Genomic DNA, 55,680 nt, shown 5'->3' with positions numbered 1-55,680 from the left:
GGCCGCACAGGGTGAGGACCCCGCCAGGAACAAGGCCGAGGCCGATCGCCAGTCCAGGTTGGAGCTCGAGCTGAATTCGTAGAATCCGACTGGACGCCTGAGAAAGTCAGAGCTCGGAAAAGTCTCAGGGCGTCGCGGTTGCCAGCGAGGCCTGCTCGCCCGCCAAGGCCACGCAGGCCTTCCGGCGATGTAGCCCACGGATCGCGCCGGTGACCTTCAGCACCTTGCCGGAGGAGCACGAGGCGTCCTTGACGAAGGCCACCTCATAGGGTGCCAGCATCAGAGGCTCGAATTTGAGGATTGTTTGGGCAGCGCACGGCAAACTGACGAAGCACGAGAGCACCACTGCCGACACCAAGATACGCATGTCCGTCGTCCCACCAACCCGGTAATTGTCATATAATGCGTTCCGGCGCGTGAGTTCCGTAAGCGGCAAAAATTATTTTTGCTTTACCCGAGCTCCATGACGCGCGTGAGAAGGCGCGCGCTGGAATGTTCGCCTGCAAATGACGCGCCAGATGGTTGATGCAATGCAAACAAAAGGCTGGCCCACGAGGGCCCGGCAGACGAAAGGCCGGCGGGAGCCGGCCTTTGTCAGATCGTGGTCGTTGGTGGCGCGTCAGTAGCGCGAGGCTGCCGGACCGCCCCAACCGAAGCGGTAGTTCACGCCGACCTTGACGGTATGCTCGTCGTCCCGGCCCCGGACGCCGATGATGTCGGGCGGACCGGAGGTGGAGGTGAAGGTCGTGCTGCCAAAGTTGTAGTACTGGTACTCGGCCTTGGCCGACCAGTTCGGCGCGAACATGTATTCGAGGCCGGCGCCGACGGTATAACCGTCCTTGCTGTTGCCTGTGGTGGTGAATGTCTGGGGCACGCCGGCGACGTTGACGCCGAGACCGCCATTGCGCCAGGCGTAACCGCCCTTGGCATAGAGCAGCGCCGGACCCCAGGTGTAGCCGATGCGGCCAGTCACCGAACCGATCTGGTCGGTATTGGACGTCACCTGCGAGCCCAGCGGGAACGTGACACCGTTATTGTTGGTCGGCAGCCAGGAATACTGGGCCTCGATACCCACGACCCAGTTGGGCGCGAACTGGTAGTCGAAGCCGCCCTGCACGCCGCCCAGGAAGCGCGCGTCGCTCGACTGGAAGCTGCTGTCGCCGGCAAAGGCGCCCCCGACATGGCCGCCGATGTAGAAACCGGTCCAGTTGTAGATCACCTGCGGCGGCGTATAGGCCGGAGCCTTGGTGTAGGTGCGCGCCTGCATATCCGCTGCTGCGGCCGGCGCGGCCAGCGCAAGCAGAGCGACTGCGCCCAGCAAAATCGTTTTCATGATCATCCCCGTTCTTTCATTAACGACACTCAGGAAACAACGTGGCGTGAATTGGGTTGCTTCGCGGCGATGCCGGAACGTTGATCGTTCGCAACTGTGACAGAGCGGCAACAACGCGACTTTGTTCCATCACGTAGCCTTGTACCGGCTGTCTTCCCAGCCTGCGCAAAGATCTGCGTAACAATTTGTCGCAAGGCGAAACCACCCCGTTCAAAGCTCGCCGAAATGTGATCCGGCAGCTCCGGCGGCCCCTGTCCTACCATCAGCCGATGAAGGCGGGCTTTGCGCTACCGCGTCATCTTTTCCAGTTCCGGAAAGGGTACGTAAACCGCGCCCGCGCACAGCTCGCTGGCGCGATCAGCGACGCGGTCCCCCCGGCCGTTGACGAAAATGACGGCGCGTTCCCGCATGGCCTTGTAGGTGCCGTCGGTTTCGCGTGGGGTGAAGTGCAGGCAGCTGACATAGAACTGGCGGCCGCCGACCTCGCGCTGCAACGGCTCGGCCATGCTGGCGTCGCGCACGCCCACCGGGTTGTTCAGATAGCTGCGCATCAAGGCCAGCGTATCGCTGCGGAAATTGTCGGGAAACGGCTGCGGCCCGCCGGCCTGGGTCCCGTCCATCAGGGTTGGACGGTCACCGTCGCTGCCGAAACATGCCGCCAGCGCCAACGGCAATGCCAGGATCAATGCCAGGCGTACCGCTCGTTTCGCCAATTGCCCCACCGCTTACGCTCTCCGTTCAATCAGACCAGAAGCTGTTCTAGCCTCAAGATTGCGCGAAGGGAATTCGGTCCTGCTCGCACGTCCTGCCGCCACAAGCCTTGCCGCCACAAGCCTTGCCGCCAAGAGCCTTGCCGATAGCGCACCGGCCCGCCGCCGACGGCTGCGCTTTCGCGCAGGCGCCAAATCGACGGGCCGGCCTGAATTCCTCACGCGGCGACTGGGCAATGCTACGACGTCGCCGCGCCGGATCAGTCGTTAGCTGCGCTTGTCCATTGTCGCCGGCTTGGTCACGTCCGGCTGCGTCTTCAGAGACTTCTTCGCCGCCAGATGCTTGTGATGGTGGCGATGCGTGCGCACGGTCTTGTGCTGGTCCGGCGTGACCGCGGCGTTGGCGTTCATCGCCTTCGACTTGGTATCCACCTTGGCGCCCGCCTTGATGTCGGAGACCTTGGCGTCCGCCTTGAGGCCGGCGTCGGGTTTCGCGGCGGTGGTCGACACCTTGGTCTGGCTCTGGTCCGCCTTGATCACCGGCGTGGTCGTGGTGGTCTTTCCGGCTTCGGTGGCGAAGGCCGGAGCTGCAATCACGGAAGCTGCGAGCAAGGCTGCGGAAATGGTCTTCAACATGGTTAGTCTCCTCTTGGAAGGATCTTGAGGCGGCACCCTCTCGCCTACCCTTCGATCATAGGTGAGAGCCTAGGCGGCGGGCGCTGAACCCAGTCTGAAGCCCTTTGCAGGTTTCCGTTCATCTCGATGACACGTTTGTCATCTGCGGCAGGGCGAATAGACCGGGGCGGCGGGGAATGTTTTTGCGCGCCGGGTGTTCCGGTCTCTGGGCAATCGTGTAGGATCGCCACGCTTCATACGGGAGAACTTAGATGCGCAAACTCTCAACGCTTCTTGTGCCAGGACTTGTCGCCATGACGTTGGCGGCCGGGCCGGCTCTGACCAGCGCCTATGCCGCAGGCAGCGACGAACCCTCGTCGCCGCCGAAGTCGGACACCTCGACCAAGAAGGGCAAGAAGAAGAGCTCCTCCGTCAGCGATCCGAAATTCCTTGCCGCGTACCGTACCGCTTACACCACGATCTACGACAATCACGACTACACGGGTGCGATCGGCCAGCTGAAGTCGCTCAAGCGCGACGACGTCGCCGACGTCGCCAATTTGATCGGCTATTCCTATCGCAAGATCGGCGACTACCAATCGTCGAAGATCTATTACGAGCTGGCGCTGAAGGACGATCCGAACCACGTCCGCACCTGGCAGTATTACGGCCTCTGGCAGCTCGAGCAGGGCAACCGGGAGCAGGCGCAGTATCACTTGAACAAGATCGCCTCGCTCGCCGGCACCGACAGCTCCGAGTATCGCTCGCTTGCCACGGCGCTCGACAAGCCGACCGGCGCGACCCTCGTTTACTAAAGACGCCGCATCTTCGAATGAAGCAAATGGGCACAACCGCAGGGTTGTGCCCATTCTGCGTTCTCGGATAGCCTTCCGCACCAATCCTCCCCTCGCAAATTGGTGCGCAATGGACAAGTGGCTGCGATCCGCGATCGACTACATCGGCTCCTGGATCGAATTCCAACAAACGACGTTTCAACAGCCCGGCGTTATGGTCGCATTCGTCCATCGCGGCGAGGTGGTCGCCGAGCACGCGTTCGGCCTCGCCAATCTCGACACCGGCGAGAAGCTCACCCCGCGCCACCGCTTTCGCATCGCCTCCCACTCCAAGAGTTTTACCTCGGCCGGCATCATGAAGCTGCGCGAGCAGCACAAGCTCCGGCTTGACGATCCCATCGGACAATATGTCGTCGGCCTGCATCCGCGCGTCGCCGAAACAACAATTGCGCAAGTGCTCTCGCACAGCGCGGGACTGACGCGCGACGGCGCCGATTCCAGCCAGTTCATCGACAACCGTCCCTATCTCAACGCCAAGGAGCTGGCGGCGGAATTGAAGCTGCCGACCGCGATCGAACCGGGCACGCGCTTCAAATATTCCAACCACGGCTTTGGCCTGATCGGTCTCCTCATCGAGGCCGTGACGAAGGAGCCCTACCCGGTCTGGATCAAGCGCGAGATCATCGAAGCCACAGGTCTGCGCGAGACCGAGCCGGACGCGCCGCTTCCCAAGAGCGCGGCATTCGCGCGCGGTCACACCCGCAAGCTGCCGTACGGAGAGCGATGTGTAATCCCCGGCGACAATCCCGCGCACGCCATGGCATCGGCCGCCGGCTTCGTCGCGACCGCCGCCGATACGGCGCGGTTTTTCGCGCAGCTCGCGCCCAATGCGAAAAAGAGCGTGCTATCGGTCGCGAGCCGCCGCGAGATGACGCGAAACCATTGGCGCGTGCCGCAGAGCTTCGAAGGTTACTACGGCCTCGGCGTCAACGCCGGCAAGACCGACGGCTGGGATTGGTTCGGCCATGGCGGCGGCTTTCAGGGCTACATCTCGCGGACCTGCTCCATCCCCGCTTGCGAGCTCGCGATCAGCATCCTCAGCAACTCCATCGACGGCGCGGCGCCGTTCTGGATGGACGGCGCGATGCAGATCCTGCACGTGTTTAAAACGCGCGGCGCACCCGACCGGCGCGTGCGAGACTGGACCGGGCGCTGGTGGACGATCTGGGGCGCGAGCGACCTCGTGCCTGCAGGCAACCGCGTGCTGGTCGCCAATCCCCAGTTCAACAACCCGTTCATGGACGCTGCCGAGATCGAGGTCACCGGCCGAGACACCGGCAAGCTTGCCTGGGCCGCCGGCTATTCCAGCCACGGCGAGCCCGTGCGGCGCATCCGCGACAAGCGCGGCAAGGTCAGCGACGTCTGGATCGCGGGCGCCAACATCAAGCCGGCCAAGGTCGTGGCGCGTGAGATCGCGCGGAGATACAAGCCGCGCAAGCGACGGCCTACTCCCGAATGAGAGTCTCGACCTCGCTCCGCAACGCCTGCCGCGAGCCGTCGCGCGAATAGAACATGTGGCCGCCAGGATAGACGATGAATTTCACCCGCTGTGTCGCGAAGGCCGGCAACTGGTCGAGCACCCGCTTCGATCCGAAATAGGGCGTGGCGAGATCGAAAAGGCCGTGCGCGACCAGCACGTTCAGCTTGGCATCCGTGGCAAGGATCTGGCGCAGCTCGGACACCGACTGCGGCGGGTTGATGCCGCGGCCGAAATCCCATTTGCCCTCGACGGCGCCGTTCAGGACCTCGTAGGAGCCGTCCGGCCGCCAGTTGAGTTTTCGCGTCAGGACGTCGACCGCGGCACTCGTCAGCGGCGCCTGCAGCGCATCGCCTGAGGGGTCGCCGAACCGAGAACTGCTCGAATCCGGGTAGGGATCGAAGCCGCGCACCGAGCCATCGTAGCGGCCCGTCACCTTGCCACCTTTGCGATCGAACTCGCGGCGGAATTCCCCGACATCGAAGCGGCCGGCGAGCCGGCGGCTGACCGCCTGGTCGATACCGGTGAGCTCGGCGACCTTGTCGGCAAGACGGTTGGTGGCCTCCTTATCCACCTCGCCCTTGACGAGATCGGCCAGAAAGTCGCCGCGCGCGTAAGCCTCGACGTCGGCGAGATCGGCGCGCTTGACCGCCCCTTTGGCTTCGCGCGCCACAGCGACATAGCTCGGCAGCGTCGCGACATATTGCAGGAGGCTGGTGCCGGTGAACTCGCGGAAGTCCAGGAGCGGCGACACCAGGATCAATCCCCTGACGCCGACCCCATGCTGGAGCTGCAACTGGCGCACCACCTTCGGCCCGCGAATGCCGCCATAGCTCTCGCCCGCGACGTATTTCGGCGAAGTCAGCCGATCGTGCTTCTCCAGCCAGCGGCGGATCACAAGCGCGATCGCATTGACGTCGCCATCAACGGAGTAGAACGATTTGCGCGCATCCTCGCCGCTAGCGATGAAGCGGCTGTAGCCGGTGCTGACGGGATCGATGAAGACGAGATCGGTGAAATCGAGCCAGGTCTCCGCATTCGGCTTCACCTCGGGCGAGGCGGACGGCGACAGCGCTTCGCCATCGAGCGGTAGCCGCCACGGCCCGGCCGCGCCGAACTGGAGCCATGCCGAGGACGCACCGGGGCCGCCGTTGAACAGGAACATTACGGGGCGCGTCGCACGGTCGGCGTCGTCAAGCTCATAGGATGTATAGGCAATGTCGGCCAGCGGCTCGCCCTTGCCGTCGAACACGCGGATCGAACCAGCGGTCGCGGCGAAGTTGAGGGTACGGCCGGGAAGATCGAGCGTCTGCTTCGTGGTCGAATCCGAGGGGAGACGGTGCGGCTCGGCGGATGACGATGAATTCTGAGACGGGCTTTGTGCGGCGCCGCCACGTCCGCCCTTTTGTCCGGCTGGCGCCGCGGTCTCGGCGCGCGGTTGCGGCGGATCGTCCGCGCGCGCAAATCCCGCGAGCGCGAAAGCCGACACCGCCAGTACCAGGGTCGCGCGGCGGAGCGCCGGCATATTCGTCGCCATGATCGTTCTCCCTGCCCGGCTGCGAGCACCGGTGCGGACCGCAAGGGTAGCGCGGAATTGCGACGGTTTGGGGGATCATGGGTCCAGCGGTGCCTGGAGAGCCCGGTTGGGCGCAAATCGGCCCGATTTTGCCCTCAGATCGGGATGGGCAGTTGGCGGTCTCCTTTGAAAGGCGGTCATCCTCGACAATCGAGGCCCAGGTCGTATAGACGAGCCCGGCGGAACTTTCTCCAGCGGCCCTGCCCCGGAAGCCATGACCAAGCCAGCGCGATACGACCGGATCGCCTTCGTCGCCAGCCCGAGCAGCGAGGCGCAAGCGGCCTTCGGCCAGCTGACGGGGGATTATGGCAATTGCACCGTCGAGGAGGCGGACGTCGTGGTCGCACTTGGCGGCGACGGGCTCATGCTCCAGACGCTGCATCGGAACATGCGCTCGGGCAAACCGATCTACGGCATGCACCGCGGCACCGTCGGCTTCCTGATGAACGAGTACTCGACGGTCGATCTTCGGGCCCGTCTCGACGCGGCGAAGGAATCCGAGATCAACCCGCTCCTGATGCGCGCGACCGACGCCAACGACCGCGTCCACCTGCATCACGCCATCAACGAGGTCGCCCTGTTCCGGCAGACCTACCAGGCCGCGCGCCTGCGGATCCTGATCGACGAGCGTGAACGCATGACCGAGCTGATCGCCGACGGCATTATGGTGGCAACACCGGCCGGCTCGACCGCCTACAATCTGTCCGCCCAGGGACCGATCCTGCCGATCAACGCTGCACTGCTGGCGCTGACGCCGATCAGCGCCTTCCGCCCGCGCCGCTGGCGCGGCGCGCTGCTGCCGAACACGGCTTATGTCGTGATCGAGGTGCTGGAGGGCGACAAGCGCCCCGTGGCGGCGGTCGCCGACCATGACGAGGTCCGCGACGTCCGCCGCGTCGAGGTGCTGTCCGACAGGACCATCTCGATGCGCATGCTGTTTGACCCCGGTCACAGCCTGGAAGAGCGCATTCTGCGCGAGCAGTTCGGCTCCTGAGCGCCTCGTCAGACTGCCGATCGCAACCCTTCGTTAACCGTCGGCGCGATATGGTTAACGAAAGTTGACCGCTTCGGCCCGGGCTCCATGTTTCGCATCGATTTCAACAAGCTGCGTTTCCTCATCTGCGACGACAATCCGCACATGCGCCGCATCCTGCGGACGCTGCTGCATTCCTTCGGCGCGCGCGAGGTCTACGAAGCCGAAGACGGCGCAACCGCGCTGGAAATGTACAGCCATTACGTGCCCGACATCGTCATCGCCGACTGGGCCATGCCGATCTTCGACGGGCTCGAGCTGGCGCAGATGATCCGGCAGCCGGAATCCAAGGGCAATCCCTACGCGCCGATCATCATGCTGACCGGCCATTCCGAGAAACGCCGCGTCACCGTGGCGCGCGATGCCGGCGTCACCGAATTCCTGGCCAAGCCGATCTCGGCGAAGGGGCTCTACCAGCGCATCCTCAACGTGGTCGCCAGTCCCCGCCCCTTCATCAAGACCAAGACCTATTTCGGCCCGGACCGGCGCCGCAACACCATCTCCGCTTATATGGGTCCCGAGCGCCGCGTCGGCGAAAAGCACGAGGTGCTGCAGCAGCCCTCGCTGCTCGACAAGGCCCGCTCCTCTATCTAGCGCAACGTCTCTCACGGTCGAGGCCGATATCATGGCGAAGAACAGCGCAAGGGACATCAAGGTCACGGCCTTCGCCACGCATCAAATCATCACGCAGCCCAACCCGCTGCGTACGGTCCTGCGCCGTGTCGAAGAGAAGGACATGGACGATCCGGTCGGCCGGGCCGAACAGGCGCTCGCGGGCCTCGCCAGCGAGTTCAAGGACTGGATGGTGACCGAGATCAACCGGCTGTCGGCCGCCTACGTCGCCATCCGGCACGACGGCTTCACCAAGGACAGGCGCGACGAGCTCTTTCGCGCCGCGCACGACGTCAAGGGCGATGCCGCGACCTTCGGCTATCCGGCGGCGGCGGGAATTGCCGAGAGCCTGTGCCGCGTCATCGAGCATGCGCCAGATCTCGAAAAGGTGCCGGCCGAGCTGTTCACGCACCACATCAACGCCATCCTCGCCATCGTGCACGAGAACACCAAGCTCGACCACATCAGCGTCTCCGCCGAGCTCAGCCGGCGCCTGCGCAAGGTCGCCGACGACTATCTCGCCCAGGTCAACCGCGACCGCCCCGAGCATCTCGAGGTAATCCTGGCGCCGAGCATCGCGCCGGCGGAGTAGCGGCTCACCTCTTTCCTCGTCATTGCGTTTGCGGGTCTCGTTACGCCGCGATCAGCTCGTCGTACACCGGATCGACCGCCTCGTCCGCGACCAGCTCGTCGCAGAACAGCCTTGCCTCTTCGCGCGCGGATTCGGTGGCGAAGCGGCGCAGCAGGACCATCAGCGGCTCGGTGGCGCCGCGGTCGGTCTCGCAATGGGTGAGCACGCGCTCGACCATGCGCCGGCGCAGCCGCGCCGCATTGTCGTCGCTGTCGACAAAGCCTTGCTCGTGGCAGGCATCGAGCGCGACCTGGAATGCGGCAAACGTCGCCTCGGGAAGCCCGGCGCGGCGGAGCAACGCGTGCAGGCTGTTGCCACCACGATCGTGCAGCAGTGCGGTCACGCGCGCCAGCGGCAGATCGGCGAGTTCAGCCAGCGCCGCGTCGAACAAGTCGAGATTGCTCGACAGCAGCGCGCGCAGAACAAGACCCGCGGTGAGCTGGCCCGTGATGCGCAGGTGCCGGACAAGACCCTGCATGTCCTCGCCGCGCGAGCGCGCCGCGATGTTCATGGTGGAGCGGTCACGCGCCTCGGTCGCGATGCGCTCGGCGCGGTCGGCACTGAGCCAGTTCCGGGCCACGACGAATTGCGCCAGCGTCTCGGAGAGTTTCGCCACCAGCGCGGCGCGCGTGGCGGACGGCAGATCCTCCAGCACCAGCATCGCCTCGCGGATCGCGGCGAGATGGCCATGACGTTCGACGATGCGATCCCAGGAGAACGGCGCAAGCTCGGCATGAGGATTTTCGATCAGCTCGAGCGCTGCCGCCGCGCAGCCGACTTCGGCAATGGCGGCGCAGACCGATACCGGCAGCGCGATGCGGCGGGCGACCGCGCACTGCACTTCGTCGTTGCCGGTCGCGACGATGTCGACGAGATCGGCGTCGATCAGCAACGGAGAATGTTCGAGCACCGGCAGCGCGACGGTCGGCTGGTCCGCCGACAGCGCCCGCACGATTGCAGCCGGCGCCTCGGTGCTGCGTGCAAACGCCTCGGCCATCGCCTGCCGCACCAGCGGCGAGGGATCGTCGAGCAGCATCAGAAGCGCGCCTTCGGCGGCAACCCGGTCGTCACGGGAAAGGTCTGAGATCAGCCAGGCCCGGGCCAACGCCCGTGTCGCCTCGGCCCGCTCGCCGGCGGGCGCCGTCCTGATCCAATTGATGAACTGCCGAACGATCATGTTGCTTCCGGCTTAACGCAACGAAGACGAAGCGGTGACGGCTTGTCACCTGCAACACAAAATAAACCACGACGCTTAACAAAGCGTTCACCATAACCGTTTGGTTTTATTGACGTTTTGTTAATGGAACCGAAGCGCTTCGACAGCCGTCTGTGCGGCATGGGTCCCGGCTCTGCGGCGCATCGCTTACGCGTTGCGCCTTGTGCGGGACACGAGTGCAGATATTAGCTCGAGAACGTGCCGCTGCGATCGCTGAAGAGATCAAGCGGCTGCGGCGGCCGAACGTCGGGCGTTGCCGATGCGCCCGAGGTCGCGGGTGCGACCGAATTGAGCGAGGCATTGTTGCCCCACAATTTCTGCACGGTCGTCGAGACCGGCTGCGTTGCATCGCCGGGCTGATAGAGCGATCGAAACACTGGCGTGCTCGGCGCATTGTCCGCGACCGTCGTTGGCGCCATGGCGCTCGCCGGCGTCATCGCGCGTGTGTTTGGAAAGGTCTGGAGATAGGCGGCGTTGTCGATCACCGGCGCGACGGGCTGCACGCCGTTGGCGCTTGCGACCTGCGTGGTCGACGGCGTGTCGCCATACGCCGCCATCGCGCTGCGGGTCGATTTCGAATTTGCAGCGCCGGCATAGCGTGCATCCAGCACCGAATAGACCTCGGAGACGCTGCGGGCGCGGCCGTCCTTGGCGTAGAAGATCGAGCGGTTGGCGGATGCCGCATTGGGAAACAACCGCGCGCCAACGGCTTGCGGATTGTCCTCGGCATTGGCGATCAGCTTTGCGGCGCCGCCGACGCCCATGAAATGGGCCATGTAGAGTTCGCTGTCGCTCGGCCTGCGGCCAAGCAGTCCAGTAAGCTTGAAGCTGTTCGACTGCGTCAGCGCAGCCGCCATGCTGGATGCGGCCTCCGGATCGTCGCGCAGCTTCATGATCGATCGCTTCATCGCGGGATCATCGACGGTGTAGGTGCCCGACGAGGTCCTGGTGATGGCGTCGGAATAATTGCCATAGCCGAGCTGGGCGCCCGCCTCCTTCACCGTGCCGAGCCAGGTCTGGTCGATGAACTGGTAGAGCCCATGCGCCGACGATGTGGTGGCACCGGCGCTCGGATCGAAATCCGATTCCATCTTGGCGGTGGTCAGCATGTATTGGAAGCTGACGCCCGCGACGTTCGAGGCCTGCTTGATCGCACCGGCGACGCGTGCCCGCGACGGATCGAGAACCGCGGTCTGCGAGCCACTGGAATTGTCGACCGACATGATGAAGGGCCCGCCCCGCGCGGCGTTGAGCGGCGCCGGCAATTCGGCGCCCTGTCGTCTCACCGTGGGACAGGTATGGTTAATGCGGGGTTAATTCGGCCGCCAGCCCCGCCTCCGCATGACGGTAGGACTATTTCTTGTAGACCGCGTCCGGATCGAACAGCCGCTCCGCATCGACGAAGACGAGCTTGGCGCCGCCGTCTTCGGCCTCGACCTTGCGATAGAAACAGGAGCGTCGGCCGGTGTGACACGCCGCGCCGATCTGCTCGACACGGATCCAGACCGCGTCCTGGTCGCAATCGGTACGCATCTCGACCACGCGCTGGGTCTGACCCGACGTCTCACCTTTTCGCCACAAGGCATTGCGCGAGCGGCTGAAGTACCAGGCTTCGCCGGTCGCGATGGTCTTGCGCAACGCTTCGAGGTTCATGTGCGCGACCATCAGCACGTCGCCGGTCGCGACGTCGGTCGCGACGACGGTCACGAGGCCAGCAGCGTCGAACAGGGGCTGGAAGGACAGCCCTTCCTCGGTCTCATGGGAGTGAGCGGACACAACGCCCTCGCCGGTCAATTTCGCAAGGTCAGCGCGTGCCTCGCACCAGGGACAGGAAACGAGCCTGCTCCGCCGGATTGTCGCGGAACATGCCGGTGAAGCGGCTGGTGAAGGTGGAGGCGCCATGCTTGGCGACGCCGCGCACCGACATGCAGGTATGCTCAGCCTCGATCAGCACGGCAACGCCGCGCGGCTTGAGGACCTCGTCGATCGCCGCAGCGATCTGCGCGGTCATGTGCTCCTGGGTCTGGAGCCGGCGGGCGAAGATGTCGGTAAGGCGCGCAAGCTTCGACAGGCCAACCACGCGTTCCACCGGCGTGTAGGCGATGTGCGCCTTGCCGTAGAACGGCATCATGTGGTGCTCGCACTGCGAGGTGAACTCGATGTCGCGCACCAGCACGAAATCGTCATACCCGGCGGTCTCGCCGAAGGTCCGATCGAGCACCTCGGCCGGGCACTGGTGGTAGCCCTGGTAGAGCTCGTCGAAAGCCTCGACCACGCGGCGCGGCGTGTCGAGCAGGCCCTCGCGGTTGGTGTTCTCGCCAATATAAGCGAGCAGCGTCTTCACCGCCTGCTCGGCCTCGGCGCGCGCCGGGCGCGGCTGGTCGGCGCGGACGGCAGCCGCGAGGAATTCGGAAGGATCAAGCTCTGCCGGGCGGCTCTCGGGCTGCCGATCGGAGGGCTTGCTGGGGCGGATGGATTTGATTGTAGCGTCCATGTCTACTCCGTTCGACGGCCTTGCGGCCGGAGTGTCACCGGCAGACGGGGCGGCGAAGCCGCCGGACGCCTGTAGAGAACAGCTTTGACGAAAAAGGTCCTTGGGTCATCACGCTGGCAGCGCAGATCTGAAAGACCGCCAGCGCACCGCTGGGCTGTTTTTCCGCCAGTTCCAGCACTATATAGGACCATGGACGCCGCCCGCCAAGGCCGATCGGGTGAGGAAGTGCTGGACTCCATCACATGCTGAACGACATCTATAACAAGCGGATCATCGAACTAGCCGGGAATATTCCGCGACTCGGGCGGTTGTCGGATCCCGATGCCACCGCGACCGCCCACTCCAAGCTGTGCGGCTCGACCGTGAAAATCGACCTCAAGATGGAGGGCGACAAGGTCACCGACTTCGCCCATGACGTGAAGGCCTGCGCGCTGGGCCAGGCCTCTTCATCCATCATGGCAAGTCAGATCGTCGGATCGACTGCGAGCGAACTCCGTGAGTTACGCGAAACTGTTCGCAAGATGCTGAAGGAGAACGGCGCGCCTCCTGAAGGCAAATGGGAAGAGATCAAATTCCTTGAGCCGGTCCGCGACTACAAGGCGCGCCACGCCTCGACGCTCCTGACCTTCGATGCGGTGGTCGATGCCATCGGTCAGGTCGAGGCCAAGGCCAAGCAGCCGGCTCCAGTGCAAGGCTGACTCCGGGCTCGTAGCCAGAGACCCCGGAAACGAAATCGGACATTCGAGGCTACTTCTGCGACGCCGTGCCCGGCTTGGCTACGCCGCCCGTCGGCACCAGGGCTTCCGCCGTCTTGGTCGACTTGGCAGGCTGCTCCGATTCCGCGCCGAACCTCGCCTGCGTCTTCGGTGCAAGCTCCGCCATTGCCGGCGCTGAGATGTCCACATGCGGCAGCACGTCGGCCACGAGATCAGTGGTCACAAGATTGGTGAGCTTGAGCTCGCCTGCGTCGAGCTCGTGTAAATCTTCCCACGGCGGGACGCTGAGCGCGAGCGACAGCAGATCGCCGGCACCGCCCATGTCGAATGTGTATTTGGCGAGCCGACCGATGTCGCGCTCCACGATCATCAGGTCCTGCGCGCTGTAGCTCGCCGCCCTGGCATCGTCGGCGCGATCGCCCATCCAGATCTGGTGGACCCGGACATGGGCCGCGTCTGGCACGTAGCGCTTCTTGCCGGCCAGCAGCAGGAACACGCACATGGATTCGCAATAGGCCTCAGGCGCGACCGCCGGACGGGCCGACTGGCCGCCGCGGTTCTGAACGCTGATGCCGACCGTGGTCAAAAGTCCGAGATTGCGGAAGCGCCGGCCGAGCGTGATCGCGTCGTTGACGGAACCGCCGCTGGAATCGAGCACCACAGTGGCGCCGCCGAGCTGGCGTCCGCGGGAAAATTCCTCGAAATCCCTGGGCGTATCAGCGGTGATGATGCCGGTCGCGCTGACCCATCCGCGGCAATTCGGCTCGCAGGCGATCCAGCCAAACTTCATTGGCAGCTTGCGCTCTTCGAGGGCAACACCGGCTCGGGCCGACGACCCGAATGTGGCGATGGCGCCAGCCAGCATGACCCCACAGGCAGCGGCTCCCACCAGCAACCAGCCGCGAAGATTGAGCGCCTTCAGAAATTTCAAACCGGTCCCTTCCCCAAGGCTCCTAAAGCGATTCAGGTAAGCCCTGCTCCGACGTTCCAATGAGTCTCACATGAACGTCACAAAAATGGTATCCGGGGGAATACAGATCGTCCACCGGTACTTGCTGCACTGCTCCCAAAAAGCACGTAAAATGTGGCGTACAAACAACAGCTTACAGTTCCCTGCATCGGAACCGCGCAACACCTCGCTCACGATCGCGGCAAAGCGCCCATGAAGCATTCAACCTGCGAGCACTGTTCCACTCCCGTCACGGGCGCGTTCCGGCTACCGCGCAGATTCGGCCGCGCTCTGATCTGGCTGTATCGCCACACGCTCTCGCCGTTGGTTGGCTACAATTGCCGGCACCTGCCGACCTGCTCCATCTATGGCGATGAGGCGATCGAACGGTTCGGGCTCTGGGCTGGCGGCTGGATGACGCTCGCTCGCCTGATCCGCTGCAACCCGTTCGGTACCTCGGGCATCGACAACGTGCCCCTTACCGCACCACAAAGCGCGCGCTGGTATTTGCCGTGGCGTTACGCCCGCTGGCGCGGCGTCAACGCCCCTAAGCAGGATGGAGCGCTGCCTTGAGTGGAACCGGAATGCTCCGCTCGCGTTGATGTGATGCTCCCACGGGAGGAAACAACAATGCGCTGGAAAATCAGCCCTCATTCTCGCTTCAGCCTTGGGCTGGGTTCCCGGGGTGGTTCGAGAGGCCACGACCCCAGAACCCTCGACATGATCGCCATCATCGCCCTGCTGGTGCTCGTCGTCGGCTCCGGCTGGTACTTGGCGACGAGTATTGCAACGCCGCCCAGCACGACGGCGTTCATCGTGCCGAGCCAGAGCGTTCACTGGTAATCAGCGGGACCAGAAAAAGCGTCCGAGCGGTGGTGGGATCGGCTCCGGCGGACGTGGCCGCTTCGGACGCGGCGGTTTCGCCGATGGCTCTGCGGATGAGGTCGTCTCCGCATCCGGCGCTGTGTCGCTTCCCGGTACCCTCACCGACAGCAGCAAGTTCGATTCATGCATGCGCCAGCGATAGCCGACGCCGAAATCGATCGGCTGGGCGCGCGTGAACAGGTTGGCGTAGCGCTCCTGATAGCGACCGGGAAATTCGCTGATCGGCCCGAGGTAGCGGCCGAACGGGAAGAACCGCCATTGCCGCGCGTTGTAGCTGGAAAGCGGAATGCCGGAATCGTCCTGGATGATGGTCGCGCTGTTGGCAAGCAGCCAGTCGCGCGCGACGGTGAAATTGCCGGAGTGCAGGAGATAGGACGCGCTCTTGATCAGGCTGTTGCCGGGCCCGAGCGTCTCGCAGAACTTCAGGAAGCCCGCCGCGCGTGCACCTGAATTGGAGAGATCGGTCGAAAAATAATACAGGGTGCGCACTTCGCCGTCGCTGCCGACGAAGGTGATGCGGGCGCCGCGCGTCGCGTTCGGTCCTGGATTGTCGTTGCCGACATGCATCCCGCCCTTGTCGTCGAGCGCGACCATCTCGACATTGCGGATGGTCTTGCCGGACCGGACCAGGAAGACATAGAGGATCGGCAAGGTGCCGTTGACCTGGTTGGTGTGCAGGTCGACTTTCATTTGCTTGGTGATGAAGAAGGAAAAATTCAGGATCGAGCCGAGCGATCGCTCGACATTGTAGAGCGCGGCGCCCACCGAACCGCGCGGCAGCCGCGTCAGGTCGGGCACCGCACCGACCGGCTCCAGCGCGCCGAGCACGTAGGTGCTGGCCTTCGAATAAAAGGCGTTGGCATAGAGGAAGTCGGGGCCGCTGAACAAATAGAACACGGTCGGCCTGGGTGCCGCCAGATTGACATCGGACCAGTTGCGTATCTTCGCGAGCTGACGCTGCTCGAGCTGAGCGAAGGCGCCGTCGAAGAACTTTGCGTGGCGCTGCCAGCCCGGGTCCTTCGTGAGCGGCACCAGCGGCGAATCCGCCGAAGGCTGCATGCCCGCAAGGAAGCGCGCGGTATCGTCGAAAGTGACTTCGGCGGCACGCGCGGACGAAACGCCCGCAGCCAGCAAGGCGAGAGCGACGGCCGAGATTCTCATGGGTCGAAACATGTCTATTCGCGATGTGATGACGTGCCAGCGGCGACCGGCCGCCTGCGGAAAACAGCATAAATCAACAGGCCCGAGAGCATGACGAGCATTCCCGACAGCGACTGCAGGGGCCGCTCGGTCAAAAGGTAGTACATCATGAACGCGGTCACGAGCAGGAAAACGAGCGGTGTGAACGGGTATCCCCAGGCCCGATAGGGCCGCGACAAATCGGGATCGGTGATGCGCAGCTTGATGACGCCGGCGACCGTGAAGAACGAGCAGAACAGCAGCGCGAACTGGATGAAATCGAGCACCGCCTCGAAACTGCGCGTGAACAGCAGCAGATTGGCGACGGCGAGCTGAAACAGGATGGCATAGGCCGGCGCGCCGCTCGTCGACTTGCGGGAGAACACGCGCAGCGCCGGAATGTCCTCGCCCATCGTCATCATCACGCGCGGGCCGATCCACATCATCGCACTGATCGAGGAGATCAGGCCGAAGCAGATCATCGCGCCGACGATCCGGCCGCCAAGGTTGCCGAAGATCGCACTGCCGGCGACGCTGGCGACGTCGAGCTGACCCGCGAGCGCGCCGACCGGCGTAGAATAGAGAAACACCGCATTCAGCGCGACGTACAGCACGAGCACGATCAGCGTGCCCGCGAGCAGTGCACGCGGCAGGTCCCGCTGCGGCATGTTCATTTCGCCGATGATGTAGGTCGCGGCATTCCAGCCCGAAAACGAGTACATCACAAACACAAGCCCGATCGCGAAGGGGGCGCTGACGATGTGTGCGAGGTCACCAGCCTGCGGGGTGAAGGCGATTGGCTGCGGGGTGCCAATGATGAAGCCGGCAACCAGGAAGGCCACGATCAGTACGACCTTCAGGATGGTCGAGATCAACTGGAAGGTCGAGGAGTGCCTGACGCCGGTCAGTTGCACGAGCGAGACCAGCCACACCACGGCGATGGCAAGCGGGATCGGCGGCACACCGGGCACGACCGATTTGGCGTATTCGCCGAACGCCATTGCGGCGAGCGCGACGGGCGCTGCAAAGCCAACCGTCGCCGACACCCAGCCCGCGAGAAAGCCGAAGGCGGGGTGATAGGTGCGGCCGAGGAAATTGTATTCGCCGCTGGAGCGCGGAAACATCGCGCCGAGTTCGCTGTAGGCGAACACCCCGCACAGCGCGACGATGCCGCCGATGGTCCACAGCAAGAGGATCGAGAAGCCCGAGGGGATGTCCTTGACCTGAAAGCCGAGGCTGGTGAAGACGCCGACCCCGATCATGTCGGCAACGACGATGGCGGTTGCGACCAGAACGGAGACTCCCGACCCGCTTCCGGTCAGCCGGCCGGTCCAGGCCGCGGTACCCGCATCTGATGCCGTCATCGGGGTCCTCAACCTCAGGCGTCACGCCTCGTGGGAAGCATCGTGCAGTTCGAGCCAGTCAATTCAAGCAGGGTTAACAAGGGTTAAATGAGGCGGGCTAAATCGGTACTCGGGCACCCTTGCTGCGCGGTCTTGGGCAATAAACCTGCGCAAACACCGGGACGTCCCGTCTCCTTTCCCCACAATCGCGACACGATTACGTGGTCCTTTTGAGCGTTCCGGATGTGGGGAAGTTTCTCCGGACACTTAACGTCGCCTAAACGCCCATCGGCTCAGTTGTCTTAATGATTGCCGATGGACTTGTGGTCATGACTTGGGGTCATGGGTGGATGGTCGGGGCCGTTCCGAAACTGAAAGCTGACATTCGTGCCGACCGGACGACGTCCGGCGCGCGCGGTCGTGCGCTCCGGATGGCTCTGATCTCAGCCTCGGTGCCGCTGTCGCTCACATTGATTCAATGCGGCAAAGCGCCCAATCCGGCGGCGCTCGCGGCGAACTCGCAGGCCAACGTCCAGATCGTTGCGAAGACAAATCAGCAGGTCGCAAGCAGCGACACGTTCGAGGATCGCTTCCCGGCCCCGCAGTTCACGGAGCGCTTCCCGTCCGCAAGCGAGGGTTTTCTGCAACGGCAGATGTCGGACTTCTCGCCCAAGCGCGCCGTGCAGCAGCCACAACCGGAGCAGGCGCCCTACAGGATCGCTTCGCTCGCGCCGCAGGCCCCCTACCAGCGTCCGGTGCGCGAGGACCTGACGACGCTCGTCAGCATGAAGTCGTCGGCATTCCCCTATTTCGGCAACAACCCCGCCTCCGACTCGCCGTTCCTCAACATCGCCAAGGGCGAGCGTCGCGGCCACCGCAGCTATTCCGGGCGCGTGTTCTGGCAGGACGAGACCTACAGCGACAACCGCGTGCTGATGCACGTGCCCGAACATTTCGACGTGCGTAAGCCAGGCGTGATCGTGGTGTTCTTCCACGGCAACGGCGCAACGCTCGAGCGTGACGTGCGCGACCGGCAGCTGGTGCCGCAGCAGGTCACCGATTCCGGCGCCAACGCCATCCTGCTTGCTCCGCAAATGGCGGTGGACGCCGCCGATTCCAGCGCCGGCAAGTTCTGGCAGGCAGGCGGCCTCAAGCGCTTCCTGGAGGAGTCTGCGAACCATCTGGCCCGGCTCACCGGCGATCCCAACAGCGCGCGCGCCTTCGCCAATATGCCGATCGTGATCGTCGGCTACAGCGGCGGCTTCCTGCCGACGGCCTGGAGCCTCGAGGTCGGCGGCATCAGCGACCGCGTCCGCGGCGTCGTGCTGCTCGACGCCGTCTACGGCGAAATGGACAAGTTCGCCTCATGGATCGAGAGCCACCGCTCCGGCTTCTTCGTCAGCTCCTACACCCGCTACACCGCGCGGCGCGACCGCGAGCTGATGAGCACGCTGCGGCAGAAAGGCATCAGCGTCTCCGAAGACATGGACGGACCGTTGCGTCCCGGCAGCGTGGTGTTCGTCGAAACCGGTGACGGCATCACCCATCGCGACTATGTGACCCGCGCCTGGACGCGGGACCCGCTCAAGGACGTGCTGGTGAAAATGTCAGCGACGCCATCACTCGCACTGACGCGCGTGGCCTCCACCAATCCATCCCCGTCGAGTCGCTGATCAGCGACTGACCGTCCGGCTCGAACCGCAGCTCGTTGGCCTCAGGTTTTGGGCAGCTTCGGAATGCTCTCGGCAAAGCCGTTGAAGCAGGCCAGCCGCTCGTCCTCTTCCTTGAAGAATCGGCAATCGGCGTAGCCCTTGGCCTTCGGCGGCTTCGGCTTCGGCGTTGGCGCGATCACCGCGTCGTAGCAGTTGAGCCGGTCCTTGGTGCCGTCATCGAGGTCGAGGCAGGCCTGGAGCCGCGCCGCGATCGATTGTGGCTTGCCCTTCGGCGCCGCGGCCGGCTTGGCGGCTGCCTCTTTGATCCCGGCCTTGGTCCCCTTGGGCTTGACCTGCATCAACGGCTTGTCCCCGACCATCGGTGGTGGCTTGTCGGCTTGCGCAAACGCGGAGGCCGAATAGAGCACCGCGGCAACCGCCAGAATCATCCTCATTTCAGTCAACTCTCTTTGGTCCCCATGCCTCGCCTTCTACCGCTCCTGCGCGCGGTTTGCCAAGCGCCTTGCGCACACGAAAACCCTTCCGTTCAGGCCGGGGCGGCGGTAGCCGGCCGGGGCCGGGTCAGGACTACCAGGATCAGCGCCAGCACGACGAAACCGACCGCGACGAAGCCGAGCGTATGCAGGAGCTCGCGGGCGAACAGCAGTCCGCCGACGGCAGAGCCGACAGCCTGGCCGATATAGAGGACGGAGGTGTTGAGTGCGACGGTCGCCGATGCCAGCGACGGTGCGGCCGAGACCAGCCGCACCTGCTGCATCGAATTGGTCGAGGCAAAGCCGAGGCCCCAGATCGCGACCGCACCCGCCATCAATGCGAGCGTGCCGGCACTGAGCGCCCAGCCCGTGATCCCCGCAAGCAGCAGGCAGGTGAACAGCAGCGAGGTGCGATAGGGTCCCGAGGTGTCGACGATGCGGGTCGCGATGACAACGCCGAGGAAGCCGCAGACGCCATAGAGAGCGAACACCATGCCGATCGCATCGGGCCCGGCGCCGGTCAGCTTCTTGAGCAGCGGGCCCATGAAGGTGAACACCACGAACTGCCCGGCCATCTGCAGCATCGTGATCGCAAGCAGCAGCAGGATCGTCCTGTCGCGGCCGACGGCGCTCCAGGTCGTCAGGTCCACCGGCGTGCCCTTCAAGCCCGCCGGCAGCCGGATCAGCAACAGCAGGAAGCTGATGCAGCCGAGCGCGCCGATCCCGCCATAGGCCGCGCGCCAGCCATAGCGGCTGGCGATGAAGGTGATCAGCGGCAGGCCGACGGCGGCAGCGAGTGACCAGCCGAGAAAGATGTAGGCGATCGTGCTCCCGCGACGCTCCACCGGCACGATCAGTGCCGCCGTGCCGGCGGCCTGCGGCGTGTAGAGCGCGCCGACCGCGAGCATCGCCAGGCGGATGACAAGGAGGCTCGTGTAGTCGGGCGCAAATGCCGATGCGAGATTGCCAAAGGCGAGCACCGCCAGCGTCGTGGTGAGCAGCGTCCGGCGCTCGATCCGGCTGGTGAGCCAGGCCGTCAGCGGCGATCCGATGCACAGGATGATGGCGCCGAAGGTGATCAGGAGCGCGGCCGCGTGGATGCTGACGTCGAGTCCCGTCGCCAATTCCGGCAGCATGCCCGCCGGTGCCAATACCGAGCAGCCGGTGACGAGATTGCCGAGCATCAGGGCAGTAGGCGCGAAACGGCCGGCGGGTGCATTTTCCATGCAGATGCATGTAGAGCAGACCTGCGACCGGTTAAAGGGCGTCGCCCGGAATAGTTCGTGCGGCGCCCCGGCTTTTGCGCGCCAGTTTCTTGGAAATGCCGGATTGCGCAGGCCGAATCGCCTGATATATCGCTCGTTCCCGCTTACCTGCGCTCGTTCGCAGGAGTGAGCCTCAGGAGACATGCAATGACCGACCAGCCCAAGGACCAATCCAGGTCCGAACAAGCCAAGGCCGAACAGACCAAGGCCGAACAAGCCAAATCCGAATCCGGCTTCCAATACAGCCTCAGCAATTTGAGACCCGTGACCCCACCGGAAAAAATCACTCTCACCTTCCCGGACGGCGCCCGGCGTGAATATGCCAAGAGCATCACCGGCCTCGAGATCGCCAAGGGCATTTCGCCGTCGCTGGCCAAGCGCACGGTCGCGATGGCGCTCGACGGCGTGGTCTCCGACCTCGACGATCCCATTGAAGCCGATGCCAAGCTCGAGCTGATCAACCGCGACGATCCGCGCGCGCTCGAGTTGATCCGCCACGACTGCGCCCACGTGCTCGCCGAAGCCGTGCAGACGCTGTGGCCGGGCACGCAGGTCACCATCGGTCCCGTGATCGAGAACGGCTTCTATTACGATTTCTTCCGCAACGAGCCGTTCACGCCGGAAGACTTTGCCGCAATCGAGAAAAAGATGCGCGAGCTCATCGCGCGCGACAAGCCTTTTACGAAAGAGGTTTGGGATCGCGAAAAAACCAAACAGGTGTTCCGCGACAAGGGCGAGGCGTTCAAGGTCGAGCTGGTCGACGCCATCCCCGGCAACGAGCCGATCAAGATCTACTATCAGGGCGACTGGTTCGATCTCTGCCGCGGCCCGCACATGACCTCGACCGGCAAGGTCGGCAACGCCTTCAAGCTGATGAAGGTGGCCGGCGCCTATTGGCGCGGCGACAGCAACAACCCGATGCTGACCCGCATCTACGGCACGGCGTTCGCCAAGCAGGAGGACCTCGACGCTTATCTGAAGCAGATCGAGGAAGCCGAAAAGCGCGACCATCGCAAGCTCGGGCGCGAGCTCGACCTCTTCCATTTCCAGGAGGAAGGTCCGGGCGTGGTGTTCTGGCACGCCAAGGGCTGGACCATCTTCCAGCAGCTGATCGCCTATATGCGCCGACGCCTGAGCGGCGACTACAGCGAGGTCAACGCGCCGCAGATCCTCGACAAGTCGCTGTGGGAGACCTCCGGCCATTGGGGCTGGTACCGCGAGAACATGTTTGCGGCGCAGTCGGCCGGCGACGAAGCCGAAGACAAGCGCTGGTTTGCGCTGAAGCCAATGAACTGCCCAGGCCACGTGCAGATCTTCAAGCACGGCTTGAAGAGCTACCGCGATTTGCCGCTGCGGCTCGCCGAGTTCGGCGTAGTGCACCGCTATGAGCCGTCCGGCGCCATGCACGGCTTGATGCGCGTGCGCGGCTTCACGCAGGACGACGCTCATATCTTCTGCATGGAGGATCAGCTCGCCGACGAGTGCCTGAAGATCAACGAGCTGATCCTGTCGACCTACGCCGATTTCGGCTTCACCGGCGATCTCACGGTGAAGTTGTCGACCCGACCGGAGAAACGCGTCGGTACCGACGCGATGTGGGATCACGCCGAGCGCGTGATGGCCACCGTGCTGCGCGAGATCCAGACGCAGAACAATCACATCAAGACCGAGATCAATCCGGGCGAAGGCGCCTTCTACGGGCCGAAGTTCGAATACGTGCTGCGCGACGCCATCGGCCGCGACTGGCAATGCGGCACCACGCAGGTCGACTTCAACCTGCCGGAACGGTTCGGTGCGTTCTACATCGACCACGACAGCGGCAAGAAGCCGCCGGTGATGGTGCACCGCGCGATCTGCGGTTCGATGGAGCGCTTCATCGGCATCCTGATCGAGCACTATGCCGGCAACTTCCCGCTTTGGCTGTCGCCGGTGCAGGTGGTGGTCACCACCATCACGTCGGAGGCCGACGAATACGCCAAGCAGGTTCTGGAGCAGGTCCGGCGTGCGGGACTTCGGGCCGAGATCGACCTGCGCAACGAAAAGATCAACTACAAGGTCCGCGAGCATTCGCTGGCCAAGATTCCGGCACTGCTCGTGGTCGGCAAGAAAGAGGCCGAGACACAGTCGGTCTCGATCCGGCGGCTCGGCAGCGACGGCCAGAACGTGACCACGACGGTGGAGGCGCTCGCCGCCCTCGTCGACGAGGCGACCCCGCCGGATGTGAAGCGGGCGCGTGGCGCGGCCTGATTCCTGAAATCGATCTAAACCCGCTTTCGGTTGCGGGCGTGCATGCTTATCTCGGCATGGCACGCCCGACGACCAGCCGAAGAGGATATCGCAGTGCCTGACGCCATCGAACTCCTGAAGACCCGCCGCTCGGTCAAGCCGCGCGAGATGTCCGGACCCGGGCCCTCCCCGGCCGAGCTCGAGACCATCCTCACCATCGGCTCGCGCGTGCCCGACCATGGCAAGCTTGCGCCCTGGCGCTTCATCATTTTCGAGGACGATGCGCGTCAGCGCGCCGGCGAGGTGATCGCAAAGGTGTTTGCCCGGAAGAATCCCGGCGCGCCTGCCGCCGATGTCGAGACCGAGCGCAAGCGCCTCACGGATGCGCCGCTGGTGATCGGCATCGTCAGCTTCACCAAGCCGCATCCGAAGGTGCCGGCCTTCGAGCAGGAATTGTCGGCCGGCGCCAGCGTCATGAACATCGTCACGGCCGCGACCGCGCTCGGCTACGGCGCCTGCTGGCTGACCGGCTGGTTCTCGTTCGATCGCGACGTGCTGGATGGCCTCGGCCTCAAGCCGGACGAGAAGCTCGCCGGATTCGTCCATATCGGCACCCCGACCAAGCAGAGCGATGACCGTCCGCGACCGGTCCTTTCTGAAATCGTGACGCGATTTTAATCGAAGGCGTGTTGACGCCTTCGACGTCTTGCGGCTTTGATCCCGGCGAGGGAGGAAGCCTGGATGAAGCGTCGTGAATTTCTGGTCGGAGCCGCGCTGCTGGCCGGCACGATGGCGCGGAGCCGCGCCGCCGATATCGCCGCTCCGTCGTCCGACGGGCTCGACCGCATCACAAAGTATTTTGACAACGAGGTGACGAGCGGCCGGCTGCCGGGCGCCGTGGTCCTGGTGCAGCAGCACGGCAAGCCGGTCTATCTGAAGAATTTTGGCGTGCGCGACACCAGGACAGGTCTCGCGATGACGCCCGATACGATCTTCGCCATCCATTCGATGACCAAGCCGGTCACGTGCCTCGGCGCAATGATGCTGATCGACGAGGGCAAGCTTGCGCTCACCGACCCGGTGTCGAAATACATTCCTCTCTTTGCCGACACCAAGGTGGGACTGGAGGTCACCAATCCCGACGGCACGTTGCATCTGGATCTCGTGGCCCCGGTCCGTCCCGTCAACATCGAGGATCTGCTGCGGCACACCTCGGGCATCAGCTACGATTATATCGGCGGCAAATGGGTCGAGCAGGCCTACAAGGCTGCCGACATCTTCGAAGGCCAATTCAACAACAGGGAATTCGCCCAACGCATCGCAAAGCTGCCGCTGGCGCGGCAGCCGGGAACGCTGTGGCGCTACGGTCATTCCACCGACGTGCTCGGCAGCGTCATCGAGATCATCTCGGGCCAGACGCTGTACGAATTCCTCAAGCAGCGCATCCTCGATCCGCTCGGCATGAGCAGCACCAAATTCGCGCTGGCGAGCGCGGACGAGCTCGCTCGGATGGCGCGGCCGCTGCCCAATGACTTCATTCTGCTTGCCGCCGAGCGCGACCGCCTCGACCATCCCGAATGGCAATCCGGGGGCGGCGGGCTGCTCTCGACCATCACCGACTATCAGCGTTTCTCGCAGATGCTGCTCAATGGCGGCGAGTTCGAGGGCAAGCGCTATCTGAGCCCCGCGGCTTTCAAAGCCATGACCACGGATCACGTCGGGCCCGGCTCCGGCGTTGGACGCGATTATTTCTATTTTCCGGGCGACGGCTTCGGTTATGGCTATGGCCTTGCGGTGCGGACCGATCCCGGCAACGCCAAACCGCCGCCGCCGGGCTCGCTCGGCGAGTTGAAATGGGACAGTGGCAGCGGCACCTATTTCGGGGTCGATCCCAAGCTCGACATGGTCTACCTCCTGATGCAGCAAACCCAGAACGAGCGCAGCCGCATCACGCCCGCTTTCAAGGCGCTGGTCTATGACTGTTATCCGTCCGAGTTACGCCGCCCGTGAAGCACGCTGGTCGAAATCGGCGAGCAGCTTTGCGATCTCGGCGCCGCAATGACGAACTGTGACGACAACGCTCGTCTTTCTCGTGTCCCGGACGCGGTGCGGCACGCAGTGACGCGCCGCAGAGCCGGGATCCAGGAAGCCGCGCCGTTCGCTGTTGCATGGGCCCCGGCTCTGCAGCGCACAGCGAAGAGGCGCTGCGCTGCGTCCGGGGCACGGGATCGTTGTTGAATAATTGACATGGGCTTGCATCCCCGCGGCATGTTTCGCCCGAGCTTTGCTTCGTCGCCTCACCCTCAATTGAAAGAGGGCGCAGGGAAGACCGGGAGCCGGCTGGCTCCTATTGATCCGCTATGCCAAGGGCAGATTGCGCTACAATGCACAGCGGGAAACAGGGCAACCGGAGCATCCCGGCCTTCCCTGCGCAATGGTTGGAACGGCTTATGTCGTGTTCTCCCCGGGGAGCGATGCACTATTGCCCCCGTCGCCCTGCGGATGGCTGATGTACGTGCCCGGTTGGACTGCACACATCACCGCAAGACTTGGCGCACAGACCCCGGGCGCCAGGACGACACGATTTGGCCGTACGCCGATCACACCGGTCGTGCGCGCGACGCCTTCGCTCACGGCTCTCCGCCCTGCGAAACCATTCGCGCCGATGTAATCCACGTCCACCGCCGCTCGGCCCGCGTTCGTGACGATCGCGATACGCCCCTCTTCCTTGGGCCGGAGTGAGCGGAAGATACGATAATTCCGAATTCTGTAAAGGCGAATATTTTTTCGCCTGCCTATTGACCGACAATTTGTGTGTTTTGCCCGACAGGCACCGCAAGGTCTCGTAGCCCCGATGAGCGAAGCGACATCCTGGATTCCCGCTGCGAGCGGTCCCGGGTATCGCTTCACTCATCTGGGCTACGGCAGCGTGTCAAAAGCGATCACCCCGCCAACCGCTCGATCACGAGATCGAGCAGCGCGCGCAGACGCGCCGAGCGCCTGAGATCGCGGTGATAGCCGACATAGGTGTCGCGGCCGGGCGGCGTCGCGCCGATGTCGAGCGCGACCAGGCGGCGATCGCGGTCGCCGAGTGGACGCGGCAGCACCGCGAGCCCGCCGCCGCTCGCGCAAAGTTCCGCCTGCGCCTGCCTGTTGTTGCTGCGCGAGGCGATTTCCATATTCGGCAGCGTACGCTTCAACCACAGGGTATCGGGCATGTCGGCGAATTCGGCGTTCATGGTCACGCCCCGGACACCGCCTCCGTCGCCGGCGCGTGGCGGCTTGCTGCCCTTCTTGCCGTAGAGTGCATAGGGAATGTGGAGCAGCTTTCGGGAGATCACTTCAGGCTCGTCGAATGGTTTAATTCGGAAGACAAGATCGGCCTCGCGGCGCGGCAGGCTGTAGAGGCGCGCATCGGTCAGAAGCTCGACTGTTACCTTGGGATGGCATTTGCCGAAGGCGGCTATCACCGGCGAGAGCATCACCGTCCCGAACCAGTCCGACGACGACAGGCGCAGCAAGCCATCGAGCTGCGTCTCCGCGCCGGACGCTTGCCGCTCCAAAGCGAGCGCCTCCTCTTCAATCCGTTCGGCATGGCGCAGCACGGCTGTGCCCTCGTCGGTCAGCACGAAACCATCCGTCGTGCGCTGGAACAGCGTCTGTCCGAGCGACTGTTCGAGCGCACGAAGTCGTCGCCCCATCGTCGGCTGGGTCTGGCCGATCTTCCGTGCGGCCGCGCCGAGCGTGCCTTCGCGCGCAATCGCCAGGAAGATGCGCAGATCGCTCCAGTCCATCGAAAGCCCCCTCATACAAAAACGCACGACAATCGTACATTCTAGTTCCTTCCCATGCAAAAAATTATGAGCATATTGGAGGCCGACAACGGAGCAAGACGATCATGACGAGACAATCGACGATGCGCGCGGCCGTCCTGGAGACCCACAACGCGCCGCTGCGCCTCTCAACCATCGCCACGCCCAAGATCGGCCCGCGCGAGGTGCTGGTGCGGATCCGCGCCAGCGGGGTCAATCCGCTCGACACCAAGATCCATGCCGGCACGGCGGCGCATGCGCGCCATCCGCTGCCTGCGATTCCCGGACTTGATCTCGCCGGCGTGATCGAACAGACCGGGCGTGACGTCTCGCGGTTCAAGCGGGGCGACGAGGTCTATGGCATGACCGGAGGCGTCGGCGGTGTGCAGGGATCGCTCGCCGAATTCGCCGCTGTCGACGCCGACCTGCTGGCGTTGAAGCCTGCCAATCTCAGCATGCGGGAGGCAGCCGCCCTGCCGCTCATCTTCATCACGGCCTGGGAAGGACTGATTGACCGCGCGGCGCTGAAGGCCGGCCAGAAGGTGTTGATCCATGGCGGCGCAGGCGGCGTCGGCCACATCGCGATCCAGATCGCGCGCGCGTTCGGAGCAGATGTGTTCGCGACCGGCTCGGCATCGCAGCGCGCCACCATCGAGGGCTTTGGCGCGACCTTCATCGATCGCGATAGCGCCATCGCGACGTATGTTGCAGAGCTTACGGACGGCCGCGGCTTCGACATCATCTACGACACCGTCGGCGGCAAGGTGCTCGACGCCTCCTTCGAGGCCGTGCGCCGCTTCGGCCATGTCGTGAGCGCGCTCGGTTGGGGGACGCATGCGCTTGCGCCGCTCTCGTTCCGCGCCGCCACCTATTCCGGCGTGTTCACGCTGCTGCCGCTGCTCTCAGGCGAAGGCCGTGCGCATCACGGAGAGATCATGGCGGAAGCCACGCGCCTCGTTGAGGCCGGCAAGCTCGTGCCGACGCTCGATGCCCGGCACTTCACACTGGAGAACGTCGGCGATGCCTATGCGCTGATCCGCGATCACGCGGCGCAGGGCAAGCTCGTCGTAGAGATCTGACGGCGCTCGCAGAGACGTCTCCAGTGCATCGAGCGCAGCACAATCCGGGGCTACGGAGCCCCGTGCGCGCGGATGCCGCTAGTCCTCGCTGGAAGCCGCGGAACGATTGCGCAGGTGGGCCTGCGACAACAGGAAAAACAATGCGCGCTCGCCATGATATTTGGCGGACGGCCGGGTCCGCTCGAAGCCATCGGCAAATTTCTTGCCGGACTGGTCGCACACCTGCCACCGCCAGCCGAACCGCTTACGCCTGGTGAGGATCACTTCGAACATGCCGGCGAGCTTGGTCCCTGCTCCTTGCCGGTCTCGCAGGTGCACAAGCCTGCTCCGGCCTCCTCCGTTGGAGGGATGCCCGACATATAACGCAGCGGGATGGAAAGAGAATAAAATTGATTATCGGAAACGGGTATCTTGCACCGGCCGTGACGAAGTCGCGGCGCCGCTGGAATAAGCCGGTGGTGCTGGTGTTTATCTGCGCTTCGACCAAGCTTGGTAGCGCTGACAGAAGTATTCTGATCGGAACACCAACCGGAGTAGCGGAGAGCATGCTTCCCGCACACGTGACGAGACTGGCGGTAATGAGATATGGGACATTCGTGCGCTGAGTGAGAAGTGTTCGCCAGGCACTCGGGCCAGCGTCAAGCCGCATGCGGCATCACCGCTTAAGCCCTAGCGCGCGACGACTTCCACTTCGCCGTCGACGCCGTTGACGACGTTGAAGCCGCGCTCGTAGACCTTGCCCTCGTTCTTGGCGATGGCGCGGTATTCGCCTTCGGAGAGCACGACGCGCGGGAAGGCGCCGATCGATTCCTTGATGACGTCGCCGCCCGGGGTCAGCACCGACCAGGCGGTGTTGGCAAGCGCCTCGCCGCCCCTGTCGCTGACCAGCTTGAGCGTGATGACGGCGGCGCGGTGGGTGATGGTGACGTCGGTGAGCTTGCTGGCCTGGACGCGGATGTCCGAGCGCACCACCGAATTGGCGTCGCCGTAGTTCGAGATGATGTAGTAGGTGCCTTCCGGCAGCAGCACGACGTCGCCGGCGGCGACGTTCGGCACCAGGGAGGCGCGCTCGCCGGATTCGAACTGGCTTCCCTTGTAGATCGCGAACGATATCTGGTTCTGCGGAATGCGGCTGGTGCCGACCCGGCCCTCGATGCGCAAGCCGCCGGCCGGCAGCACGAATGATTCGCGGTCGGTCTCGGCCTTCAGGCTGACTGTGCGCACCGCGCTGACGAGGCCAAAGGCAACGTGCACGACGTAATTGCCGGGCGGCAGCACGATGTTGGGCGTGGCGTTGCGGTCCTCGCGGATCAGCTTGAAGGTGCCGTTCTCGTCGGGACGATCGGCAAACACGCGCCAGACCAGGCCGCTGGTGATCGGCGGGGTGTCCTTGCCGTATTTCGCGGTCAGCGACAGTACGCCCTGTCCGGGGACGGCCGCGTTGAGCGGCGCGGCGGACGGCACGGTCGTGACCGCCGGCGGCGGCATGCTGGGCGTGGTCGGCTGCATCAGGGTCGGCGGCAGGCTCGGAGGTCCGGCACCCGGGCCGGAGGGCGGCGCCAGGCTGACGGCGCCGCCGGGGTCGGGCACCGAAGCGGGCGGCACCGGCGGCGGACGATCAGAGAAAAGCTGCGCCTGCGCAGTATTTTGGCCGAGGGTATAGAGGCAGGCAGCAAGGATCAGCATCGGCAGCAGCGATGCGCCGCGCCGCCATCTGATGATGCCGTCACCCCCGAGAGTCATGCCACCTGCTTTTCACCGAAAACGCGGCAAATTCAAGCCTCCGAAACCCCAAGAAATACGGCCTGTTCTGATTTGGAACCCGGTTGACGCCTGCGTGATTACCCCACAGGGCACCGCCCCTCGCCATACTCCTGCCCCGTGCCCTTCCCAAACCGGCATAAACCATGCTCCGGCCCGGTTCTGGCGGAGCGCGAGTACGGTGCCTAATCTGATGGCGGGTCCAGGCGTAGGAGAGTTTCGGTGCTGGATATATTGAAGGGTCGGGGTACGAACAGCTCGAACGGCGAAAAGGTCGGCTTGGGTAGCGTCCGCCGGCCGATCATTGGCCTTGCCCTCGGCGGCGGCGCAGCGCGCGGCTTCGCCCATATCGGGATCCTGAGAACCCTCACGGCCAATGGCATCGTGCCTGACGTCGTGGTCGGCACTTCGATCGGCGCCGTGGTCGGCGGCCTCCATGCGGCCGGCCGGCTCGATACGCTGGAGGAGTGGGGGCGCAGTCTGCAAGGTATGCGCAACATCCTCGGCTATCTCGACATCCGCCTCAACGGCTCAGGCCTGATCGGCGGCGAAAAGCTTGCAACGCGACTCGAGGAGGCGGTCGGCCAGACCCTGATCGAAGACCTTCCGATCAAATTCGCGAGCGTCGCGACTGAGGTCCGCACCGGCCACGAAATCTGGCTGACGCGCGGCCGCGTGGTCGACGCGATGCGTGCCTCCTATGCGCTGCCCGGCATCTTCTCTCCGGTCCTGATCGGGGATCGCTGGCTGGTCGACGGCGCATTGGTGAACCCGGTGCCGGTCTCGGCCGCCCGCGCGCTGGGCGCCGAAATCGTCATCGCCGCAAATCTTTCCAGCGACATCTTCACCTATTCGACTACGGTCTATTCGCACGGCGCGATGCCTGAACCGGCCATTGCTGTGGCCGAAGAGACGACGTCAAAGCGGCGCTTCCCGAGATTCTTCTCGCCTGAGAAGACGGTGAAGCGCGAGTTCTTCGGCGGCGGCAGCGCCCGCCCCGGCCTCTCTTCGGTGATGGTCGACGCCTTCAACATCATGCAGGACCGGATCACCCGCGCCCGCCTCGCCGGCGATCCGCCCGATATGCTGATCACACCGCGGGTCGGCCATTTCGGCTGGTTCGACTTCCACCGCTCCGAAGACCTCATCGCCCTGGGCACCCGCGCTGCCGAGCGAGCGCTGGAGTCCATCCAGGAGGCAATCCACGAGCTGGCGCCGGCGCCCGAAGGCACCGCGCCGAAAGCCGGCCAGCAAGACTGATCAGGCCGTCTTGATGTAGTCGCGCAGGGCTTCCTGCTCGGTCTCGTATTCCTGCACCCGGCGTTTGACGATGTCGCCGATCGAGATCAGGCCCACTACCTTGCCGCTGTCGATCACGGGAAGATGCCGGAACTTGCCGGTGGTCATCATCTCCATGAGCTCGGCGACCGTGTCGGTCTCCTTGCAGGTGACGACCTTGCGGGTCATGACCTGAGAGACCGGCTCCTCGAGCGCGCCGGCTCCGCGCTCGCCGATCACCCGCACGATGTCACGCTCCGACAGGATGCCTTCGAGCCGGCTCTGGTTCATCACCAGCACCGCGCCGATCTTCTTCTCACCGAGCAGCTTGACCGCGACCGCCAGCTTCGCGTCCGGCTCGACGCTCATGACCTGGTGGCCCTTGTTGTTGAGAATCGAACGTACCGTCATTGTCGCCTCCCTGAATCCGAACCGCCCGCTTTTCGCGGTTGGACTTGTTCATCGAGCCTTCAACCAACAGACTTGGAGTCTTCAACTAACAGTCTTGAACTAACAGTCCTGAACTAAACAGGCCTGGCGCCGGTTTCACCCTCAGGCGCTTGTCGAAGCATTGCCTCTACGGGCTTGTCGCTTCGGAACATTCTTCACGAGAATGATGGATGAATTCGGGCGGCGCCGCAAGCGCCGCTTCAAATACGGTCTGAAATGTCCTGTGATGACGCATTCGCAGCATCGCTTCGCACGCGCGGCACGGGATCGAACAGAGTGAACAGCAACAGGCCGGCAAGGAAGCCGCCGATATGCGCCTGCCAGGCAACGCTCGTGGTCTCGCTATCGACGCCGATCGCGCCGACACCGAAGACGATATTGACGCCGAACCACACCGCGAGGAAACCGAGCACCCGCCCGTCGCGCAGCGCGCGTGACAGCGGCAGCGCCGGAACTCTCGCGGCGGTATCGGCATCCGATCGGCTGAACGACAGGAAGCTGCCGCGAACGAAGGCAAAGCGGATCGCCGCTGCCATCGCGCCGGACACCGAAGCCGAAGCGCCGATCATCGGCGCCACCGCGTGCTCATGGGTGACGAGATGGGCGAGCGCGCCGGCCGCCGCCGTCACCGCGAGGAACAGGAAGAACCTGATGGTGCCAAAGCGCCGCGCCAGCGCGCTCCCGAACGGCAACAGCCACAGCACGTTGAAGCCGAGATGGGTGAGATTGGCGTGCAGCAGCGAATAGGTGACGAAGCTCCAGATTTTTGCGCCGGCGCCGCCCGGAATCTCCAAATTAAGCAGTGAGGAATCGTAGCGCTTGGGGATGAAGCCGAAGACGTCGATGGTCCAGTTCTCCAGGTCCGGCGGCAGCAGCACGCGCAGATGGATCACCGCCAGCAGGATGATGTAGGCGGTCAGCGCCACGGGCAGCGTCAGGATCGGCTCGCGCGGAACCTCCTCATTGACAGCCGGGACCTCCATCGAAGCATGATGCAACGAAGGATCTTGCGGCGGAGAATCTTGCGGAGAATCCAAGGCAGCTTCGCTTTCAGGCGCGATCGGAGCGACAGGATTAACGACAGGCCTTGGAGATAGTCGCCTTTGCCCGCCCTGCGCAAGTGCACAAAAGGAAAAGGCAGGGCCCTGGAAAGCCCTGCCTGTCCGTGTCGGACTTCCGGTACCCAGAGAGAGGGGTATCCCCACCCCTCCCCGCGGCCGGTGACCAAACTGTTTGACGCCTGTGTACAGGCCTCGCCGAGAACCTGGAGAAAAGCGGCGAGGCTTTGCGACTGCGGTCACCATAGCAGCGGGGCGGCGGACGGAAAGCGCATAGTTAATTTAACGTTAACGACGCAAAGGCAGCGTCAGGGAGGCCGAAAACGCCTCCACGGCATGGACGGTGCAAATCCCCTCCTGCACAACAACACAGGGATCGCGGCTGCACTGAAGCGGGACAGGATTGTCCCGCGAGGTTGCGCCCCGGGATAAGCGTTCAGTCATGAAACATCCGTCGAACCGCGAGTTCTTCGCGTATTGGGACAAGAAGCGCGGCACCGAGCGGGCCCCTGACCGGGCCGATATCGATCCGGCTGCCGTGCGCGGCCTGCTGGGCGACATCTTCGTGCTGTCCTGCGAGCCCAGTCTCGGCTTTCCGTTTCGCGTCGCCGGCACGCGCGTCTGCGCGCTCGCAGGATGCGACCTCAAGGACGCGAGCTTTGCAGCGCTGTTCAACGAGGCCAGCCGCCGCGAGATCGAGGAGATCACGACCGTTGTCGCCGACGAGAGCCTCGGCGCGATCGCCGGTATCACCGCCACGCGTGAGGACGGCAGCAAGGCGCATCTCGAGCTGTTGCTGCTCCCGTTCAACGCCCGCCCGCATACGCCGGTAAGCGTGACAGGCGTGCTTGCGCCGTTCGACGACGAATGCGGCGCGCTTGGCCCGTTCACCCTCACCTCCTGGCGTTATCTGCACCAGCCGGAGAAGCTCTTGCCGCGCGCGATCCGCAAGCTGCAGATCGCACGCGGGCTGATGGTGTATGAGGGACTGAGGTAGGAGTGACCCTCGTCTCAGGGCGCGCAGCGTTTGCCAGCCGCCCTATCTTCATTGCAGTCAGACGCGCCGGCCCCCCGGCGCGCAGGCTCGCGATCCGTGATTGGAACCTTATCTGTTGAAGTGCGTTTATCCGCTTGCCGTCGCTGGTGTCTGCGCGGCAACGCGGCTCGGTCGGAGGCGATGCGTTTGCTAGCCGCCGGGCCTCCGTCGAGGGGCGATTCCCGTGATGGAGCACGCGACCAGAGTTGGTAATCGCCTGTTAGCTGCGTTACCGCCGGCCGACTTCGCTTTGCTTGCACCGCATTTGCGGAAAGTACCGCTCCAGCACGACGCAGTCCTGGTCGGGTCGGGCGACCGCATCGAACATCTCTACTTCCCCTGCAGCGGCGCGATCGCCCTCATCATGGAGTTGCCGAACGGACAAACGGCCGCAACCGCAGTGATCGGCAACGACGGCGCCGTCGGACTCATGACGGCGCTCGGGCCCGTCCGATCCCCCCTGACCGCGGTTGTCCGCGTGGCCGGGACCGCACTGCAGATCTCGCCCGCGCGATTTCACGCGATGCTCGAACGCAGTCCCGCCGTCGCAAGCGCGGTTCAGATTGTCACCAGGGCGTTGATGACGCAATTCCTGCACGTCGCGGCCTGCAATGCGCTGCACTCGGTCGAAGCGCGCCTCGCCCGCTGGCTGCTGCACATTCACGATCGGACGGATGGCGGTGATGTCCTGCCCTTGACCCAGGAGACGTTGTCGGAATTGCTCGGCGTCCGCCGTACCACGGTCACGCACGTCGTGAGTGCACTTCGAACATCAAGGGCGATCAAATCCAATCGACGCGGCCAACTCGAGATCGACAGGCAACGGCTCGAGGTCGTCGCATGCGAGTGCTACAAGGTGATGAGCCGCAGGATCGATCGGATCGTTTCGCAGGATGCGCCAAGGCTCCTTCACGCCGCGCCGGCGCGGGACGGCTGCCCGTCTCCAGACTTCCCGTTCGCCAAAACCGACTCGTAAACCCAGGCCTCCCTGGCGAACCACTCGTGCGTCGCCGCGCACATCCGGCAATAGGTACGCGAAAAGAACACAGTACTGCAGCGAAACCTTTCGCCATCCATCTCGATGCCTGTCGGAATTGCGCTCCCCGTTTCCGGACACTTGATCATCACCATACCCATCCTGATTTCCCTCCAGCTTGGCATCACCTCACGGCAAGGCTGGCCGCCATCGGCTGGACGGCGTCTCTTCTCGCGAAGACGCTCGTCCAGCCGATCCACGTGGCCAGTAGCTTCGATTCAAGCAGCCCTATGCAGAACCCGGTTGAAGCTGTTCTTGATCGGCTCGGCCGTCTCGGTCGCGACCTTCTGGGCCAGATCCCAAAGCTCCCGATTCTGGGCGGAAGCCGCTTCAAAGGTCTTGCGACCGTGAGCGGTGGAGAGGTTCACGAGGTCCGCAAACGACTTCGCGTCTGCAAGCTGGGAGAGGAATTCCAGCGCGGAGCTGGCATTGTTGTTGGATATTTCGATGACCTTGGTGCCGTAGTCGGCGGCACGCCTGGCATTGGTCGAACAGGCATCGCGGAGAGCTTCGGTGATCTCCTCGGAAGTCGCCTTCATCTGCTCGAAATTTGCCTTGGCCCGCGTGGCGGTCGGCGCGGCGAGATCGCCGAAGATCGCCTGGATGTTGAAAAACGGTATGTCGAATTTGAAGTTTGCATTTCCGTTCGCCGTCCCATTCGGCGGAGCGGCATTCGTTTCGGCTTTCACATTGGCATCACTCACGGGCATTCATCCTTTCAAGCGAAACTAGATAATGGATTGAAGACTCCCCGACGCGCCCAGGTGCGTACTGCACCGGGACCCCAGTGCCTCTACTTTCACGATGGTGGGATGCTGCTGCATATGCAGCTCTTGCCCCCTGCCGGAGGCAACTATGACCGACGAAGGTCGAAGCTTCGGTTCGCTTTCGGACTCTTGACTTGAATTAGTTCGACTCGTGCGATGCTGCGGCGCAATCAAAATTCTGCATCTTTGAAGTTGCTGCTGTTGCATGCGCCAACCTGAGATCAGCGCCGGCGAGCTATTAAGAGGCTCGATCCCGGAGCCGTTTGAGCCAGAATGTTCTGCCGCTTGCGCAACCGGCAGGTCGACCTGCAACGGTCCCTGTGCGATAAATTGGCCGGTCACACGCGGGCTGTATCAGGGGGCTGCGGTAGTTCTCGTTTCGACGTGAGCGAGCGCCGCGATCTCGATGCAGCCTCTCACCTGGACGAAACGACCATGTCCGACATCATCAATTTCGGCTCGCTTCAGCTCCGCTTCCTGCAGAGCAAGGATGACACCGGCGGCAGCGTCGATATTTTCGAAATGACGTTGCAGCCGAATGCGCGGATGCCGATCCCGCATTATCACGACCGCTGGGACGAAACGATCTACGGGCTGTCCGGCGTCTCGACCTGGACGATCGATGGCAAGCAGAACGATCTCGGCCCCGGAGAATCCGTCTTCATCAAGCGCGGCATCGTGCACGGCTTTACCAACCGCTCGACCGGGCCGGCGACATGCCTGTGCATCCTGAGCCCCGGGGTGCTGGGCACGCAATATTTCACGGAGATGGCCGCGCTCCTGTCGGCAGGCGCGCCACCCGACCCCGCGAAGATGAAAGAGACGATGCTGCGCTATGGACTGGTGCCGGCGCCGGCTGCGTGAGCCAAGCTCGCCGCCCAGCGGAAATGGCCGGTCCCGCGCTAGCGATCCATCACGGCCGGCGACGCGGCGAATGCGGTGGGAATCATCGCGAGCGATATTGCGAGCGTGAGCGCGAGGCGGATCGAGGACGTCATGGTATCTCCTGTCATGCAATGGGCTTGCATGGGGTAGGACGCCGCGCGAGCCGTGGTATTCCTGAGATGACGGCAAAGATATTTTTCGCTGCGTGCCTCGTCGCATCGGAATAAACTGGGATGATCAAAACTGAACCACGGATCGACATGAGCAAGCCGCATTGGCGTCCCGCGCGCGCATCCGACCTGCCGGCGATCAGCGCGATCGCAGCGCGCATCCACCCCGATCTGCCTGAACGCCCCGAGGTGTTCGCGGAAAAGATGCGGCTCTATCCCGATGGAAGCCGCGTGCTTGCCGCGGAGGACGAGATCGCCGGCTACGGACTCGCCCATCCCTGGACGCAACACCGGATTCCGCCGCTCGACGGCTTCCTCGAACAACTGCCCGGCAATGCGGACTGCCTCTATGTGCACGACGTCGCGGTGCTGCCCGGCTTTCGCGGCGGCGTCGCGGGCGATTATGTCGCTGCGATCGAGCAGCTCGCGCGCGCGTCAGGGATCGCGACGCTCGCGCTGGTGTCGGTCTACGCCACGCGGCCGCTGTGGGAACGCCTCGGCTTTCGGGCCGTCACGGCGAACGCGGAGCTGCGTGCAAAGCTCGCGTCCTACGGCGACAACGCGACCTACATGCTCCGCGATCTCGCTGCGACGTAATGCCCCTTCACGGTGCAGTCCCGCGGCAACATTCTTGCCGACGCCGGAACGCGGCCGTCAGTCTCGATGCTTCTTTTTCGTCTTCGGCTTCTTTCCGGGTGCGCTCTTCCCAGGCCACGAAGTGACCGAAGGCTCTGCGTGGCCCGGCTTGTTCTTGTGCTTCTTTTTCTTTGCGAAGGAAGGAGCATCGTCGAATTTCGGTCCGCGCTCGCCCTGCGCCTTGTCGTATGGCTTGCCGTGTGGTTTGCCGTGCGACTTGAACCCACCCGGCTCGCGCGGGCGATCGTCGCGACGTTCACGATGGTCGCTGTCGCCGCTCTCGCGCCGAGGCGCGTGGGGCCGCTCTTCCGAAGGCGCCTGCCGCTGCGGCGCATCCGCCATCGACTCGATGCGGATATTGTCTTCCTTGTCCGGACGCTTGATCTTGGCGGCGAACGATTCCACGACCCGCTCGGAAATCTCGAACTCGGTCGTGGTGTCCATGATCTTGATAGCGCCGATGTCGTTCTTGTCGATGCCGCCGCGGCGGCAGATCATCGGCAACAGCCAGCGCGCTTCCGCATTCTTGCGTCGCCCGATGTTGGCCCGGAACCAGACGGTGGCCTCCCCCATGCCGTGACGCGGCGACGATTTCCCCTTGGAGCGCGGCCCCGCAGGGCGATCATCGCCGCGCGAGGTGCGGACATCGTCGCGCGGTGCGCGGGCATCGTTGCGACCGCGATCGTCGCGCGGCCGGCTGCTTCGCTCGCCCGGATCCATGATGTCTTCGGGCGACGGCAGCCGCGCGCGATAGAGCCGTGCGAGCGACGCGGCGATCTCCTCAGCCGACCGCTCGGCCAGCAACGCCTGCGCCAGCGCCAGATCGTCGGCGGTCGTCTCCTCGGTGAACAACACGTCCTTCATGCGCTCGTGATCGAGCTTGCGGATCTCATCCGGTTGCGGCGCCGTCCCCCAGACCGCGTCGATCCCCGACACATTCAGCAGCATTTCCGCACGCCGCCGTCGCACGGGCGGCACCAGCAGGATACTCGTCCCCTTGCGACCGGCGCGGCCGGTACGGCCCGAGCGATGCTGCATAACTTCGGCGTCGTTGGGCAGGTCGGCATGAATGACAAGGTCGAGGCTCGGCAGATCGATGCCGCGGGCGGCGACGTCGGTCGCCACACAGACGCGCGAACGTCCGTCCCGCAGCGACTGCAGCGCCGTGGTTCGCTCGTTCTGCGTCAATTCGCCTGACAGCGCGACCACCGAGAAGCCGCGCTCCAGCAGCGCCGCCTGCAAATGCCTGACGTGATCGCGCGTGCTGCAGAAGACCAGAGCGCTCGGCGCCTCGTAGAAGCGCAACACGTTGACGACCGCGTGCTCGGCATCGCCGGGCGCGATTCGGATCGCGCGGTACTCGATATCGGCGTGACCGCCTTCGTCGCCGGCGACCTCGATCCGGAAGGCCTGCTGCTGATATTGCTTCGCCAGCGCGACGATGCCGCGCGGGAACGTGGCCGAGAACATCAGGGTGCGGCGCGTGTCCGGCGTGGTCTTGAGGATGAACTCCATGTCCTCGCGAAAGCCGAGATTGAGCATCTCGTCGGCCTCGTCGAGCACGACCACCTTCAATTCCGAGATGTCGAGACGGTTGCGCCGCAGATGATCGCACAGCCGGCCTGGCGTGCCGACGACGATGTGCGCGCCGGCCGCAAGCTCGCGCTGCTCGCGCCGCGGATCCATGCCGCCGACGCAGGAGACGACGCGTCCGTTCGCATGCTCGTACAGCCAGGCAAGTTCGCGATGGACCTGCAAGGCGAGCTCGCGGGTCGGCGCCACGATCAGGGCGAGCGGTGCACCCGCCCGCTCGAACCGCTCGGCGCCATCAAGCAGATCCTTGAAAAGGTCCTTGGCCATGGCCAGCCCATAGGCCAGCGTCTTGCCGGAGCCGGTCTGGGCCGAAACCAGCAGGTCGCGGTCAGTTGCCTCGTCGGTGAGCACGGCGAGCTGAACGGGGGTCGGACGGTCGTAGTTGCGCTCGGCCAAAGCTCGGGCGAGCGGCGGACTCATGGTCGGAAAAGACACGGGATAAAACCTTGGTTGGTCCAGGCGCGGAACGTTGAGCCGCGCGACCTGAAGCTGCGTAGGCGGCAAATGGTCCAGCCGCACGCGTGGTGATTTGATTTGCACGCTCTTTACGCCAAGCGCGGGCAAATCACCATGCCTATGACGCATGGCTTTGGCGCCATCGAGAATAAGCTTACCGCTGGCACCACCCACTACATCCAGCGTTTTCCGGCCGTTTTTCTGCATATAGCGAAATTTTGCGTCAAAGCCACCACCGCAGCGCGCAAGCTCGCATAGAGAGCGACGCGCCGGCCCTAATCCCGGGAGGTCACCAGCCTGCCGAAGCCGCCGACCAGCCTGACTCTTGCCCGCGCAACAGTGTCCTTCGCCGCGCGGCTCAAGGCGCGGACGGCACGCCAGGCCTCGGTTGCGTGCAGCCATGCCCTCACCTCGGCGAACTTCCCGTAACCCCAGGCGAAAGCCGGAATCCGCATCAGCTTGTCGCGCGTGAGATGGAACAGGCGCTCGACCAGCACGAGCTTGAGCAACTCGCCGACGATGAGAGTGGCCGCGGCGCACACGAACTGACCGGTTGCGGCGAGATAGGCCGCCACAGGCTTGATTGGCTCCAGAATGATCACGGGCACCGAAAACAAGGCGAGCGACGGATAAGGCGGCAGCGATCTGATCCAGGCGCGCAATCGCCTGAATTGGAAATGCCGCCCAATCCAGCGCGAGATTGGCCTCGCCACGGCCATGAAGACCGCATCCACCAGGAAGTAGATGGTGGCCGCGATGTAAGTGACCGGTTTCAGAATGCGCTTCACGATACCTCTCCCGCGAACTGAAAGCCGGAACTGGGGTCTAAGTTTCACCCCCGCGTGAATAACTCGCGGATTTCCGATGGAACTTTTTGGACATCGGCCCGCCTCCGCAAGTCTCAGATCTCCGCATAGAGCTCCAAAAGATTGCCGTCGGGGTCGCGGAAGAACAGCATCCGATGCCCAAACGACTGGTTCGTCGGCGGCGACAGCAGCGCAACGCCCTGCCGCACGAGTTCGTCAGCGCACGCATCGACCTCGGCCGCGGAGACCTTGAATGCCAGTTGCAGCGCGGCACTGCCCGCCGGTGTTGGCGCATCGGCCGCAGTCCGGCTCGGCTTCGCGAGAGCCAACGTGTTGCTGCCCAAGCCGTACTCGATCCAGTTCGGCGACAACTCACGCAGCAGCGGAAACGCGAGAACGTCTTCGTAGAAGCGGCGCATCGCGGCCATGTCGCGCACGAAGATGACGGTGTAGTCGATCGCGCGGATGGCGTGGAAGGGGGAGCGCGTGCGTTGGTCGGGTTCGGGTGTCTCGTCCATCGTCATGCCTTTCATTCCAAACGTCCGCACGCAGATCGTATGGAGCGTAGCGGAATATGAGGAGCCACAAGCGAGAATCCCGGCTTACGCTACAGCGCAATCCGGGCCCCGAATTTCTCACTCCACCAATTCCGGCCACGGCACGATGGTCGACTTCACCGTCTTCATCGCCATGGCGTCCCTGACCGCCTGCGCGACGCCTTCTTCCGTGAAGGGGTAGATCGTCTGCATCTTCAGCCAGGGATATTTGTCGCGGGTGCGATAGAGCATGTCGACGCCGAGCGGAAGATCATTACCGGTAAAGCCCCAGGATCCCAGTACGTTGAGGTCTTTGGTGCAGATGCGGTGCCAGGACGTCTCGATCGAGCCGGCGTCGGTGAACTGGCCCATCTCGACATAGGTGCCGCCGTCGCGCAGCATCTCGATGCCTTCGGGGCCGGCGGTCGGATGGCCCGAACAATCCATCACGAGATCGGCGCCGAAGCCCCCGACAATCTCGCGCACGCGCGCGATACGATCTTGCGGCGATTTGATCTCCTCGATGTTCACAGTCGCCTCCGCGCCGAATTCGCGCGCGAGCTTGAGCCGCGGCTCCTCCGGCGCACCGACGCAGATCACGCGCCCTGCTCCCATCTCCCTTGCGGCCGCGACGGCGAGAATGCCGATCGGACCCGAGCCCTGGATCACCACCGTGTCGCCCCAGGTGAAGCCGCCGGCTCGGCCAGCGCGGTTGAAGGCGCGAATGCAGGAGGTCAGCGGCTCCGACAACGCGCCCAGCCGCAGCGACATGTCGTCGGGCAATTTGTAGATCTTGGTGCCCGGCAGCATGTCGAGATCGACATAGACATATTCGGCCCAGCCGCCCCACATGTGAGGCGCTTTGTCGAAGCCGAGATATCGGCCGTAGTAGACCGGCGTCAGGCACTTGTTGGCTACTTGCGGATAATGGATGCAGTAATAGCAGCGGCCGCAGGGCATCAGCGGCGGGATCATCACTTTCGATCCCACCTTGAGCGGCTTGCTCATGAAGTCCTCGGTGAATTCTTCGCCGCATTCGACGATCACGCCGCCGATTTCATGACCGAGCGTGAACGGCCAAGGCAGCGGCTTCGGCCAATGTCCCTTCAGAATGTGCAGGTCCGTGCCGCAGACGCCGCACGCGCCGACCTTGATCAGCGCGGCCTTTTTGCCGACCTTTGGCCATGGCACGCTGCGGATGACGGGCTCGCTGCCCGGTCCCGCGTGGGTGCAGACGCGGATGGATTCCATGGCTGTTTCCTCGCTGCCCGCTTTTGTTATGTTTGGTGGTGCGGGCTAACGGGAAGCGTATGTGAGATGCGCGGTCGTGCCAAGGTGCGGTCTCGTAGCCCGCATGAGCGAAGCGGAATGCGGGACCGGCGCTCCCGGATTTCGCTGCGCTCCGTCCGAGCTACGGCGCCTGTCACATTCACCGCCGTCATCCTGAGGTGCGAACCTTGCGATGCATTTGCATCGCAAGGTAAAGCCTCGAAGGATGGGCCACAGGCGCTCGCGGCCTATCCTTCGAGGCGCGCAAGGGCGCGCACCTCAAGATGACGGTTGAGCTTGTGGCGGCAGCGCATGGCTGATCTCCAAGCACACCCAAGTAGCTTGAGCGCTTAAGTATCTTGAGCGCTTACCGGCGAACGTGTAAGGCCCCAAGAGTCCCACCCAGGTGCCCTCTTGAACCCCCTCCCCCAAAATCCTGTCGCTGCGTCCGGATCGTTCGCGGCGATGAAGTCGGTGCCGTACCGGCTCCAGTTCATGGCTTACGTCCTGGCGATGATGGCTGACAATATCGAGCATGTGATCAGCTACTGGGTGGTGTTCCAGAAATTCCATTCGCCGGCGCTGGCGGGCTTTGCGGTGCTGTCGCACTGGTTGCCGTTCCTGTTGTTCTCGGTCGCGGTCGGGGGTCTCGCCGACCGCTTCGATCCGCGCCGCATCATCCAGTGCGGCATGCTGCTGTTCATCGTGGCCTCGAGCGGATGGGGCTTCTTCTTCATCACCGATACGATCGAGATGTGGCACGCGATGCTGCTGCTGGTGATCCATGGCTGCGCCGGCGTGCTGTGGCAGACGCCGAACCAGCTCCTGCTCTACGACCTCGTCGGCCCCGCGGATCTTCCAAGCGCGGTGCGGCTGAACGCGATGGCGCGCTATCTCGGCATTTTGGTCGGACCTGCCGTCGGCGGCATCATCATGCTGACACTCGGCACCTCGCATGGCATCATCTTCAACACGCTGTTCTACTTGCCGATGCTGCTATGGCTGTTCTGGGCGCCGGTACGAGACAAGAGTGTCGCCGTGCGGCGCTTCGCGGTGCGCGGCCTTGCCGACATCATGTTGACGATGCGCGCGATCGGCACGCAGCCGGTGCTGACGGCGATGACATGGCTTGCCGGCCTCACCTCCTTCATGATTGGCAACGCCTATCACGCCCAGATGCCGGGCTTTGCCGGCGATCTCGGTCACGGCGACCCCGGCGTCTCCTACAGCGTGCTGCTCGCGGCCGATGCTGCCGGCGCGCTGCTCGCGGGCATCGCGCTGGAATCCTGGGGACGGCTCAAGGGCACGCCGCGCACCGCGATCATGCTCGCCATGTTGTGGAGCGTGGCACTGCTCGGCTTCGCCTCGGTGCGGATCTATCCGGTTGCGATCGTGCTGTTGTTCTTTGCAGGCTTCTTCGAGCTGTCGTTCAACACCATGGCGCAGGCGCTGGTGCAGTTGAACGCGCCGTCCGACATTCGCGGCCGCGTCGTCGGCCTCTACAACATGGCGGGGCTTGGGATGCGGGCGTTCAGCGGCATCACCGTCGGGCTATCAGGTGCGGCGATCGGCATTCACTGGTCGCTCGGCCTGTCAGCCGCGGTGCTGCTGGCGCTGCTGTGTCTCCTGTACCAGCGCGCGGTAAGGAAGGCAGCCGGTTGACTCCGGCCTCTCTCCACCGCACCCTCGATACAGGGCTGGGGAGATGAGGCGTTGCGCAATCGCTGGGGCATTCTTGCGATCCTGTTCGTCGTTCGCCTCACCATTGCGTTCCAGTTCCAGAGCGTGGCTGCTGTCGCGCCGCTGCTGCAACAGACTTTTGGAGTCGGGCTCGCCGATATCGGCATCCTGATCGGGCTGTATTTCACACCCGGCATCGTGCTGGCACTGCCGGGCGGCGCGGTCGGACGGACCCTTGGCGACAAGCCCACGACCATCGCGGCACTGCTGCTGATGACGGCCGGCAGCCTGGTCATGGCCGCCACCGATGTCTGGGGCTGGCAGATGGCGGGCCGGCTTGCCTCCGGCGCCGGCGGCGTGCTGCTGACCGTGCAGCTCACCAAGATGGGCACCGACTGGTTTGCCGGCAAGGAGATCGCCACCGCGATGGCGATCTTCGTCAACTCCTGGCCGGCGGGCGTTGCGATCTCGCTCCTGGTGCTGCCGGCGATCGGCACCGCCTATGGCGCCGGCGCCGTGTTCCTCGCGGCCGGTGCGCTGACCGCGATCGGCATTGTGCTGATCACGTTTTATCAACCGCCGCCGGGAGCCACTGCCAGCGCGGCCGGCTCCGGGCGGCTTGATCCGCTTGCTCTCTTGGCGGTGATCGTCGCGGGCGCAATCTGGGGCCTCTATAATGTCGGCTTCGCCATGATCTTCTCGTTCGGCCCATCACTGCTCGCCGAGCGCGGCTGGAGCATTGCCGCGGCGGGATCGGCGATCAGCCTCGTGATGTGGCTGTCGGTGATCTCGGTGCCGGCAGGCGGCTATCTCGCCGATCGTTTCAAGCGGCCGCTCGTGCTTGCGATCGCGGCCAGCCTCGTGGTGGCGGGAATGCTGGCTTGGCTGACCCGGTCCGACGCCGTGATCACGATCCTGGTCCTGATCGGCCTGATCGGCGGCCATCCGGCCGGCCCGATCATGAGCCTGACCGCCCGCGTGCTCGTGCCGGAAACGAGAGCGATCGGGATGGGCGTGTTCTACACTCTCTTCTATGCCGCGATGATGCTGGGACCGGCGGTGGCGGGCCGGCTCGCCAAATCGGCCGGGACCGCCGCGGTCGCGCTCGACCTCGGCGCACTGACGGTGCTGGCGTGCCCGCCGCTGATGTGGCTTTTCGAGCGCATTGTGTCTGTCCGTAATCGACGCGCCCAATCCTAACGCGGCATTAACCCTGTGCACCTTAGGGTCGTCCCGGACTCCGCCAGGCGGGGGGTCGGGTTGTGAAAATGGCGTTGGCGAACAAAAAATTTCTTCCGGCCGCCGAGGAACGTCGGCGTTTCCAGCGGGTAAAGGTTCACCTGCTCGGCCGCTACATGCTGCCGGACCGCCGTGAATTCCCCTGCCAGGTAATCAACATGTCGCCGGGCGGGGTGGCACTGCTGGCCCCCGGCATCGGCAATGTCGGCGATCGCGTGGTCGCCTATCTCGATCATATCGGCCGCGTCGAGGGCAAGATCACCCGCATCATCGACAATGGCTTCGCCATGACAGTGGGTGCGACGCCGCGCAAGCGCGACAAGCTCGCCGCACAGCTCACCTGGCTCGCCAACCGCGACATCCTCAATCTGCCGGAAGACCGCCGCCACGACCGTATCGTGCCGCGCAACCCGATCGCGGTGCTGACGCTCGAGGACGGCACCAAGATGACCTGCCGCATCATCGACCTCTCGCTGTCAGGCGCCGCCATTGCCGCCGAGAACCGGCCGCCGCTGAACTCGACGGTTCTGCTCGGCCGGGTGCAGGGCCGCGTGGTCCGAAACCTCGAAGATGGCTTCGCGCTCGAGTTCATGCATTCGCAGCCGATCGAGACACTCGAAGAGAGCGTTACCGCGCGGTAAAGCGCGAAGGCGCCAAATCCCCTGTATTTCAAGCCCTGAAGGCGGCCTCCGCGATGCGGACGCCGCCTTTTTCATGGGTCGTGACGAGCCTCGCGCGGGTTAACGCGAGGGCTGCGGACGCGTGCAAACAACGGTTCCGCCAGCGTTTCCGCGTTAATCGATAAAATTTGAGTCAATTGCAGTCATATCGAATTTTATTCGAATTTGATTCAAGTATAGTTTGAATTCGTCGTGCCTTTTACTTGTATTCGTCTCGACTTTACTTGGCTGATTTAGCGGCAACTCAAAAGCTGCGTGCGCAATGTGGTCCCAACAAGAAACGGGGGCCGCTATGTTTGATTTCAGGGGACAGGGGAAGGGAATGGCGCTGGCCGCCATGCTCTTCGGAATGAGCGCGGCAGCGCAGGCCGGCGAAGGCCGTCTGCTCTACGCAAGCCTCGGCGACACCACGCGTTCGCCGATCGGCTGGGTCGAATTCTGTGCGGACAATGCCGCTCAGTGCCAGGGCGCGCCGACGCAACCGCGCGACATCGTGATGTCGCAGGCCGCATGGCGCGACCTCGTCAAGGTCAATCGCTGGGTCAACGAGACCGTCAAGCCTTTGACCGACCAGGAGCACTGGGGCGTGATCGAGAAGTGGTCGCTGCCGTCGGACGGTTACGGCGACTGTGAAGACTACGTGCTGTTGAAGCGCAAGATGCTGATCGATGCCGGATGGCCGCGCGAGGCCCTGCTCATCACCGTCGTGCGCGACAAGAAGGGTGAAGGACACGCGGTGCTGACGGTGAAGACCGACAAGGGCGAGTTCGTTCTCGACAATCAGAACGAGAACGTCGTTGCCTGGACGGAGACCGGCTACCGCTTCGTCAAGCGCCAGTCGCAGAGCGATCCCAACGTCTGGGTTTCGCTGGGCGATACCAGGCCGGCGGTCTCCACCGCCAGCGCAAGAGACCAGTAAGAACGAGACAAGGAGTTACGCGACCCGGTCACATCCCCACCCCTCCCCGTCCCAGACCGGTTCGCGCGCGGCCAGCCATCCCCCAATGGCTGGCCGCAACTTTTTTTGGGGATGTCGTTTCGTTCAATCCTGCTGCGTCTGCCGCGACCAGGGCACGCGCGCGGCGGTGAAATCGCGCCACGTGCTTTGCAGAGCGGGCTGCACCCCGACCGACGCACGCGCCTGCCAGCCCGCGATCGCCGCCACGGCGGTGGCGCTGTCAGGCTCGGCACCGAGCCCTTCGAGCAATGACGCCGTGAGCGCCATGTCATTGAAGGCGCCGAGCTGCTCCTGCAAGCCGGCGAGCCTGCGCGAGAATTTTCGCGCGGATTTGCGGTCCTCGTAGAGCGGCAGCAGGAACTCGCTGAGATAGCGCAGCCGCTTGGTCGCGAGCCGCACCCGGTGCAGATCTTCCGCCGCAAGCGACTTGAAGCGGCGGCCGCGCTTGAGCAGCTTCGCATGTTGCTCCGACAGAATGCGCTGCGCGAAGTTGACGGCGGGCTCGGCGAGCCGGCCGGGGTCTTCGGCGGCGACGTCGTTGCGCCAGCCCCGCGTCTCGATCCAGTTTCCGAGGCCGATCAGGAACGCGGTGCAGCGGCGATCGTCAAGCGCGTGATGTGCCTTGCGATAGGCGTCGGACCGACGCGCGGCCGCAGCCCGGCCCAGCGCATCGAAGCCTGCGACCGACGGACAGGCCTTTGCGATCGTCGGCAAGGTCTCGAGCCGGAACACGTCCCAGTCACGCGCGGCGGAGAGGTCTTGCGCCAGCCATCTGGCTTCCGACCGTAGCGCATCGAGATTGCTGAGCGCGCCGACCGATCGCATCAGGTCCAGTGCCGATCGAAGCCTGCGCAGCGAGACGCGAAGCTGATGCACCCCTTCCGGATTGCGACCGTCCTCGGCCGCGGGCAGCGATTGAAGCAAATGGAGGAAGCAGGAGCGCAGGATCGCCGCGAACGCCTCGTCGAGCGTAACCGACGCATCGAGGCGAAGTTTTCGCGGACGTCGCGCCGAGGGCGGTTTGTCGGCGGCAAGATCGAAGCCGCGCGCCGATTTGGTGCGGACCGACGGCTTCACCGCCCCGTGCTCGGCAAGCCGCAATGCGATCTCGTAGATCGCGGTCGCGCTGCCGCTCTTCAGCTCAAGTTCGATCTCGCTCACCGGTAACGTCCGGTCGCCGGCCGTGAGGACGCCCCGGTCAAACGCGACTTCGACCGTGCCGGACGGCAGGTCAACCATCCGCGCATGACGACGAACGTCGGCCGTGAACACCGCTTCGAGCGGCTGCGCTTCGAGATGGCTGCGAAGCTTCTCCGCAATGAAGGGCATCGCCAGAGCCAGGTCGGGTGCAAGCGACGACACCCTCGCCTCCCACTCGCCGCGGCGCAGTGGATCATCCACCGCATCGGTTTTCACGGTTTGCACGAAGCGTGCGCCGCTCTGACGAACGCGCAAGCTCAAGCCGTTGCAACGCAGCGTCCGCTCCGGCGTGTCATAATAGACAGACTTGAGATGTTTGCGCGCGCCCTTGTTACGCGCGTTCGCCGCGATGACCGGCGTAGCGTTGAAATGCGCCATGCGATCGGCATCGACGAGAAGCTTGAGCTCGATTTCACCGGCGGGCCGCGCGGCGGCGTTCGACTGGGTTGGCCCGGGTGCGGGCGTCGCCTCTTGCGATGGCGTCTGGTCGATCACAGCGCCCTCGACGATCCCTGGTTCCGCGCCGGGTTCACGCTGCCTGAAGAAGCCGGCGGCGACCTGCATTCTCTTGTCGTCTTTCGAGACAGGATTCCCGTCCGGCGCGCTCGAAGTCTTGCAAGCCGGCTTAGCGTCTGATTGAGCATTTCCGGTGACATGACAGTTCAATGACAGAGCGCCATTCTATAGCCGGTACCGTCCGCAAGGAATAGTCACGTTACGCCGCAGCGTGTGGCCGTCGACACGATGTCACGCGCAAAAATCGGGCAACGCCTGTCACAATCCGGGGTAATGATGCGAATTAAATTGCTGCACTGCGCGTGCGCGTCAGCGCGCCAGACTGTTCTTGTAGATCCTGCCGCCCTTCATGATCAGCACAAAATTCTTCGCGGGATCTTCGACGAGATGGATGTTGTCGAGCGGATTGCCGTCGACCAGCAAGAGATCGGCAAGCGCGCCCTCCTCCACCACGCCGAGCTTACCTGGGTAAGGATTGCGCAGGCCTGACAGATTCAGCAGCTCCGCATTGGTCGACGTCGCCATCGCCAGCGCTTCGGCCGGTGTGTACCAGCGCGTCAACGCGGCCAACATCGAGCCCTGCTTGTCCGCCAAAGCCTTCGAGAACAGCACGTCAGTGCCGAACGCGGTCTTGATGCCGTACTTCTTCGCCAGCGCGTAGACGCGATCGGTGCCGGCAACCACCTGCCGCATCTTGTCCTGCTCTGCTGGCCCCAACCCCGCCGCCGCGGAGAGGTCGAGGAATGGCTGCGTGCTGAGCCAGATCCCCTTCTCCGCGATCAGCTTCGCGCTCGCCTCGTCCATGAGGTGACCGTGCTCGATGCATCTCACGCCGGCTGCGATCGAGCGCTGGATCGCGACCGGCGTGTAGGCGTGGGTGGCGACATAGGTGCCCCAATTGTCGGCGGCCTCGACGGCGGCGCGCAGCTCGGGCTCGGTGAAGGTGGAGACATCGAGCGGGCTGAAGGGCGACGCGACGCCGCCGCCTGCCGTGAGCTTGACCTGCGAAGCACCCTGCATGAGCTGCTCGCGCGCGCGCACGCGCACCTCGTCTGGACTGTCGGCGACCATGCTGCCGCCGATCCGCTCCATGCGGCTGAGCATGCCGCCGATGGTGCGCGGCAGATCGGAGAGCTGGCGGAAATCGCCATGACCGCTGGTGATGGTGATGATGGCGCCCGAGGGATAGATGCGGGGACCGGCGACAAGATCCTCGTCGATGGCCTGCTTGAGGCCGAAGCTCGGCCCGCCCATGTCGCGCACGGTGGTGAAGCCGCGCATCAGCGTCGCGGTCGCCTCGCTGGCCGCAAGCAGGTTGTTGTAGCCGATATCGCCTGCGAGCGCGGCCATCGGCGTCGGGCGCACCAGCATCGTGTGCCAATGCGCATCGATCAGCCCCGGCATCAGCACGCGGCCGCCGCCGTCGATCACCTGACCGGTGGCTGCGATGTCGGCAGTCGATATCTTCTCGATCTTCCTGTCCCTGACCAGAACATTGGACGCAACCGAGAGCGTCGCGTTCTTTCCGTCGAAAATCCTGACGTTACGGAACAGGACGGCAGCGTCCTGCTGGGCCGCCGCAGGCGACGCATTGCAGAGAAGCACTGCAAGCAGCATCGCGAGCCCGCCCCGCACTTTCAATCCCGGCATGATCTCCCGCTCCAGAACCCAACCGCGCGATGGTAGTTGATGCCTCGTGCCCGGTGGAGTCAATTTGCAACCCTAGAGAGATTCTGCAGTTCAGCCATCCAGCTGCGGCAAAGGTGCACCGCGAACTTTACTCGGGAAGATCAGGAAACTGAGTAAGCGCGGCTGTCTCACATACATCGAACTCAAATCAAATGCAGACGCTGCAAAAGTCCACGATCAACGCCAGATTGCAATTTGCGCATTCGAGAGTACCATCGTGCCGGCCTGCTCGACTGGGGAGAGAAGTAACAGGGGCCGCGAGCGCAGGCGCGAAATGACGAGGCGCAACATGGTGGCACAAACAACTGACGGACACGTCATGCTGGTCAAGAAACTCGGCGGACTCCTCGCAATTATCATCGGATGTCTGCTGACGGGGATCGGCGTGACCTTCGAATACGGCGGCACGACGTTCGCCGGCGTTCTCTTCCTGATCCTCGGCGCGATCCTGCTCGTGCTGAAGATCATGAAGCGCAACGAAGGGTCTTCGCTGCCGTAGCCAAACGATGCGGTTCGTTAGGGGCCCAGCACGTCCGCGAGCCGCAACTCGTCCGCGGCGGGATCTTTCAGAAACAGCTCGGCCTCGATCTCGTTCAGATGCGACAACATCTGCGCGCGGGCGGCCGCTCTGTCGCGTTTGCGGATCGCGGCGACGATACCGGCGTGATGATCAGTGCCGCAGGCCGGCGTGTCGTGGCGGCGGTAAAGCAGGATGATGAGCGAGGAGCGCGCGATCAGCTCCTTCAGGAAACCGAGATAGATGCTGTGACCACTCATCTCGGCGACGAGGCGATGAAAGTCGCCGGAGAGCCGGACCGAGGCGCGCGCGTCGCCGCGTGATTCCGCCTCGCGTTCCTCGGCAAGATGCCGCTGGAGACGATCGATCCAAGCCGGTGACACCGCGTCAACGGCGTGATCGACGATCGTCGGCTCGACCAGGCGGCGCGCCTCGAACACTTCGCGGGCATCCGCAGGCGTCGGGCGTGCGATGAAGGCGCCGCGGTTCTTCTCGATGTTGACGATGCCCTCATGCGCGAGTTGCTGGAGCGCGGTGCGAACCAGCGTGCGGCTTGAGCCGTAGATCTCGCCGATCTCGTCCTCGCCGAGCTTTGTGCCCGGCAGCAGACGATGCTCGAGGATCGCCGCGGTCACGCCTTCCCGGATGCGGCTGACGCGATCGTTCGCATCTGGCGCGTCGGATTTCGGTCGGGACTTGGCGGCCATGGGTGTGAGGACTCGATCGGCAACGTTCGGCCTCGAATGGTAGTCGACGAGCTGTATCCAATCACAGGCGAAACTTTATACAATCCGCGCCTGTTTTGTGTGCACGCAATTGCGAAAGCAGCGAGCCGACCGGACGCACGAGATTCGATCTAACGATCTGACTCCGCTGCACTGTTTTGCAATTCGGCCAGCCAAGGACGATTCAAGGGCGATTGGCACGGACCTTGCGGAGAGAGGCGAAGCATCGCCCTCTCCCCGGACACGCCATGGCCACTCCCGCCGCTCTCGAACTGGTCGCCGTCACCAAGCGTTACGACACGACGCTGGCGGTCGACACCGTCAATCTGAAGATCCCGGCAGGCACCTATTGCTGCCTGCTCGGCCCCTCCGGCTGCGGCAAGACTTCGACCTTGCGCATGATCGCGGGCCACGAGGCGGTCAGCGAAGGCGACATCATCCTTGGCCCGCAAAACGTCACCGGCCTCACGCCCGCCAAGCGCGGTACAGCGATGATGTTCCAGTCCTACGCGCTGTTTCCGCACCTGACCGTGCTCGACAATGTTGCGTTTGCCCTGAAAATGCGCGGCGTCGACCGCGCTATCAGGCACAAGCGTGCCGGCGAACTGCTCGAGCTGGTCGCAATGAGCCCCTATGCCGGCCGACTGCCGGCCCAGCTCTCCGGCGGCCAGCAGCAGCGCGTGGCGCTCGCCCGCGCGCTGATCACCGAGCCGCAGATCCTCTTGCTCGACGAGCCGCTCTCCGCGCTCGATCCGTTCCTGCGGGTCAGGATGCGCGGCGAGCTGAAGCGGCTGCAGCGCGAGCTCGGCATCAGTTTCATCCAGGTCACCCACGGCCAGGAAGAGGCAATGGCGCTTGCCGACCACATCGTGGTGATGAACCAGGGCAAGATCGAGCAGCAGGGCTCGGCCCGCGACATCTTCCATCACCCCAGCACCGAATTCGTGGCGCGCTTCATCGGTGGCCACAACGTCCTCAGCGACGCCGGCAAACTCATCGCCGTGCGCGCCGATCAGCTCGGCATCACGCCGTTCGTTGAGGGTGCGTTCGGCGCACCGGCGCTGCTGACCCAGACCGAGTACCAGGGCTCCTATGTCGCCGTCTCGCTTACGCTCGACGACGGCACTGCCTTGTTCGCCCACGTTCCCGAGACCGTGTTCGACGCCCGCCCTTTGCGTCCGGGCGATCGCGTGCTGGTCACCTGGGATCCCGCCAAGGCGCAACGCCTGCAATAGCGTCCATCGATCGAAAAAATGCGCAACAGAGGAGTGACTGGTATGACCGAGACGACCAAAAAGACCGGCGTCAGCCGCCGCACGCTATTGAAGAGCACCGCTGGTCTCGCCGGCCTTGCCGCCGGCTCCGGCGCCATCACCGGCTTCCCCTACGTGATGTCGGCCGAGCCGAAGGTGCTGCGCTATCTCGGCACCGCCGTGAACGAGGGCGACGACATCTCCAAGCAGTGCCTGAAGGACACCGGCATCAAGATCGAATACATCACCGCGACCACCGACGACGTCACCAAGCGCGTGATGACCCAGCCGAACTCCTTCGACGTGCTGGACACCGAATATTTCTCGCTGAAGAAGATCGTGCCGTCGGGCAACATCCTTGCCCTCGATTCCAGGAAGATCAAGGAATTCGACAACATCACGCCCGTCTTCACCAAGGGCCAGACGCCCGGCGGCAAGAAGATCGGCGGCCAGGGCACCGCGCCCTGGAAGGTGCTGTATCTCGAAGGCAAGGACTCCAAGAAGTTCGCGACGTCGGCGACCGAATTCGTCACGCTGATTCCGACCGTCTACAACGCCGACACGCTCGGCGTCCGTCCCGACTTGATCAAGCGGCCGATCAGCTCGTGGGCCGAGCTGCTCAATCCCGAGTTCAAGGGCAAGGCCTCGATCCTCAACATCCCCTCGATCGGCATCATGGATGCCGCGATGGTCGTGGAAGCCTCCGGCAAATACAAATATGCCGACAAGGGCAACATGACCAAGGAAGAGATCGATCTCACCATGAAGGTGATGATCGAAGCGAAGAAGGCCGGCCAGTTCCGCGCGTTCTGGAAGGACTTCAACGAGAGCGTCAACCTGATGGCGTCGGGCGAGACCGTGATCCAGTCGATGTGGTCGCCGGCGGTGACGAAGGTGCGCTCGATGGGGATCGCCTGCACCTTCCAGCCGCTTAAGGAAGGCTATCGTTCCTGGGCTTCCGGCTTCTGCGTCTCCAAGGGCGTGTCGGGCGCCAAGCTCGAATGGGCCTACGAGTTCGTCAACTGGTTCCTGTCCGGCTATGCCGGCGCCTATCTCAACCGCCAGGGCTATTACTCCGCCGTGCTCTCCACCGCGAAAGCGCATATGGAGCCCTACGAGTGGGCCTACTGGATGGAAGGCAAGGCAGCCGAGAAGGACATCAAGGCGCCCGACGGCTCGCTGCTCGAAAAGGCCGGCGCCGTGCGCGACGGCGGCTCCTACGAGGACCGCATGGGCGGCGTTGCCTGCTGGAACGCGGTGATGGACGAGAACGACTACATGGTCCGCAAGTGGAACGAGTTCATCGCGGCGTAATTTGATGGACACGTCGGAGGACATCCTGCAACAGGCATCCCCGGACCTCGTCCGGGGATCAGGCACAGCGCGCGCCGCGAAAGCGCCGCGCCTGTCGCCATCCTTCGTCTCTTGGCTTCAGGCCGGGCCGATGATGTTGGTGTTTCTCGCCTTCTTCTTGATCCCGCTGGTCTTCGTCGTCATCGTCTCCTTCTGGGACTACAACGAATACCAGTTGCTGCCGGCCTTCTCCGGCCGCGGCTACACCGACACGTTCGAGGGCTGCATCGCGCAGCTCCCCGATCTCTGCACCATCGCCAAGACCTATTTGAAAACGCTGAAGCTGTGCTTCCTGGTCTGGGCAATCGCGCTGTTCATCGGCTTCTGGGTCGCCTATTTCCTGGCCTTCCACGTCAAGTCCAGGACCTGGCAGATGGGATTGTCGCTGCTCTGCACGATCCCGTTCTGGACCTCCAACGTGATCCGCATGATCGCCTGGATCCCGCTGCTCGGGCGCAACGGCCTGGTCAATTCCGGTCTGGTCAAGACCGGTGCGATCAATCAGCCGCTGGAATGGCTGCTATTCTCCGAATTCTCCGTGGTGCTGGCGCTGGTCCACCTCTTCACCTTCTTCATGGTGGTGCCGATCTTCAATTCGATGGTGCGCATCGACAAGTCGCTGATCGAGGCCGCCTATGACGCCGGCGCCACCGGCTTCCAGACGCTCGTCAACGTCATCATCCCGCTGGCCAAACCCGGCATCGTAATCGGCTCGATCTTCGTCATTACCATCGTGATGGGCGACTTCATCACCATCGGCGTGATGGGCGGCCAGCAGATCGCGGCGGCCGGCAAGATCATCGAGACGCGGGTGAACGCGCTGCAATTCCCGGCAGCGGCCGCAAACGCCGTGATCCTGCTCGTCATCACCTTCCTGATCATCACCATGATGTCGCGCATCGTCGACATCAAGAAGGAACTATAGGCGATGAAGGAGGGACGCCCGCGCAGCTTCTACGTGCTCGCGATCTTCTTCGCGGCCTACACGCTGTTCCTCTACGGCCCGATGATCGCGATCTACGTCCTGTCGTTCCAGGGGCCGCAGGGCGGCCTCACCTTCCCGATGAACGGCGTCTCGACCTTCTGGATCGCAAAACTGTTCCAGGGAACCGGCATCGTCGATCTCGGCGCGGCCTTTCGCCGTTCGCTGCTGCTTGGCATCATCGTGATGATCGTTACCGTCGTGCTGTCGGTTGCTGCCGGCATGGCGTTCCGCAGGAAGTTCAAGGCGCAAAGCATCTTGTTCTATTCGGCGATCGCGAGCCTCATCGTTCCCTCGATCATCACCTCACTCGGCATCTCGCTTGAATTCCGCATCATCGACGATCTGATCAAGGCGCATTGGAACGAGAACTTCGAGACCTCGATGGGCCTGCTGACCTCGGGCCTCGGCGCACATCTGACCTGGACGCTGCCATTCGGCCTGCTCATCATGTTCGCGATCTTCAACCGCTTTGATCCCCGGCTCGAAGAAGCCGCACGCGACCTCGGTGCGACGCCGTGGCAGGCCTTCCGTCATGTCGTGCTGCCGATCATCCTGCCGTCGGTGATCGGCATCGGCCTGTTCGGATTCACGCTGTCCTGGGACGAGTTGGCGCGCTCGAGTCAGGCGATCGGCGCGGTGAATACATTGCCGCTCGATCTCCAGGGCCTTACCACGACGGTGACGAACCCGGATATCTATGCGCTCGGCACCATCATCTCCGCGGTGTCTTTTGCGGTGATCACGCTTGCGCTCGGCACCATCCACATGCTCAACAAGCGGCAGGCGGCGAAGGGCTCGGACGCCGGCAAGGGACTTGTCTGATGCGGCTTCACGTCGTCAATCCCAACACTACGGCGTCGATGACGACGAAGATCGCCGCTGCCGCGCGCGCGATCGCCCTGCCCGACACATTGATCGATGCGCGCCAGCCGGCGATGGGCCCGGTCTCGATCGAGGGATTTTACGACGAGGCCTTTGCGGTGCCCGGCATGCTCGG

Annotated in this window: 57 protein-coding genes (2 of these 57 only partly in view); 30 read left to right on the top strand and 27 right to left on the bottom strand. The window is 64.0% G+C overall.

Going from position 1 to position 55,680, the window contains the following annotated elements:
* Positions 1-82: the 3' end of a hypothetical protein gene (locus tag ABIB00_RS08585; protein ID WP_247353201.1), read on the top strand. Its footprint begins 173 nt before the window's first position; the window shows 82 of its 255 coding nt (coding positions 174-255); its start codon lies beyond the left edge, outside the window; its stop codon occupies positions 80-82.
* A 42-nt stretch (positions 83-124) separates the two neighbouring features.
* Here the strand turns inward: ABIB00_RS08585 and ABIB00_RS08580 are convergent, their stop codons facing one another.
* The 4 genes from ABIB00_RS08580 to ABIB00_RS08565 form a co-directional block, all read right to left on the bottom strand.
* A complete protein-coding gene (locus tag ABIB00_RS08580) occupies positions 125-367 on the bottom strand; it encodes a hypothetical protein (protein ID WP_354104033.1) in 243 nt (80 codons plus the stop codon).
* Between the two features lie 252 nt (positions 368-619).
* Positions 620-1,333 carry an outer membrane protein gene (locus tag ABIB00_RS08575; protein ID WP_247443348.1) on the bottom strand — a complete coding sequence of 238 codons (714 nt, stop codon included), beginning with the start codon at positions 1,331-1,333 and terminating at the stop codon, positions 620-622.
* Between the two features lie 287 nt (positions 1,334-1,620).
* Positions 1,621-2,055, bottom strand: a complete 435-nt coding sequence (locus tag ABIB00_RS08570; protein ID WP_247353197.1) for a hypothetical protein — start codon at positions 2,053-2,055, stop codon at positions 1,621-1,623.
* A gap of 255 nt (positions 2,056-2,310) precedes the next feature.
* Entirely contained in the window at positions 2,311-2,679 is a 369-nt protein-coding gene (locus ABIB00_RS08565) for a His-rich protein BRANT (RefSeq protein ID WP_247353195.1), read from the bottom strand.
* Positions 2,680-2,930: 251 nt separating this feature from the next.
* On the opposite strand from ABIB00_RS08565, the gene ABIB00_RS08560 reads away from it, so the two are divergent.
* Together ABIB00_RS08560 and ABIB00_RS08555 are read left to right on the top strand one after the other, a co-directional pair.
* The gene (locus ABIB00_RS08560) at positions 2,931-3,473 is read left to right on the top strand and encodes a tetratricopeptide repeat protein (RefSeq protein WP_247353193.1); all 543 of its coding nucleotides are present in this window, start codon (positions 2,931-2,933) and stop codon (positions 3,471-3,473) included.
* Between the two features lie 109 nt (positions 3,474-3,582).
* Positions 3,583-4,971, top strand: coding sequence for a serine hydrolase domain-containing protein (locus tag ABIB00_RS08555; RefSeq protein ID WP_247353192.1), 1,389 nt, complete (start codon positions 3,583-3,585; stop codon positions 4,969-4,971).
* On the opposite strand, the gene ABIB00_RS08550 is transcribed toward ABIB00_RS08555, so the two are convergent.
* Positions 4,958-6,526, bottom strand: a complete 1,569-nt coding sequence (locus ABIB00_RS08550) for a S10 family peptidase (RefSeq protein ID WP_354104032.1) — start codon at positions 6,524-6,526, stop codon at positions 4,958-4,960. The two genes, ABIB00_RS08555 and ABIB00_RS08550, sit on opposite strands and share 14 nt — an antisense overlap.
* A gap of 253 nt (positions 6,527-6,779) precedes the next feature.
* Here ABIB00_RS08550 and ABIB00_RS08545 point away from each other — a divergent pair, with 253 nt between their 5' ends.
* From ABIB00_RS08545 to ABIB00_RS08535, 3 genes are all read left to right on the top strand, one after another.
* Positions 6,780-7,559, top strand: coding sequence for an NAD kinase (locus ABIB00_RS08545; RefSeq protein ID WP_247353188.1), 780 nt, complete (start codon positions 6,780-6,782; stop codon positions 7,557-7,559).
* 87 nt (positions 7,560-7,646) lie between these two features.
* The gene (locus tag ABIB00_RS08540; protein WP_247353187.1) at positions 7,647-8,192 is read left to right on the top strand and encodes a response regulator; all 546 of its coding nucleotides are present in this window, start codon (positions 7,647-7,649) and stop codon (positions 8,190-8,192) included.
* 31 nt (positions 8,193-8,223) lie between these two features.
* A complete protein-coding gene (locus ABIB00_RS08535) occupies positions 8,224-8,802 on the top strand; it encodes an Hpt domain-containing protein (protein WP_247353185.1) in 579 nt (192 codons plus the stop codon).
* A gap of 40 nt (positions 8,803-8,842) precedes the next feature.
* Here the strand turns inward: ABIB00_RS08535 and ABIB00_RS08530 are convergent, their stop codons facing one another.
* The 4 genes from ABIB00_RS08530 to folE form a co-directional block, all read right to left on the bottom strand.
* The gene (locus tag ABIB00_RS08530) at positions 8,843-10,018 is read right to left on the bottom strand and encodes a DUF2336 domain-containing protein (protein WP_354104031.1); all 1,176 of its coding nucleotides are present in this window, start codon (positions 10,016-10,018) and stop codon (positions 8,843-8,845) included.
* A 224-nt stretch (positions 10,019-10,242) separates the two neighbouring features.
* Positions 10,243-11,322, bottom strand: a complete 1,080-nt coding sequence (locus tag ABIB00_RS08525) for a lytic transglycosylase domain-containing protein (RefSeq protein ID WP_247443410.1) — start codon at positions 11,320-11,322, stop codon at positions 10,243-10,245.
* Positions 11,323-11,410: 88 nt separating this feature from the next.
* A complete protein-coding gene (gene hisI / locus ABIB00_RS08520; protein ID WP_354104030.1) occupies positions 11,411-11,833 on the bottom strand; it encodes a phosphoribosyl-AMP cyclohydrolase in 423 nt (140 codons plus the stop codon).
* A gap of 28 nt (positions 11,834-11,861) precedes the next feature.
* Positions 11,862-12,551 carry a GTP cyclohydrolase I FolE gene (gene folE, locus ABIB00_RS08515; protein WP_247353176.1) on the bottom strand — a complete coding sequence of 230 codons (690 nt, stop codon included), beginning with the start codon at positions 12,549-12,551 and terminating at the stop codon, positions 11,862-11,864.
* A 242-nt stretch (positions 12,552-12,793) separates the two neighbouring features.
* On the opposite strand from folE, the gene ABIB00_RS08510 reads away from it, so the two are divergent.
* Complete coding sequence (locus ABIB00_RS08510) at positions 12,794-13,249, top strand: iron-sulfur cluster assembly scaffold protein (protein ID WP_247353174.1); 456 nt, start codon at positions 12,794-12,796, stop codon at positions 13,247-13,249.
* A gap of 49 nt (positions 13,250-13,298) precedes the next feature.
* Here the strand turns inward: ABIB00_RS08510 and ABIB00_RS08505 are convergent, their stop codons facing one another.
* Positions 13,299-14,198, bottom strand: a complete 900-nt coding sequence (locus tag ABIB00_RS08505) for a COG3904 family protein (protein WP_354104029.1) — start codon at positions 14,196-14,198, stop codon at positions 13,299-13,301.
* A 231-nt stretch (positions 14,199-14,429) separates the two neighbouring features.
* Between ABIB00_RS08505 and yidD the strand changes: the two genes are divergently transcribed.
* Entirely contained in the window at positions 14,430-14,789 is a 360-nt protein-coding gene (yidD, locus tag ABIB00_RS08500; protein ID WP_354104028.1) for a membrane protein insertion efficiency factor YidD, read from the top strand.
* 57 nt (positions 14,790-14,846) lie between these two features.
* Positions 14,847-15,059, top strand: a complete 213-nt coding sequence (locus ABIB00_RS08495) for a hypothetical protein (RefSeq protein ID WP_354104027.1) — start codon at positions 14,847-14,849, stop codon at positions 15,057-15,059.
* On the opposite strand, the gene ABIB00_RS08490 is transcribed toward ABIB00_RS08495, so the two are convergent.
* On the bottom strand, positions 15,060-16,274 hold the full coding sequence (locus ABIB00_RS08490; RefSeq protein WP_354104026.1) for a hypothetical protein: 1,215 nt from the start codon (positions 16,272-16,274) through the stop codon (positions 15,060-15,062).
* Between the two features lie 2 nt (positions 16,275-16,276).
* On the bottom strand, positions 16,277-17,644 hold the full coding sequence (locus ABIB00_RS08485) for an APC family permease (RefSeq protein WP_354104025.1): 1,368 nt from the start codon (positions 17,642-17,644) through the stop codon (positions 16,277-16,279).
* 329 nt (positions 17,645-17,973) lie between these two features.
* On the opposite strand from ABIB00_RS08485, the gene ABIB00_RS08480 reads away from it, so the two are divergent.
* On the top strand, positions 17,974-19,296 hold the full coding sequence (locus ABIB00_RS08480) for an alpha/beta hydrolase (RefSeq protein WP_354104199.1): 1,323 nt from the start codon (positions 17,974-17,976) through the stop codon (positions 19,294-19,296).
* Positions 19,297-19,337: 41 nt separating this feature from the next.
* On the opposite strand, the gene ABIB00_RS08475 is transcribed toward ABIB00_RS08480, so the two are convergent.
* Entirely contained in the window at positions 19,338-19,730 is a 393-nt protein-coding gene (locus ABIB00_RS08475; RefSeq protein WP_247443319.1) for a hypothetical protein, read from the bottom strand.
* A 92-nt stretch (positions 19,731-19,822) separates the two neighbouring features.
* A complete protein-coding gene (locus ABIB00_RS08470; RefSeq protein WP_354046477.1) occupies positions 19,823-20,995 on the bottom strand; it encodes an MFS transporter in 1,173 nt (390 codons plus the stop codon).
* 186 nt (positions 20,996-21,181) lie between these two features.
* Here ABIB00_RS08470 and thrS point away from each other — a divergent pair, with 186 nt between their 5' ends.
* From thrS to ABIB00_RS08455, 3 genes are all read left to right on the top strand, one after another.
* A complete protein-coding gene (gene thrS / locus ABIB00_RS08465; RefSeq protein ID WP_354046475.1) occupies positions 21,182-23,281 on the top strand; it encodes a threonine--tRNA ligase in 2,100 nt (699 codons plus the stop codon).
* A 93-nt stretch (positions 23,282-23,374) separates the two neighbouring features.
* Positions 23,375-23,938 (top strand): nitroreductase family protein, encoded by a 564-nt coding sequence (locus tag ABIB00_RS08460; protein WP_354104024.1) that lies wholly within the window; start codon positions 23,375-23,377, stop codon positions 23,936-23,938.
* Positions 23,939-24,001: 63 nt separating this feature from the next.
* A complete protein-coding gene (locus ABIB00_RS08455) occupies positions 24,002-25,270 on the top strand; it encodes a serine hydrolase domain-containing protein (protein WP_354104023.1) in 1,269 nt (422 codons plus the stop codon).
* Between the two features lie 932 nt (positions 25,271-26,202).
* Here ABIB00_RS08455 and ABIB00_RS08450 read toward each other — a convergent pair.
* The gene (locus ABIB00_RS08450) at positions 26,203-27,054 is read right to left on the bottom strand and encodes a LysR family transcriptional regulator (protein WP_354104022.1); all 852 of its coding nucleotides are present in this window, start codon (positions 27,052-27,054) and stop codon (positions 26,203-26,205) included.
* A 104-nt stretch (positions 27,055-27,158) separates the two neighbouring features.
* Here ABIB00_RS08450 and ABIB00_RS08445 point away from each other — a divergent pair, with 104 nt between their 5' ends.
* Positions 27,159-28,151 carry a zinc-dependent alcohol dehydrogenase family protein gene (locus tag ABIB00_RS08445; RefSeq protein WP_354104021.1) on the top strand — a complete coding sequence of 331 codons (993 nt, stop codon included), beginning with the start codon at positions 27,159-27,161 and terminating at the stop codon, positions 28,149-28,151.
* Positions 28,152-28,229: 78 nt separating this feature from the next.
* Here ABIB00_RS08445 and ABIB00_RS08440 read toward each other — a convergent pair whose 3' ends face one another.
* Positions 28,230-28,424: a hypothetical protein gene (locus ABIB00_RS08440; protein WP_354104020.1), complete on the bottom strand. Its 195-nt coding sequence runs from the start codon at positions 28,422-28,424 to the stop codon at positions 28,230-28,232.
* A 396-nt stretch (positions 28,425-28,820) separates the two neighbouring features.
* The gene (locus ABIB00_RS08435) at positions 28,821-29,894 is read right to left on the bottom strand and encodes an RgsD C-terminal domain-containing protein (protein ID WP_354104019.1); all 1,074 of its coding nucleotides are present in this window, start codon (positions 29,892-29,894) and stop codon (positions 28,821-28,823) included.
* Between the two features lie 240 nt (positions 29,895-30,134).
* Here ABIB00_RS08435 and ABIB00_RS08430 point away from each other — a divergent pair, with 240 nt between their 5' ends.
* A complete protein-coding gene (locus ABIB00_RS08430; protein WP_354104018.1) occupies positions 30,135-31,172 on the top strand; it encodes a patatin-like phospholipase family protein in 1,038 nt (345 codons plus the stop codon).
* On the opposite strand, the gene ABIB00_RS08425 is transcribed toward ABIB00_RS08430, so the two are convergent.
* Positions 31,173-31,601, bottom strand: a complete 429-nt coding sequence (locus tag ABIB00_RS08425) for a CBS domain-containing protein (RefSeq protein WP_354104017.1) — start codon at positions 31,599-31,601, stop codon at positions 31,173-31,175.
* 239 nt (positions 31,602-31,840) lie between these two features.
* Positions 31,841-32,677 carry a rhomboid family intramembrane serine protease gene (locus ABIB00_RS08420; RefSeq protein WP_502917794.1) on the bottom strand — a complete coding sequence of 279 codons (837 nt, stop codon included), beginning with the start codon at positions 32,675-32,677 and terminating at the stop codon, positions 31,841-31,843.
* A gap of 463 nt (positions 32,678-33,140) precedes the next feature.
* Here ABIB00_RS08420 and ABIB00_RS08415 point away from each other — a divergent pair, with 463 nt between their 5' ends.
* Both ABIB00_RS08415 and ABIB00_RS08410 read left to right on the top strand, forming a co-directional pair.
* Positions 33,141-33,695, top strand: coding sequence for a PAS domain-containing protein (locus ABIB00_RS08415; RefSeq protein WP_354046464.1), 555 nt, complete (start codon positions 33,141-33,143; stop codon positions 33,693-33,695).
* Between the two features lie 223 nt (positions 33,696-33,918).
* On the top strand, positions 33,919-34,710 hold the full coding sequence (locus tag ABIB00_RS08410) for a Crp/Fnr family transcriptional regulator (RefSeq protein WP_354104016.1): 792 nt from the start codon (positions 33,919-33,921) through the stop codon (positions 34,708-34,710).
* Positions 34,711-34,988: 278 nt separating this feature from the next.
* Here ABIB00_RS08410 and ABIB00_RS08405 read toward each other — a convergent pair whose 3' ends face one another.
* Complete coding sequence (locus ABIB00_RS08405) at positions 34,989-35,480, bottom strand: phasin (protein ID WP_354104015.1); 492 nt, start codon at positions 35,478-35,480, stop codon at positions 34,989-34,991.
* A 492-nt stretch (positions 35,481-35,972) separates the two neighbouring features.
* Here ABIB00_RS08405 and ABIB00_RS08400 point away from each other — a divergent pair, with 492 nt between their 5' ends.
* Together ABIB00_RS08400 and ABIB00_RS08395 are read left to right on the top strand one after the other, a co-directional pair.
* Positions 35,973-36,401, top strand: coding sequence for a cupin domain-containing protein (locus ABIB00_RS08400; RefSeq protein ID WP_247353141.1), 429 nt, complete (start codon positions 35,973-35,975; stop codon positions 36,399-36,401).
* A gap of 281 nt (positions 36,402-36,682) precedes the next feature.
* On the top strand, positions 36,683-37,189 hold the full coding sequence (locus ABIB00_RS08395; protein ID WP_354104198.1) for a GNAT family N-acetyltransferase: 507 nt from the start codon (positions 36,683-36,685) through the stop codon (positions 37,187-37,189).
* Between the two features lie 57 nt (positions 37,190-37,246).
* Here ABIB00_RS08395 and ABIB00_RS08390 read toward each other — a convergent pair whose 3' ends face one another.
* Positions 37,247-39,241, bottom strand: a complete 1,995-nt coding sequence (locus ABIB00_RS08390; RefSeq protein WP_354104197.1) for a DEAD/DEAH box helicase — start codon at positions 39,239-39,241, stop codon at positions 37,247-37,249.
* A 114-nt stretch (positions 39,242-39,355) separates the two neighbouring features.
* Here ABIB00_RS08390 and ABIB00_RS08385 point away from each other — a divergent pair, with 114 nt between their 5' ends.
* Positions 39,356-39,535, top strand: a complete 180-nt coding sequence (locus ABIB00_RS08385) for a hypothetical protein (protein WP_354104014.1) — start codon at positions 39,356-39,358, stop codon at positions 39,533-39,535.
* Positions 39,536-39,552: 17 nt separating this feature from the next.
* On the opposite strand, the gene ABIB00_RS08380 is transcribed toward ABIB00_RS08385, so the two are convergent.
* The 3 genes from ABIB00_RS08380 to ABIB00_RS08370 form a co-directional block, all read right to left on the bottom strand.
* The gene (locus ABIB00_RS08380; RefSeq protein WP_354104013.1) at positions 39,553-40,065 is read right to left on the bottom strand and encodes a hypothetical protein; all 513 of its coding nucleotides are present in this window, start codon (positions 40,063-40,065) and stop codon (positions 39,553-39,555) included.
* A 113-nt stretch (positions 40,066-40,178) separates the two neighbouring features.
* Positions 40,179-40,607 (bottom strand): VOC family protein, encoded by a 429-nt coding sequence (locus ABIB00_RS08375; protein ID WP_354104012.1) that lies wholly within the window; start codon positions 40,605-40,607, stop codon positions 40,179-40,181.
* A 111-nt stretch (positions 40,608-40,718) separates the two neighbouring features.
* A complete protein-coding gene (locus ABIB00_RS08370; RefSeq protein ID WP_354104011.1) occupies positions 40,719-41,870 on the bottom strand; it encodes a zinc-binding dehydrogenase in 1,152 nt (383 codons plus the stop codon).
* Positions 41,871-42,302: 432 nt separating this feature from the next.
* Between ABIB00_RS08370 and ABIB00_RS08365 the strand changes: the two genes are divergently transcribed.
* From ABIB00_RS08365 to ABIB00_RS08350, 4 genes are all read left to right on the top strand, one after another.
* A complete protein-coding gene (locus ABIB00_RS08365) occupies positions 42,303-43,550 on the top strand; it encodes an MFS transporter (RefSeq protein ID WP_354104010.1) in 1,248 nt (415 codons plus the stop codon).
* A 51-nt stretch (positions 43,551-43,601) separates the two neighbouring features.
* Positions 43,602-44,768, top strand: a complete 1,167-nt coding sequence (locus tag ABIB00_RS08360; RefSeq protein WP_354104009.1) for an MFS transporter — start codon at positions 43,602-43,604, stop codon at positions 44,766-44,768.
* A gap of 68 nt (positions 44,769-44,836) precedes the next feature.
* Entirely contained in the window at positions 44,837-45,448 is a 612-nt protein-coding gene (locus ABIB00_RS08355) for a PilZ domain-containing protein (RefSeq protein ID WP_354104008.1), read from the top strand.
* A gap of 331 nt (positions 45,449-45,779) precedes the next feature.
* Complete coding sequence (locus ABIB00_RS08350; protein ID WP_354104007.1) at positions 45,780-46,406, top strand: transglutaminase-like cysteine peptidase; 627 nt, start codon at positions 45,780-45,782, stop codon at positions 46,404-46,406.
* A 123-nt stretch (positions 46,407-46,529) separates the two neighbouring features.
* Here the strand turns inward: ABIB00_RS08350 and ABIB00_RS08345 are convergent, their stop codons facing one another.
* Complete coding sequence (locus ABIB00_RS08345; RefSeq protein ID WP_354104006.1) at positions 46,530-48,209, bottom strand: CYTH and CHAD domain-containing protein; 1,680 nt, start codon at positions 48,207-48,209, stop codon at positions 46,530-46,532.
* 261 nt (positions 48,210-48,470) lie between these two features.
* Positions 48,471-49,778, bottom strand: coding sequence for a metal-dependent hydrolase family protein (locus ABIB00_RS08340; RefSeq protein WP_502917799.1), 1,308 nt, complete (start codon positions 49,776-49,778; stop codon positions 48,471-48,473).
* 361 nt (positions 49,779-50,139) lie between these two features.
* Between ABIB00_RS08340 and ABIB00_RS08335 the strand changes: the two genes are divergently transcribed.
* Positions 50,140-50,349 (top strand): FXYD domain-containing ion transport regulator, encoded by a 210-nt coding sequence (locus ABIB00_RS08335; RefSeq protein ID WP_247338804.1) that lies wholly within the window; start codon positions 50,140-50,142, stop codon positions 50,347-50,349.
* A gap of 17 nt (positions 50,350-50,366) precedes the next feature.
* On the opposite strand, the gene ABIB00_RS08330 is transcribed toward ABIB00_RS08335, so the two are convergent.
* A complete protein-coding gene (locus tag ABIB00_RS08330; protein WP_354104004.1) occupies positions 50,367-51,074 on the bottom strand; it encodes a GntR family transcriptional regulator in 708 nt (235 codons plus the stop codon).
* A 266-nt stretch (positions 51,075-51,340) separates the two neighbouring features.
* Between ABIB00_RS08330 and ABIB00_RS08325 the strand changes: the two genes are divergently transcribed.
* The 5 genes in view from ABIB00_RS08325 to ABIB00_RS08305 are tightly spaced (at most 42 nt apart) and all read left to right on the top strand, a layout consistent with a single transcriptional unit that may run on beyond the window.
* Positions 51,341-52,327, top strand: coding sequence for an ABC transporter ATP-binding protein (locus ABIB00_RS08325; protein WP_354104003.1), 987 nt, complete (start codon positions 51,341-51,343; stop codon positions 52,325-52,327).
* A 42-nt stretch (positions 52,328-52,369) separates the two neighbouring features.
* On the top strand, positions 52,370-53,659 hold the full coding sequence (locus ABIB00_RS08320; RefSeq protein WP_354104002.1) for an ABC transporter substrate-binding protein: 1,290 nt from the start codon (positions 52,370-52,372) through the stop codon (positions 53,657-53,659).
* Between the two features lie 4 nt (positions 53,660-53,663).
* On the top strand, positions 53,664-54,623 hold the full coding sequence (locus ABIB00_RS08315; RefSeq protein WP_354104001.1) for an ABC transporter permease: 960 nt from the start codon (positions 53,664-53,666) through the stop codon (positions 54,621-54,623).
* A 3-nt stretch (positions 54,624-54,626) separates the two neighbouring features.
* The gene (locus ABIB00_RS08310; protein WP_247338811.1) at positions 54,627-55,505 is read left to right on the top strand and encodes an ABC transporter permease; all 879 of its coding nucleotides are present in this window, start codon (positions 54,627-54,629) and stop codon (positions 55,503-55,505) included.
* Positions 55,505-55,680, top strand: the 5' portion of a protein-coding gene (locus ABIB00_RS08305) for an aspartate/glutamate racemase family protein (protein WP_354104000.1). 556 nt of this gene lie beyond the right edge of the window; the window shows 176 of its 732 coding nt (coding positions 1-176); the start codon lies at positions 55,505-55,507; the stop codon falls past the right edge of the window. The genes ABIB00_RS08310 and ABIB00_RS08305 overlap by 1 nt, the downstream gene beginning before the upstream one ends.

Source organism: Bradyrhizobium sp. LB14.3 (assembly GCF_040547985.1).
In the GTDB taxonomy this organism is placed as follows: Bacteria; Pseudomonadota; Alphaproteobacteria; order Rhizobiales; family Xanthobacteraceae; genus Bradyrhizobium.
The sequence above is the reverse complement of the archived record's forward strand: the minus strand, read 5'-3'. Positions and strand labels throughout refer to the sequence as shown.

Excerpts from the sequence above, each read along its gene's own strand:
- yidD (WP_354104028.1), top strand. The coding sequence starts at position 14,430 with ATGAAGCATTCAACCTGCGAGCACTGTTCCACTCCCGTCACGGGCGCG.
- folE (WP_247353176.1), bottom strand. The coding sequence starts at position 12,551 with ATGGACGCTACAATCAAATCCATCCGCCCCAGCAAGCCCTCCGATCGG.
- ABIB00_RS08560 (WP_247353193.1), top strand. The coding sequence starts at position 2,931 with ATGCGCAAACTCTCAACGCTTCTTGTGCCAGGACTTGTCGCCATGACG.
- thrS (WP_354046475.1), top strand. The coding sequence starts at position 21,182 with ATGACCGACCAGCCCAAGGACCAATCCAGGTCCGAACAAGCCAAGGCC.
- ABIB00_RS08395 (WP_354104198.1), top strand. The coding sequence starts at position 36,683 with ATGAGCAAGCCGCATTGGCGTCCCGCGCGCGCATCCGACCTGCCGGCG.
- ABIB00_RS08455 (WP_354104023.1), top strand. The coding sequence starts at position 24,002 with ATGAAGCGTCGTGAATTTCTGGTCGGAGCCGCGCTGCTGGCCGGCACG.
- ABIB00_RS08440 (WP_354104020.1), bottom strand. The coding sequence starts at position 28,424 with ATGTTCGAAGTGATCCTCACCAGGCGTAAGCGGTTCGGCTGGCGGTGG.
- ABIB00_RS08530 (WP_354104031.1), bottom strand. The coding sequence starts at position 10,018 with ATGATCGTTCGGCAGTTCATCAATTGGATCAGGACGGCGCCCGCCGGC.
- ABIB00_RS08555 (WP_247353192.1), top strand. The coding sequence starts at position 3,583 with ATGGACAAGTGGCTGCGATCCGCGATCGACTACATCGGCTCCTGGATC.
- ABIB00_RS08475 (WP_247443319.1), bottom strand. The coding sequence starts at position 19,730 with ATGAGGATGATTCTGGCGGTTGCCGCGGTGCTCTATTCGGCCTCCGCG.
- ABIB00_RS08310 (WP_247338811.1), top strand. The coding sequence starts at position 54,627 with ATGAAGGAGGGACGCCCGCGCAGCTTCTACGTGCTCGCGATCTTCTTC.
- ABIB00_RS08340 (WP_502917799.1), bottom strand. The coding sequence starts at position 49,778 with ATGCTGCTTGCAGTGCTTCTCTGCAATGCGTCGCCTGCGGCGGCCCAG.
- ABIB00_RS08550 (WP_354104032.1), bottom strand. The coding sequence starts at position 6,526 with ATGGCGACGAATATGCCGGCGCTCCGCCGCGCGACCCTGGTACTGGCG.
- ABIB00_RS08390 (WP_354104197.1), bottom strand. The coding sequence starts at position 39,241 with ATGAGTCCGCCGCTCGCCCGAGCTTTGGCCGAGCGCAACTACGACCGT.
- ABIB00_RS08375 (WP_354104012.1), bottom strand. The coding sequence starts at position 40,607 with ATGACGATGGACGAGACACCCGAACCCGACCAACGCACGCGCTCCCCC.
- ABIB00_RS08335 (WP_247338804.1), top strand. The coding sequence starts at position 50,140 with ATGGTGGCACAAACAACTGACGGACACGTCATGCTGGTCAAGAAACTC.
- ABIB00_RS08495 (WP_354104027.1), top strand. The coding sequence starts at position 14,847 with ATGCGCTGGAAAATCAGCCCTCATTCTCGCTTCAGCCTTGGGCTGGGT.
- ABIB00_RS08490 (WP_354104026.1), bottom strand. The coding sequence starts at position 16,274 with ATGTTTCGACCCATGAGAATCTCGGCCGTCGCTCTCGCCTTGCTGGCT.
- ABIB00_RS08330 (WP_354104004.1), bottom strand. The coding sequence starts at position 51,074 with ATGGCCGCCAAGTCCCGACCGAAATCCGACGCGCCAGATGCGAACGAT.
- ABIB00_RS08400 (WP_247353141.1), top strand. The coding sequence starts at position 35,973 with ATGTCCGACATCATCAATTTCGGCTCGCTTCAGCTCCGCTTCCTGCAG.
- ABIB00_RS08480 (WP_354104199.1), top strand. The coding sequence starts at position 17,974 with ATGGTCGGGGCCGTTCCGAAACTGAAAGCTGACATTCGTGCCGACCGG.
- ABIB00_RS08545 (WP_247353188.1), top strand. The coding sequence starts at position 6,780 with ATGACCAAGCCAGCGCGATACGACCGGATCGCCTTCGTCGCCAGCCCG.
- ABIB00_RS08580 (WP_354104033.1), bottom strand. The coding sequence starts at position 367 with ATGCGTATCTTGGTGTCGGCAGTGGTGCTCTCGTGCTTCGTCAGTTTG.
- ABIB00_RS08350 (WP_354104007.1), top strand. The coding sequence starts at position 45,780 with ATGTTTGATTTCAGGGGACAGGGGAAGGGAATGGCGCTGGCCGCCATG.
- ABIB00_RS08470 (WP_354046477.1), bottom strand. The coding sequence starts at position 20,995 with ATGGAAAATGCACCCGCCGGCCGTTTCGCGCCTACTGCCCTGATGCTC.
- ABIB00_RS08485 (WP_354104025.1), bottom strand. The coding sequence starts at position 17,644 with ATGACGGCATCAGATGCGGGTACCGCGGCCTGGACCGGCCGGCTGACC.
- ABIB00_RS08435 (WP_354104019.1), bottom strand. The coding sequence starts at position 29,894 with ATGACTCTCGGGGGTGACGGCATCATCAGATGGCGGCGCGGCGCATCG.
- ABIB00_RS08425 (WP_354104017.1), bottom strand. The coding sequence starts at position 31,601 with ATGACGGTACGTTCGATTCTCAACAACAAGGGCCACCAGGTCATGAGC.
- ABIB00_RS08450 (WP_354104022.1), bottom strand. The coding sequence starts at position 27,054 with ATGGACTGGAGCGATCTGCGCATCTTCCTGGCGATTGCGCGCGAAGGC.
- ABIB00_RS08345 (WP_354104006.1), bottom strand. The coding sequence starts at position 48,209 with ATGCAGGTCGCCGCCGGCTTCTTCAGGCAGCGTGAACCCGGCGCGGAA.
- ABIB00_RS08370 (WP_354104011.1), bottom strand. The coding sequence starts at position 41,870 with ATGGAATCCATCCGCGTCTGCACCCACGCGGGACCGGGCAGCGAGCCC.
- ABIB00_RS08320 (WP_354104002.1), top strand. The coding sequence starts at position 52,370 with ATGACCGAGACGACCAAAAAGACCGGCGTCAGCCGCCGCACGCTATTG.
- ABIB00_RS08315 (WP_354104001.1), top strand. The coding sequence starts at position 53,664 with ATGGACACGTCGGAGGACATCCTGCAACAGGCATCCCCGGACCTCGTC.
- ABIB00_RS08355 (WP_354104008.1), top strand. The coding sequence starts at position 44,837 with ATGGCGTTGGCGAACAAAAAATTTCTTCCGGCCGCCGAGGAACGTCGG.
- ABIB00_RS08510 (WP_247353174.1), top strand. The coding sequence starts at position 12,794 with ATGCTGAACGACATCTATAACAAGCGGATCATCGAACTAGCCGGGAAT.
- ABIB00_RS08445 (WP_354104021.1), top strand. The coding sequence starts at position 27,159 with ATGACGAGACAATCGACGATGCGCGCGGCCGTCCTGGAGACCCACAAC.
- ABIB00_RS08565 (WP_247353195.1), bottom strand. The coding sequence starts at position 2,679 with ATGTTGAAGACCATTTCCGCAGCCTTGCTCGCAGCTTCCGTGATTGCA.
- ABIB00_RS08405 (WP_354104015.1), bottom strand. The coding sequence starts at position 35,480 with ATGCCCGTGAGTGATGCCAATGTGAAAGCCGAAACGAATGCCGCTCCG.
- ABIB00_RS08575 (WP_247443348.1), bottom strand. The coding sequence starts at position 1,333 with ATGAAAACGATTTTGCTGGGCGCAGTCGCTCTGCTTGCGCTGGCCGCG.
- ABIB00_RS08325 (WP_354104003.1), top strand. The coding sequence starts at position 51,341 with ATGGCCACTCCCGCCGCTCTCGAACTGGTCGCCGTCACCAAGCGTTAC.
- ABIB00_RS08415 (WP_354046464.1), top strand. The coding sequence starts at position 33,141 with ATGAAACATCCGTCGAACCGCGAGTTCTTCGCGTATTGGGACAAGAAG.
- ABIB00_RS08535 (WP_247353185.1), top strand. The coding sequence starts at position 8,224 with ATGGCGAAGAACAGCGCAAGGGACATCAAGGTCACGGCCTTCGCCACG.
- ABIB00_RS08540 (WP_247353187.1), top strand. The coding sequence starts at position 7,647 with ATGTTTCGCATCGATTTCAACAAGCTGCGTTTCCTCATCTGCGACGAC.